This window comes from Amycolatopsis sp. NBRC 101858, assembly GCF_030269325.1.
GTDB lineage: Bacteria > Actinomycetota > Actinomycetes > Mycobacteriales > Pseudonocardiaceae > Amycolatopsis > Amycolatopsis ponsaeliensis.
The window spans coordinates 1081069-1137907 of sequence record NZ_BSTD01000001.1 but is presented as its reverse complement, the minus strand read 5'-3'; the positions used below and the strand labels follow the sequence as shown (position 1 = coordinate 1137907).

51 protein-coding genes (1 of these 51 cut by a window edge) are annotated in these 56839 nt (G+C 71.0%); 30 read left to right on the top strand and 21 right to left on the bottom strand.

Going from position 1 to position 56839, the window contains the following annotated elements:
* Positions 1 to 59: 59 nt before the first annotated feature.
* Entirely contained in the window at positions 60 to 1514 is a 1455-nt protein-coding gene (locus QSK39_RS05370) for a collagen binding domain-containing protein (RefSeq protein WP_285476534.1), read from the bottom strand.
* A 320-nt stretch (positions 1515 to 1834) separates the two neighbouring features.
* Here QSK39_RS05370 and QSK39_RS05365 point away from each other — a divergent pair, with 320 nt between their 5' ends.
* From QSK39_RS05365 to QSK39_RS05350, 4 genes are all read left to right on the top strand, one after another.
* Positions 1835 to 2668: a Bax inhibitor-1/YccA family protein gene (locus tag QSK39_RS05365; RefSeq protein ID WP_285476533.1), complete on the top strand. Its 834-nt coding sequence runs from the start codon at positions 1835 to 1837 to the stop codon at positions 2666 to 2668.
* 204 nt (positions 2669 to 2872) lie between these two features.
* On the top strand, positions 2873 to 3577 hold the full coding sequence (locus tag QSK39_RS05360) for an LppU/SCO3897 family protein (RefSeq protein WP_285477934.1): 705 nt from the start codon (positions 2873 to 2875) through the stop codon (positions 3575 to 3577).
* A 168-nt stretch (positions 3578 to 3745) separates the two neighbouring features.
* A complete protein-coding gene (locus QSK39_RS05355) occupies positions 3746 to 5014 on the top strand; it encodes a YeeE/YedE family protein (protein ID WP_285476532.1) in 1269 nt (422 codons plus the stop codon).
* Between the two features lie 64 nt (positions 5015 to 5078).
* Positions 5079 to 6614 carry a DHA2 family efflux MFS transporter permease subunit gene (locus QSK39_RS05350; protein ID WP_285476531.1) on the top strand — a complete coding sequence of 512 codons (1536 nt, stop codon included), beginning with the start codon at positions 5079 to 5081 and terminating at the stop codon, positions 6612 to 6614.
* Positions 6615 to 6864: 250 nt separating this feature from the next.
* On the opposite strand, the gene QSK39_RS05345 is transcribed toward QSK39_RS05350, so the two are convergent.
* A complete protein-coding gene (locus QSK39_RS05345; RefSeq protein WP_285476530.1) occupies positions 6865 to 8085 on the bottom strand; it encodes an acetyl-CoA C-acetyltransferase in 1221 nt (406 codons plus the stop codon).
* A gap of 126 nt (positions 8086 to 8211) precedes the next feature.
* Here QSK39_RS05345 and QSK39_RS05340 point away from each other — a divergent pair, with 126 nt between their 5' ends.
* The 6 genes from QSK39_RS05340 (at position 8212) to QSK39_RS05315 (ending at position 15000) form a co-directional block, all read left to right on the top strand.
* A complete protein-coding gene (locus QSK39_RS05340) occupies positions 8212 to 9159 on the top strand; it encodes a pentapeptide repeat-containing protein (protein WP_285476529.1) in 948 nt (315 codons plus the stop codon).
* Positions 9160 to 9499: 340 nt separating this feature from the next.
* Entirely contained in the window at positions 9500 to 10870 is a 1371-nt protein-coding gene (locus QSK39_RS05335; protein WP_284749071.1) for a cystathionine beta-synthase, read from the top strand.
* A gap of 128 nt (positions 10871 to 10998) precedes the next feature.
* A complete protein-coding gene (locus tag QSK39_RS05330) occupies positions 10999 to 12528 on the top strand; it encodes a hypothetical protein (protein ID WP_285476528.1) in 1530 nt (509 codons plus the stop codon).
* Positions 12529 to 12936: 408 nt separating this feature from the next.
* Entirely contained in the window at positions 12937 to 13329 is a 393-nt protein-coding gene (locus QSK39_RS05325; RefSeq protein ID WP_285476527.1) for a hypothetical protein, read from the top strand.
* 44 nt (positions 13330 to 13373) lie between these two features.
* Positions 13374 to 13808, top strand: coding sequence for a hypothetical protein (locus tag QSK39_RS05320; protein WP_285476526.1), 435 nt, complete (start codon positions 13374 to 13376; stop codon positions 13806 to 13808).
* 34 nt (positions 13809 to 13842) lie between these two features.
* The gene (locus QSK39_RS05315) at positions 13843 to 15000 is read left to right on the top strand and encodes a cystathionine gamma-synthase (RefSeq protein ID WP_284749075.1); all 1158 of its coding nucleotides are present in this window, start codon (positions 13843 to 13845) and stop codon (positions 14998 to 15000) included.
* A 61-nt stretch (positions 15001 to 15061) separates the two neighbouring features.
* Here the strand turns inward: QSK39_RS05315 and QSK39_RS05310 are convergent, their stop codons facing one another.
* The gene (locus tag QSK39_RS05310) at positions 15062 to 15325 is read right to left on the bottom strand and encodes a hypothetical protein (protein ID WP_285476525.1); all 264 of its coding nucleotides are present in this window, start codon (positions 15323 to 15325) and stop codon (positions 15062 to 15064) included.
* Between the two features lie 96 nt (positions 15326 to 15421).
* Here QSK39_RS05310 and ilvA point away from each other — a divergent pair, with 96 nt between their 5' ends.
* Positions 15422 to 16624 carry a threonine ammonia-lyase gene (gene ilvA, locus QSK39_RS05305; protein ID WP_285476524.1) on the top strand — a complete coding sequence of 401 codons (1203 nt, stop codon included), beginning with the start codon at positions 15422 to 15424 and terminating at the stop codon, positions 16622 to 16624.
* On the opposite strand, the gene QSK39_RS05300 is transcribed toward ilvA, so the two are convergent.
* The 6 genes from QSK39_RS05300 to hppD all read right to left on the bottom strand — a co-directional run bounded on the left by QSK39_RS05300 (position 16609) and on the right by hppD (position 25834).
* A complete protein-coding gene (locus tag QSK39_RS05300; protein ID WP_285476523.1) occupies positions 16609 to 17442 on the bottom strand; it encodes a ferredoxin in 834 nt (277 codons plus the stop codon). The two genes, ilvA and QSK39_RS05300, sit on opposite strands and share 16 nt — an antisense overlap.
* The gene (locus QSK39_RS05295; RefSeq protein WP_285476522.1) at positions 17439 to 19007 is read right to left on the bottom strand and encodes a TNT domain-containing protein; all 1569 of its coding nucleotides are present in this window, start codon (positions 19005 to 19007) and stop codon (positions 17439 to 17441) included. The genes QSK39_RS05300 and QSK39_RS05295 overlap by 4 nt, the downstream gene beginning before the upstream one ends.
* Positions 19008 to 19043: 36 nt before the next feature.
* The gene (locus tag QSK39_RS05290) at positions 19044 to 23591 is read right to left on the bottom strand and encodes a DUF8616 domain-containing protein (protein WP_285476521.1); all 4548 of its coding nucleotides are present in this window, start codon (positions 23589 to 23591) and stop codon (positions 19044 to 19046) included.
* The gene (locus tag QSK39_RS05285; protein WP_285476520.1) at positions 23591 to 23899 is read right to left on the bottom strand and encodes a type VII secretion target; all 309 of its coding nucleotides are present in this window, start codon (positions 23897 to 23899) and stop codon (positions 23591 to 23593) included. Before QSK39_RS05285 ends, QSK39_RS05290 begins: the two co-directional genes overlap by 1 nt.
* A gap of 11 nt (positions 23900 to 23910) precedes the next feature.
* Positions 23911 to 24468, bottom strand: a complete 558-nt coding sequence (locus tag QSK39_RS05280; RefSeq protein ID WP_285476519.1) for a YbaB/EbfC family nucleoid-associated protein — start codon at positions 24466 to 24468, stop codon at positions 23911 to 23913.
* A 166-nt stretch (positions 24469 to 24634) separates the two neighbouring features.
* Positions 24635 to 25834: a 4-hydroxyphenylpyruvate dioxygenase gene (gene hppD / locus QSK39_RS05275; RefSeq protein WP_285476518.1), complete on the bottom strand. Its 1200-nt coding sequence runs from the start codon at positions 25832 to 25834 to the stop codon at positions 24635 to 24637.
* Positions 25835 to 25955: 121 nt separating this feature from the next.
* On the opposite strand from hppD, the gene QSK39_RS05270 reads away from it, so the two are divergent.
* The gene (locus tag QSK39_RS05270) at positions 25956 to 26429 is read left to right on the top strand and encodes an Lrp/AsnC family transcriptional regulator (RefSeq protein ID WP_285476517.1); all 474 of its coding nucleotides are present in this window, start codon (positions 25956 to 25958) and stop codon (positions 26427 to 26429) included.
* Between the two features lie 3 nt (positions 26430 to 26432).
* Here QSK39_RS05270 and QSK39_RS05265 read toward each other — a convergent pair whose 3' ends face one another.
* From QSK39_RS05265 to QSK39_RS05255, 3 genes are all read right to left on the bottom strand, one after another.
* On the bottom strand, positions 26433 to 27245 hold the full coding sequence (locus QSK39_RS05265; RefSeq protein WP_285476516.1) for an MBL fold metallo-hydrolase: 813 nt from the start codon (positions 27243 to 27245) through the stop codon (positions 26433 to 26435).
* Between the two features lie 49 nt (positions 27246 to 27294).
* Positions 27295 to 27798, bottom strand: coding sequence for a transcription elongation factor GreA (greA, locus tag QSK39_RS05260; protein ID WP_020641255.1), 504 nt, complete (start codon positions 27796 to 27798; stop codon positions 27295 to 27297).
* A gap of 195 nt (positions 27799 to 27993) precedes the next feature.
* On the bottom strand, positions 27994 to 28437 hold the full coding sequence (locus QSK39_RS05255) for a DUF4307 domain-containing protein (protein ID WP_285476515.1): 444 nt from the start codon (positions 28435 to 28437) through the stop codon (positions 27994 to 27996).
* Positions 28438 to 28573: 136 nt separating this feature from the next.
* Here QSK39_RS05255 and mca point away from each other — a divergent pair, with 136 nt between their 5' ends.
* Positions 28574 to 29485 (top strand): mycothiol conjugate amidase Mca, encoded by a 912-nt coding sequence (gene mca / locus QSK39_RS05250; protein ID WP_285476514.1) that lies wholly within the window; start codon positions 28574 to 28576, stop codon positions 29483 to 29485.
* Positions 29482 to 29832: a hypothetical protein gene (locus QSK39_RS05245; protein WP_285476513.1), complete on the top strand. Its 351-nt coding sequence runs from the start codon at positions 29482 to 29484 to the stop codon at positions 29830 to 29832. Before mca ends, QSK39_RS05245 begins: the two co-directional genes overlap by 4 nt.
* Positions 29833 to 29923: 91 nt before the next feature.
* Here QSK39_RS05245 and QSK39_RS05240 read toward each other — a convergent pair whose 3' ends face one another.
* From QSK39_RS05240 to QSK39_RS05230, 3 genes are all read right to left on the bottom strand, one after another.
* A complete protein-coding gene (locus QSK39_RS05240) occupies positions 29924 to 30457 on the bottom strand; it encodes a hypothetical protein (protein WP_285476512.1) in 534 nt (177 codons plus the stop codon).
* A gap of 132 nt (positions 30458 to 30589) precedes the next feature.
* On the bottom strand, positions 30590 to 33079 hold the full coding sequence (locus tag QSK39_RS05235; RefSeq protein ID WP_285476511.1) for a polynucleotide kinase-phosphatase: 2490 nt from the start codon (positions 33077 to 33079) through the stop codon (positions 30590 to 30592).
* Positions 33076 to 34443 carry a 3' terminal RNA ribose 2'-O-methyltransferase Hen1 gene (locus QSK39_RS05230; RefSeq protein WP_285476510.1) on the bottom strand — a complete coding sequence of 456 codons (1368 nt, stop codon included), beginning with the start codon at positions 34441 to 34443 and terminating at the stop codon, positions 33076 to 33078. Before QSK39_RS05230 ends, QSK39_RS05235 begins: the two co-directional genes overlap by 4 nt.
* A gap of 124 nt (positions 34444 to 34567) precedes the next feature.
* Here QSK39_RS05230 and QSK39_RS05225 point away from each other — a divergent pair, with 124 nt between their 5' ends.
* From QSK39_RS05225 to abmR, 11 genes are all read left to right on the top strand, one after another.
* On the top strand, positions 34568 to 34990 hold the full coding sequence (locus QSK39_RS05225) for a minor capsid protein (RefSeq protein ID WP_284750605.1): 423 nt from the start codon (positions 34568 to 34570) through the stop codon (positions 34988 to 34990).
* 47 nt (positions 34991 to 35037) lie between these two features.
* Entirely contained in the window at positions 35038 to 35514 is a 477-nt protein-coding gene (locus tag QSK39_RS05220; RefSeq protein WP_285476509.1) for a phage tail tube protein, read from the top strand.
* Positions 35511 to 35927: a hypothetical protein gene (locus tag QSK39_RS05215; protein WP_285476508.1), complete on the top strand. Its 417-nt coding sequence runs from the start codon at positions 35511 to 35513 to the stop codon at positions 35925 to 35927. Before QSK39_RS05220 ends, QSK39_RS05215 begins: the two co-directional genes overlap by 4 nt.
* A 59-nt stretch (positions 35928 to 35986) precedes the next feature.
* Entirely contained in the window at positions 35987 to 36136 is a 150-nt protein-coding gene (locus tag QSK39_RS05210) for a hypothetical protein (protein ID WP_284750608.1), read from the top strand.
* A 14-nt stretch (positions 36137 to 36150) separates the two neighbouring features.
* Entirely contained in the window at positions 36151 to 37698 is a 1548-nt protein-coding gene (locus QSK39_RS05205; RefSeq protein ID WP_285476507.1) for a phage tail protein, read from the top strand.
* A complete protein-coding gene (locus QSK39_RS05200; RefSeq protein WP_285476506.1) occupies positions 37699 to 38571 on the top strand; it encodes a phage distal tail protein in 873 nt (290 codons plus the stop codon).
* Between the two features lie 17 nt (positions 38572 to 38588).
* On the top strand, positions 38589 to 39860 hold the full coding sequence (locus tag QSK39_RS05195) for a hypothetical protein (RefSeq protein ID WP_285476505.1): 1272 nt from the start codon (positions 38589 to 38591) through the stop codon (positions 39858 to 39860).
* A 1-nt stretch (position 39861) separates the two neighbouring features.
* A complete protein-coding gene (locus tag QSK39_RS05190) occupies positions 39862 to 41007 on the top strand; it encodes a hypothetical protein (RefSeq protein ID WP_285476504.1) in 1146 nt (381 codons plus the stop codon).
* Complete coding sequence (locus QSK39_RS05185) at positions 41007 to 41729, top strand: hypothetical protein (protein WP_285476503.1); 723 nt, start codon at positions 41007 to 41009, stop codon at positions 41727 to 41729. Before QSK39_RS05190 ends, QSK39_RS05185 begins: the two co-directional genes overlap by 1 nt.
* A 22-nt stretch (positions 41730 to 41751) precedes the next feature.
* Positions 41752 to 43719 carry a thioredoxin domain-containing protein gene (locus QSK39_RS05180; RefSeq protein WP_285476502.1) on the top strand — a complete coding sequence of 656 codons (1968 nt, stop codon included), beginning with the start codon at positions 41752 to 41754 and terminating at the stop codon, positions 43717 to 43719.
* Between the two features lie 77 nt (positions 43720 to 43796).
* The gene (abmR, locus tag QSK39_RS05175; RefSeq protein WP_285476501.1) at positions 43797 to 44354 is read left to right on the top strand and encodes an ATP-binding transcription factor AbmR; all 558 of its coding nucleotides are present in this window, start codon (positions 43797 to 43799) and stop codon (positions 44352 to 44354) included.
* 447 nt (positions 44355 to 44801) lie between these two features.
* Here abmR and QSK39_RS05170 read toward each other — a convergent pair whose 3' ends face one another.
* Together QSK39_RS05170 and QSK39_RS05165 are read right to left on the bottom strand one after the other, a co-directional pair.
* A complete protein-coding gene (locus QSK39_RS05170; RefSeq protein WP_285476500.1) occupies positions 44802 to 45245 on the bottom strand; it encodes a DUF8820 family protein in 444 nt (147 codons plus the stop codon).
* Positions 45246 to 45265: 20 nt separating this feature from the next.
* A complete protein-coding gene (locus tag QSK39_RS05165) occupies positions 45266 to 46402 on the bottom strand; it encodes a DUF6745 domain-containing protein (RefSeq protein WP_285476499.1) in 1137 nt (378 codons plus the stop codon).
* A 173-nt stretch (positions 46403 to 46575) separates the two neighbouring features.
* Between QSK39_RS05165 and QSK39_RS05160 the strand changes: the two genes are divergently transcribed.
* Both QSK39_RS05160 and QSK39_RS05155 read left to right on the top strand, forming a co-directional pair.
* Entirely contained in the window at positions 46576 to 47943 is a 1368-nt protein-coding gene (locus QSK39_RS05160; protein WP_285476498.1) for a glycoside hydrolase family 28 protein, read from the top strand.
* Positions 47944 to 48023: 80 nt separating this feature from the next.
* Positions 48024 to 49913, top strand: coding sequence for an acyl-CoA dehydrogenase family protein (locus tag QSK39_RS05155; RefSeq protein ID WP_285476497.1), 1890 nt, complete (start codon positions 48024 to 48026; stop codon positions 49911 to 49913).
* Between the two features lie 43 nt (positions 49914 to 49956).
* Here QSK39_RS05155 and QSK39_RS05150 read toward each other — a convergent pair whose 3' ends face one another.
* Positions 49957 to 50805 (bottom strand): DUF2382 domain-containing protein, encoded by an 849-nt coding sequence (locus QSK39_RS05150; protein ID WP_285476496.1) that lies wholly within the window; start codon positions 50803 to 50805, stop codon positions 49957 to 49959.
* Between the two features lie 293 nt (positions 50806 to 51098).
* Between QSK39_RS05150 and QSK39_RS05145 the strand changes: the two genes are divergently transcribed.
* Positions 51099 to 51572, top strand: coding sequence for a carboxymuconolactone decarboxylase family protein (locus tag QSK39_RS05145; RefSeq protein WP_285476495.1), 474 nt, complete (start codon positions 51099 to 51101; stop codon positions 51570 to 51572).
* Positions 51573 to 51611: 39 nt separating this feature from the next.
* On the opposite strand, the gene trhA is transcribed toward QSK39_RS05145, so the two are convergent.
* The gene (gene trhA / locus QSK39_RS05140) at positions 51612 to 52253 is read right to left on the bottom strand and encodes a PAQR family membrane homeostasis protein TrhA (protein WP_434056829.1); all 642 of its coding nucleotides are present in this window, start codon (positions 52251 to 52253) and stop codon (positions 51612 to 51614) included.
* A 113-nt stretch (positions 52254 to 52366) separates the two neighbouring features.
* Here trhA and QSK39_RS05135 point away from each other — a divergent pair, with 113 nt between their 5' ends.
* The gene (locus QSK39_RS05135; RefSeq protein WP_285476494.1) at positions 52367 to 53143 is read left to right on the top strand and encodes an isoprenyl transferase; all 777 of its coding nucleotides are present in this window, start codon (positions 52367 to 52369) and stop codon (positions 53141 to 53143) included.
* A gap of 51 nt (positions 53144 to 53194) precedes the next feature.
* Here the strand turns inward: QSK39_RS05135 and QSK39_RS05130 are convergent, their stop codons facing one another.
* A complete protein-coding gene (locus tag QSK39_RS05130; RefSeq protein WP_285458735.1) occupies positions 53195 to 53443 on the bottom strand; it encodes a hypothetical protein in 249 nt (82 codons plus the stop codon).
* Between the two features lie 724 nt (positions 53444 to 54167).
* Here QSK39_RS05130 and phoH2 point away from each other — a divergent pair.
* On the top strand, positions 54168 to 55460 hold the full coding sequence (gene phoH2, locus QSK39_RS05125) for an RNA 5'-3' helicase PhoH2 (protein ID WP_285476493.1): 1293 nt from the start codon (positions 54168 to 54170) through the stop codon (positions 55458 to 55460).
* Positions 55461 to 55509: 49 nt separating this feature from the next.
* On the opposite strand, the gene guaB1 is transcribed toward phoH2, so the two are convergent.
* Positions 55510 to 56839, bottom strand: partial view of a GMP reductase gene (gene guaB1, locus QSK39_RS05120; protein WP_285476492.1) — the 3' portion only. The gene runs 110 nt beyond the window's last position; the window shows 1330 of its 1440 coding nt (coding positions 111-1440); the start codon falls outside the window, past its right edge; its stop codon occupies positions 55510 to 55512.

Here is a 56839-nt window from a genome sequence, read left to right as displayed (position 1 = left end):
CCTCGCCACTCGTCGACGAACCAGCTGTCGTCCTGCCAGTCTTTGCCTGCCATCGCGGACTACCTGCGCGAAGCCCGCCGCGCGGCGAAGCCGACCAGGCCGGAGCCCAGCAGCACCAGCAGACCCAGTCCGGCCAGCCCCGGCGCCGAATAGCTCGTCTCGACCACACCCCGCGCCTGGACGACCGGTGCGTCGCCCGCCGGGATCGCGCGCGGGACCTCGTTCGGCTTGTTCGCCACCGTCAACGCGAGCGTCTCGCCCGGCTTCACCGTGCCGCACGCCGACGGCGGGTTCTCCGGGTCGTACGCGTTCGTGTACCCCGGCGGCGGGCCGGCCTCCACCACGCAGATCTCCTGCGGCGCGCGGAGGTTCTCGACCGTCACGCCGCCGGTCGTGCCGTCGGTCGTCACGACCGCGGGCTTGCCGTCGGCGCCGGTGAGCGGCTTGCCGTCCTGGCCCAGCGCCGCCGACTTCTTGTCCTTGCCCGTGATCCGCAGGACCGCGCCGCCGACGCCCTTGCCCGTGTTCGCGTCGGTCTTCGTCACCTTCACCAGCCCCGGCTTCGCGACGTTGACCACGCCCTGCGCCGTCAGCTCCTTCTCGCCGCCGGTGGAGACGACGCGCTGCTTCGCGGTGTCGACCGGCGCCCGCACGTACGGGCGGTCGGCCGGCGCGGCCAGCGACGCCAGCAGCTTCGGCCGCTCGCCGGCCGGGGTCAGCTTCACCCGCACCGCGCCGTCGGCGTCCGTCTTGAGCGTGACGTCCTTCGCGGCGGCCTGCGGGCTCGCGTTCCCCGCGGTGGTGGCAGCGGCGTCCTCGCCGACCGTCGCGGCGGTCGCCGTCAGCTTCACCGGGACGTCCGGGACGCCCTTGCCCTTCGCGTTCTTCACGGTGACCGTCCACTCGGCGGGCTCGCCGACGTGCTGGTCGCCTTCGGGGGTGGTCACCGACGCCGTCCACGGGCCGCGGTTGGCCTCGGCCTCCGTCTTCAGCTTTTCGACGGCGGCCTGGGCACCCGCGGGCAGGCCCTTGAGGTGGAACGGCGCGTCGTAGCCGAGCTTCGCGGCGGGCAGCGACGGGTCGAGGTCCGCGGGAGTGCGCGGCGCCGACGTCCAGGAGTGCAGCAGGTGCGCCAGCGCCGCGGCCTCGTCCGGCTTCTTCGTGTCGCCGTAGCGCAGCAGCAGGTACGAGATGTTCGCCGCCTGGTCGGCGGGGAGCTTCGTGCCCCACTTCGTCAGCAGCTCGTCGCCCGGTTTGTACACCTCGTCGGTGTCCGGCGCCTTGAGCTGGAAGCTCACGCAGAAGACCTGCTGCCCGCCGACGACGTAGGACCCCAGCCAGTTGCGGCTGCCGGTGCCCGCCTGGCCGGGCTCGACCGCGTGGCCGATGCCCTCCTGGCTCGCGGCGGACGCGGCGGGGGCGCCGACGGTCACGGACAGCGTGCCGAGCAAGGCCGCGGCGACCAGGCCGGTGAGCGCGCGGACGCTCGCGCGCGAAGGTGTTGACCACCTCATGGTGTGTAGGCTCCTTCGTCGGACGCGCGGCAACGACAACGGCGTCGCCGCAGGTCACACGATTGATCAACTCCCCGACGCGCGTACGGTGAACAACCGGGCACGCCAGGTGAGCGTCGCGCCGAAGGGGCCGGACTGTCTACCGCCCTTCGGGTGGCGGTGGTCGAACGGTCGTGATCTCGGTCGCATACCGTGTCTGCCGTGGCCACGGGCCTGCCGTCGAGTAAAGTCGTCTTTACTCGACGGGAACCGCACGTACCCGGCGGTCGTTGAACCCGATGCAGCGTCGATCCACGAAGCAGCAGATCCAGGAGGATCAGGTGCGTTCCAGTAGCAACCCGGCGTTCCGCAACCTGCCCCGCGGCGGAACCCAGACTCACGGGCAGTACGGGCCCCCGGTGGGCTTCAACCAGACCCAGGGCGGCGTGCCCGGGTACGGACCCGGGCAGGTCACCTCCGGCGACGACGACCGGCCGATGACCGTCGACGACGTCGTCGTCAAGACCGGCATGAGCCTCGGCGTCGCGCTGCTCGTCGGGATCGTGACCGCGATCTGGGCCCAGAACCAGCTGGCCGAGACCGGCCGGCTCTCCGGTGCCCTGATCGGCGCGATGATCGGCGGCCTGATCGTCGGGCTCGTCATCTCGCTGGTGATCATCTTCAAGCAGAAGCCGAGCGGCCCGCTGACGCTCGTCTACTCGGCCGCCGAAGGTCTCTTCCTCGGCGCGCTGAGCGGCGTGTTCGAGGTGATCTACCCGGGCATCGCGCTGCAGGCGATCATCGGCACCGTCGGTGTCTTCATCGGCATGCTGGTCGTCTACAAGACCGGCGCGGTCAAGGTGACGCCGAAGCTGACCAAGTGGATCGTCGGGGCCGTCGTCGGCGTCGCGATCCTGATGCTGTTCAACCTGATCAGCTCGTTCGCCTTCGGCTTCAACCCGCTGCGCGACGGCAGCCCGCTCGCCATCGCCTTCAGCATCCTGTGCATCGGCATCGCGGCGTTCAGCTTCCTGCTCGACTTCGACCAGGCCGACCGGATGATCCGCGAGGGCATGCCGTCGAAGTGGGCCTGGTACACCGCGTTCGGCCTGATGACCACGCTCGTCTGGCTGTACCTGGAGATCCTGCGGCTGCTGTCCTACCTCCGCGAGTAACCTGGCTCACAGTTCCGATAGGCGACACAGTGAAGGCGCTCCGTAATCAACGGGGCGCCTTTTCTGTGGGTAATTCGTGCATATGGGGACCCCGGTGCGGATCATGCTCACCCTGCGTGTTTGATGTCCCGGTCGGTTCTCAATTTCACATGTGTGAGGTTCACAGTGAGCGTTCCCCCTCCGGCCCCCGGGGGCCAGCAGCCGGTGGGTCAGCCCGATCCCTACGGGCCGCCTCCGGGCGGTCAGCCGCAGCAGTACGGCCAGCAGGGCCAGTACGGCGCGCCCGGCACCCCGCCGCAGGGCCAGCCCGGCCAGTACGGCCCGCCGCCGGGCCAGTACCCGCCGCCGCCCGGCCAGCCCGGCTTCCCGCCCGCGCCGCCGGCCCCGCCGAAGAAGTCGAAGGCCGGCCGGTTCATCGGCCTCGGCATCGGCGTCGTCGTGCTCATCGGCGTCGTGATCGCCGGGTACTTCGCCTTCAAGAGCTCGCCGGCCAGCTCCAACGTCGGTGACTGCCTCTCGATCACCGAGTTCACCCGGGGCGGCGACGACCCGGCGAAGGCCGACTGCGGCGACCCGAAGGCCAACGTCAAGATCGCCGCCAAGCTCGACAGCGCGAGCGACGACTGCCCCGGTGGTTCCGACGCCGGCTACGACACCTACTCGGTCAGCGGCCGCAGCTCGTACAAGCTGTGCCTGATGATCAACGCGAAGCAGGGCGACTGCCTGGCGAACTTCTCGTCGCAGACCAAGGGCTACCAGAAGGTTCCCTGCAGCGACCCGACGAAGGACGCCGAGCTCGTGAAGGTCGTCGAGGGCCAGGCGAGCGACAGCGTCTGCGAGGGCACGGACGCCACGCGCGTCGCGGTCTACCCGCAGCCGCCGACGACGATGTGCGTCAAGACGAACTAGCGGCCACCAGCCTCGTCGAAGGCCTTCTCGCGTGCTTCGCGAGGAGGCCTTCTTCGCGTTCAGGGGTACCCGGATTGCTCCGTTCGTCCCACACTGTGCGACGAGCTGCGGAAAAGCGATCACCGGACCTAACTTGGGTCGTCCTTCCCGCCCGAGCCTGGAGTACTGGTGGCGACGACCGAATCCCCTGCCGGTGAAAAGAAGTTCCTCGACTTCCCCACCTCCTGCGCCGCGCCCGTCCCGCAGCCGGAGGAACCCGTCCGCGTGGTGCCGCTGGCCGTCGCGGGCGTCCTCGCGGCCGGCCTGACCTGGTACGTCTGGGCGAGCTACGGCGCCAAGTTCGGCGTCCTGCTGCTGCTCGGCCTGGGCCTCGGGCTGGCGCTGTTCCACTCGCGGTTCGGCTTCACCTCGGCGTGGCGGCAGCTGATCGCCGTCGGCAACGGCCAGGGCCTGCGCGCCCACACCCTCCTGCTCGGCACGGCCGCGACGCTGATCGCGCTCATCGCCGGCACCGGCGCCGGGCTGTTCGGCAGCAAACCCGCGCCGACGGCCAGCCCGCTCGGGCTCGCCCTCTTCGTCGGCGCGACGCTCTTCGCGATCGGCATGCAGCTCGGCGGCGCGTGCGCGTCCGGCACGCTGTTCGCGGTCGGGTCGGGGCAGTCGACGATCGTGCTGACGCTGGGCGGGTTCATCACCGGGTCCGTGCTCTACACGTGGGCGTACCCGGTGCTGAGCGGCTGGCCCGAGCTCAAGGGCGTGCTGCTGGCCGACCACGTCGGCTGGTTCGGCTCGTGGGCGATCACGATCGCCGTGCTCGCCGGGATCGTGCTGGTCACCCGCGTGGTGCAGCGCCGCCGCACGCCACCGCCGGTGGACGCCGTGCCGACCGCGCACGGGCTCGCGCGGATCTTCCGCGGCTCGTGGCCGGTCCTCGCCGGCGCGGTCGTCTTGGGTGTGCTGGCCGGCGCGGTGTTCCTGGTCTCCGGCGGGATCTGGGGCGTCACGAGCGCGTTTTCCTTGTGGGGCGCCAAGATCCTGCAGGTGTTCGGGCTGCACCCGGAGTCCTGGGAGTTCTGGCAGCAGAAGCCCAACGCGACGTCGCTGGCCAACCCGATCTGGAAGGACAAGAACAGCCTCACCGACATCGGGATCATGATCGGCGCGGCGGTGGCCGCGGCGGCCGCGGGCGCGTGGAAGATCCACAGCTCGATCCCGTGGCGCACGGCGCTGGCCGCGGTCCTCGGCGGGATCATGATGGGCGTCGGCGCGCGGATGGCGGGCGGCTGCAACATCGGCGCGTACCTCGGCGGCATCTCGACCGGCAGCCTGCACGGCTGGCTGTGGGGCGTGTTCGCGCTCGGCGGCACGTGGATCGGGCTGAAGCTGCGGCCGCTGTTCGGGCTGGCGAACCCGGTGCCGACGGACAGCATCTGCTGATTTTTTGTCGGGGTCCCCCGGTACTCTCGCGGACGAATCCACGAACCTGGGGGACTTCTTCCTTATGACTACGCAAAGAACCGGCTCGGCGCCGAACGGTGACGCGCTCGACGCCGGTGTCCTGAAGGTGGCCTCCGTGGTCGTCCTGGGCGCCATCATGGCGATCCTGGACACCACGGTCGTCAACGTCGCGCTGCAGAAGCTGACGATCGAGTTCTCGACGTCGTTCGACGTCATCCAGTGGGTCGCCACGGGCTACCTGCTGGCGCTGGCGACCGTGATCCCGGTCACCGGCTGGGCGTCCGACCGCTTCGGCACCAAGCGGCTCTACATGCTCGCGATCGTGTTGTTCCTGGCGGGCTCGATGCTCGCGGGGGCGGCCTGGAACATCGAAACGCTGATCGTCTTCCGCGTCCTGCAGGGCTTCGGCGGCGGCATGCTGATGCCGTGCGGCATGACGATCCTGACCCGCGCGGCCGGCCCGCAGCGGATCGGGCGCGTGATGGCGGTGCTGGGCGTGCCGATGCTGCTCGGCCCGATCGGCGGCCCGATCCTGGGCGGCTGGCTGGTCGACGCGGTGAGCTGGCGCTGGATCTTCTTCATCAACGTGCCGATCGGCGTGATCACGCTGCTGCTGTCGTGGCGGCTGCTGCCGAAGGACGAACCGGAAGCCACCGGGCGTTTCGACTTCGTCGGCATGCTGATGGTGTCGCCGGGGCTGGCGGCGCTGATCTTCGGCGTCTCGAAGGTCCCGTCGGCGGGCGGGTTCGGCGCGGTCGAGGTGTGGCTGCCGGTGCTGGCCGGGGTGGTGCTGCTGGTCGCGTTCGTGGTGCGGGCGCTGCGCGTGCCGAACCCGCTGGTGGACCTGCGGCTGTTCAAGAACCGGTCGTTCACGATCGCGATGGTGACGATGTCGCTGTTCTTCGTCGCGTTCCTCGGCGGGATGATGCTGCTGCCGACGTACTTCCTGCTGGTGCGCGGCGAAACGACGCTGCACGCGGGGCTGCTGCTGGCCCCGCAGGGCTTCGGCGCGATGATCATGATGCCGATCACCGGCCGCCTGGCCGACAAGGTGGGCGCGCGCAGGATCGTGCTGCCGGGCATGGTGCTGCTGGTCGGTTCGATGGCCATGCTGACGCAGGTCACCGCGACCACGCCGTACTGGGTCCTGCTGTCGGCGCTGTTCGTGATGGGCCTGGGCATGGGCTGCACGATGATGCCGATCACGACGTCGGCGTTGCAGACGCTGCAGCCGAAGGACATGGCCCGAGCATCGACGGCGACGAACATCGTCCAGCAGACGGCGGGCGCGATCGGCTCGGCGGTGATGGCGACGATCCTGGCGGCCCTGCTGGCGGGCAAGTTCGGCGTCCCGACGGCCCAGGGTCAGCTGGCGGCAACGGCGGCGATCCTGAACCCGGCGACGCACAACGAGGCAACGGGCTTGGCGGCGGACGCGTTCTCGACGACGTTCGTGTGGTCCCTGGTCCTGGTGGTGCTGTGCGTGATCCCGGCGCTGTTCCTGCCGAAGTCCCGCCCGGCAACCCCGGCGCCCTCGCAAGACGGCGACGAGATCACACCCCCGGTGATGGTCCACTAGCCGACCGCCCAGGCACGCGAGCCGACCCTCCAGGCACGCGAGCCGACCCTCCGCGGTGTGATCCAAGGGTCGACACGCGTGACTGGAGGGTCGACACGCGTGATCAGAGGGTCGACACGGCCCCGCCGTCCGGGGTTCGCCGTGTCGACCCCTCAATCACGCGTGTCGACCTCCGAATCACACGTGTCGACCCTCTGAACACGGCGAAGGCCGCCACCGGATCCCGGTGGCGGCCTTCGTCGTCAAAGCGTCAGGAGAGGCGTTCGATGATCAGCGCCATGCCCTGGCCGCCGCCCACGCACATCGTCTCCAGGCCGAACTGCTTGTCGTGGTGCTGGAGCGAGTTGATCAGCGTCGACGTGATGCGCGCGCCCGTCATGCCGAACGGGTGGCCCACCGCGATCGCGCCGCCGTTGACGTTCAGCCGGTCGAGGTCGATGCCCAGGTCGCGGTACGACGGGATCACCTGCGCCGCGAACGCCTCGTTGATCTCGACCAGGTCGATGTCGCCGATCGACAGGCCCGCGCGGGACAGCGCCTGCTTGGACGCCTCCACCGGCCCGTAGCCCATGATCTCCGGCGACAGCCCCGTCACGCCGGTCGACACGATCCGGGCCAGCGGCGTCAGGCCCAGCTCGCGCGCCTTCACGTCGGACATGATGACCAGCGCCGCCGCGCCGTCGTTGAGCGCGCAGCAGTTGCCCGCCGTCACGCGGCCGTCCGGGCGGAACACCGGCTTCAGCCCCGAGACGCCCTCGATGGTCACGCCGGCTCGCGGGCCGTCGTCCTTCGAGACGACCGTGCCGTCCGGGAGGGTCACCGGGGTGATGTCCTTGGCCCAGAAGCCGTCGGCGATGGCCTTCTCGGCCAGGTTCTGCGAGCGGACGCCGAACTCGTCCATGTCCTCGCGCGTGACGCCCTTCAGCCGCGCCAGGTTCTCCGCGGTCTGGCCCATCGCGATGTAGACGTCCGGGACGTCCCCCGAGGTGCGCGGGTCGCTCCAGCTGTCGGTGCCGGACTCGGCGGTCGCCGCCGTCCGCTTCTCGGCGTCGGCGAACAGCGGGTTGTGCGTGTCCGGCCACGAGTCCGAGCTGCCCTTGGCGAACCGCGAGACGGTCTCGACGCCGGCCGAGATGAAGACGTCGCCCTCGCCGGCCTTGATCGCGTGGAACGCCATCCGGGTGGTCTGCAAGCTGGAAGAGCAGTAGCGGGTGATGGTGCAGCCGGGCAGGTGGTCGTAGCCGAGCTCGACGGCGACGGCGCGGCCCATGTTGAACCCGGACTCGCCGCCCGGCAGGCCGCAGCCCAGCATCAGGTCGTCGATGTCGGCGGGGTCGAGCTGCGGCACCTTGGCCAGTGCCGCCTGGACCATCTGCACGGTCAGGTCGTCGGGCCGCATGCTGACCAGCGAGCCCTTCCCGGCACGGCCGATCGGCGAGCGAGCGGTGGAGACGATGACGGCTTCAGGCATGACGTGACACATCCTCGTATCGCGAGCTAAGCGGCTAAGCGGTTGCTCACCATAGTGCCGTGTACCGCGCCGGGGAGAAAGCCGAAGACGGTGTGAGCTTCTCCGGGGACTGGCAGGATCACCCCGGTGGGGAACCGGCTGGAGCGAGTGCTGCGGACCAGGACCATCCTGCTGTGGGGCGCCGGCCTGCTGGTCGTCGCCGGGGTGGCCGCCGCGCTGCTGCTGACGCTCCTGGGTAGGGGCCGACCGGAGGACGTCGCCCGGCTCGACGCGCTGCGGACGGCCGCCAACATCGTCGTCGGGACCGGGGGTGCCGCCGCGCTGCTGCTCGCCGCCCGGCGGCAGCGGTCGGCCGAGCTGGACCTCGTGCAGAAGGAGCACGACGCCACCGAACGCCGGATCACCGAGATCTACGGCAAGGCCGCCGACCAGCTCGGCAGCGACAAGGCCCCCGTGCGCCTCGCCGGGCTGTACTCCCTCGAACGGCTGGCCGGCGGGTACCCCGAGCACCGGCAGACCATCGTCAACGTCCTCTGCGCCTACCTGCGGATGCCCTTCAAGCACAACGCGAAGAACGCCGAGGAGCTGCAGGTCCGCAAGACCGCGCAGCGCATCCTGATGCTGCACCTGCGCCCCGGCTCCGGGGACGAGCCGAGCGGGGACTTCTGGCCGGACGTCGACCTCGACTTCTCCGGGGCGACGCTCGTCGGGCTGAACCTCACCCACTGTTCGATCCGGTCGATCGTGTGCTTCGAAACCCGGTTTCTCGAACTCGCTTCCTTCCGCGGCACCGAATTCCGCACGAAAGCGGACTTCAACCAAGCGCACTTCGCCGGCCGCGTCGATTTCCGCGGAACCGTTTTCGGTGGCGATCGCGACAGCTTCCACGGCGCCGTTTTCGCAGGTCCGGCCGATTTCGGCACGAAGTCCGCCGCCCGGCTCGCCGGCGCCGAGGCGCAAGGCGGCTTCCGGCGGACCTGGCCACCGGACTGGGAAGAACGGCCGATCGCCGACCGGAGAGAGTGGTCACGATTGACACGAAAGGCCGATCCTGGGCAACCGGAACGCCGATAGGATCGTCGCAGCAATAGTAGGTCGCCATTCCTGACGCAGGAGGTGAACTGGCGATGGTTATCGGACCGCACGCTTGTGCGCCTCCCTCCCCTCTTCGGACGGGCTGCCCTGCCGCGATCGGTGCCGGGCGGAACCTCCGGGACGGGATGACGGCTCAGCGTGCGGCGGCCCTCGGGCCGGTACCGGGGTAGACGAGCAGCTTGGTGGCTGCCGGTGGTCTCCCCGGGCGGTCCGACCTCGCGCTCGCGACCCGTGATCACCGACGCGCACCCGGAGGCCCCCGGGGCCGGGTCCGCCACGAGTGGACAACGCCACCGGTCGGCCGTTTAGGCTGGCGGGCGTGGAGTACGCAGAGCACATCGCAGACCTCGTGGGCAACACCCCGCTGGTCAAGCTGAACTCGTTGACCAAGGGGCTCAAGCCGCTCGTGCTGGCCAAGGTCGAGTACCTGAACCCGGGTGGCTCGGTCAAGGACCGGATCGCGCTGCGCATGATCGAGGCGGCCGAACGCTCCGGCGAGCTGCGCCCCGGCGGCACGATCGTGGAACCGACGTCCGGCAACACCGGCGTCGGGCTGGCCATGGTCGCGCAGCGCAAGGGCTACCAGTGCGTCTTCGTCTGCCCGGACAAGGTCAGCGAAGACAAGCGCAACGTCCTCAAGGCCTACGGCGCCCGCGTCGTGGTGTGCCCGACCGCGGTGGCGCCCGAGCACCCGGACTCCTACTACAACGTCTCCGACCGCCTGGTCCGCGAGATCGACGGCGCCTGGAAGCCCAACCAGTACGCCAACGCGCAGAACCCGGAGAGCCACTACCTCTCCACCGGCCCCGAGCTGTGGAAGCAGACCGACGGGAAGATCACCCACTTCGTCGCGGGCGTCGGCACCGGCGGTACGATCTCCGGCACCGGCAAGTACCTCAAGGAGGTCAGCGACGGCCGCGTGCTCGTGGTCGGCGCCGACCCGGAGGGCTCGGTCTACTCCGGCGGCAGCGGCCGCCCGTACCTGGTCGAGGGCGTCGGCGAGGACTTCTGGCCGGAGACCTACGACCGGAACATCGCCGATGAGATCATCCCGGTCTCCGACGCCGACTCCTTCCAGGTCACCCGCCGGCTCGCGCTGGAGGAGGGCCTGCTGGTCGGCGGCTCCTGCGGGATGGCCGTCGCCGCCGCGCTGAAGCTCGCCGAGCGGCTCACCGAGGACGACGTCGTGGTCGTGCTGCTGCCCGACGGCGGCCGCGGCTACCTGACGAAGGTGTTCAACGACACCTGGATGTCCTCCTACGGCTTCCTGCCGCCCGACTCCTCCGGCGCGACGGTCGCCGACGTGCTCACGAAGAAGAGCGGCTCGCTGCCCAACCTCGTGCACTCGCACCCCAACGAGACGGTCGCCGAGGCCATCGCGATCCTGGCCGAGTTCGGCGTCAGCCAGATGCCCGTGGTCAGCGCGGAGCCGCCGGTGATGGCCGCCGAGGTCGTCGGCGCGGTCAACGAGCGTGACCTGCTCGAAGCGCTGTTCACCGGCAAGGCCCAGCTGGCCGACCGCCTCGACCGGCACATGTCCCCGCCGCTGCCGACCATCGGCGGTGGCGAGCAGGTGAGTGCCGCGATGACGGCGCTCGAGGGTGCCGACGGCGCGCTCGTGCTGGTCGACGGCAAGCCGGCCGGGGTCGTCACCCGGCACGACCTCCTGGGCTTCCTCGCCGGCCGCTGAGCGGGAGCTGTGAAAAGACGTAATCGGCGCACCCGGCCGGGGCGTTACGAGCGCCCTGCCGGGTGATCCGATAGCGTGAGCGCAAATAGAACACTTTCGCGTCCTCGTCAAGGGGGTTCAAGACCCACATGAGTGCACCGCAGCCACCGAACCAGCCGTGGGGTGGCGGCCAGCCACCTCAGGGCCCGCCGAGTGGCCCCCAGCCGCAGCAGGACAACCCGTTCGGCAGCCCGGAACCGACCCAGGTCGTGCAGCCCGCCCAGCCCCAGGGCGGTTCCCCGTTCGGGGAGACGCCCGAACCGACGCAGGTCGTCCAGCCGGGCCACCCGGGTGACGGCGGGGCGGGCGCGACCCAGGCGATGCCGCCGGTCGACGCGAACGCGACGCAGATGGTGAACCCGGCCGGCGGCGGCGACGCCCCGATCGCGGACTCCACGCAGCTGGTCCCGCCGGGTTCCCAGCCGCCGGCGATCCCGTACGCCCCGCCGCCGAGCGCGGCCGACAACCCGGCCGCGGCGTTCGGCCAGCAGGGTGGTTACGGCCAGCAGGGTGGCTTCGGCCAGCAGGGCCAGCCCGGTCAGCCGGGCGGGTTCGGCCAGCAGCCGGGCTTCGGCCAGCCGGGGCAGCCCGGTCAGCCGCCGCAGGGCTTCGGCGGTCCCGGCTTCGGCGGCCCCCAGCAGCCCGGCTTCGGCGGTCAGCCGCCGCAGTTCGGCGGACCGTCGGCCGGGGGCAACGGCCTGTTCGGCTACATCGCCGGCGGCGTGGTCGCCCTCCTGGGCCTGATCGCGCTGATCATCGCCTTCAGCTACATGGGCGACGCGAGCGACTACTCGAAGATCTTCGACCTCGCGCCCGACCAGGCGGCGATCGACAAGGTGCTCGACGAGGCCGGGATCATCGGCCCGGGCCTGGTCTGGTTCTACGTGATCATGATCCTGGTGGGCGCGCTGGTCTCCCTCGCCGGTGGCGTCGGGCTGGCGCTCGCGGGCAAGCTGGGCGGGCTCAAGAAGTTCGTCCCGATCGCGATCGTCGCGGGCGGCGCGCTGCTCACGGTCTTCGCGCTGCTGCTCAAGATCGGGATGACGCCGAACGCCGCGACGCTCGCGCAGGCCTCCGCTTCCGAGCGGAGCACCTTCGGCCTCGGGCTCCCGCCGCTGATCCTCGGCGTGCTGATCCTCATCGTGGGTGTGCTCGGGTTCATCCCGGCGACGCAGCAGTTCGTCGGCCTCGGTGCCGGCAGTGCCGCGCCGGGTGGGCCGCAGGGCTTCGGCGGACCGCCGCAGGGCGGTTTCGGTGGCCCGCAGCAGCCGGGCGGGTTCGGCCAGCCGGGTCAGCCCGGTCAGCCGGGCGGGTTCGGCCAGCAGCAGGGCGGCTTCGGCCAGCCGGGGCAGCCGGGCCAGGGTTACGGCCAGCCTCCGGGCTACGGCCAGCCGGGCGGGCCCAACCCGTCCAGCGGCGGGTTCCCGCAGCCGTCGAGCGGGGGCTTCCCGCAGCCGGGCCAGCCGCCGCAGCAGGGCGGGTACGGCCAGCCGCAGGGCTACCCGCAGCAGCAGCCGGGCCAGCCGCCGCAGGGCTGGGGCCAGCCCCCGGGCCAGCAGGGCCCGCCGAGCGGCGGGTTCGGCCAGCCCGGCCAGCCGCCGCAGCAACAGCAGTGGTGAACTAGTACACCAAAACGTGCCCTGGAGCCCATTCGGCTCCGGGGCACGTTGCATTAAAACCGCCGGTGAGAAATTGTCTCAAATGGACAAATGCGCGGTATCGAAGGTCATCCCGGTCTCGTGACAGCATTTCTGCCGCTACCGCAGGAAAATGATCTTGGGTTCCGCCGTCCGGCCGAATTCCGTTCTCTTTCGGAGTCACTTCCCCCTTTCCCGACTAGGGTGAACGCCGTAGTCCCGTGCTCTGCTGATGGGGGAGTTGTGACCGGTCCGCGCGGATATCCGGTGTCGCGTTCGCATTCGTATTCATCGACTCGGCCGTCCGGAGTAACGGCGATCCTCGCCGGCTTGCTCGGACTTGCCGCTGCCGTCGCCGCGGGATATGTCCCGGTCCGGATCTTTCTCGACATGCCCGCCGAATTCAGCCTCGGTGCCCTGCCGGGCTGGGTGCTCGTGGACCTCGCCGCCTACCTCGCCGCCGGGCTCGTGCTCCTGCTGGGCGCGCTGACGACGTTCTTCCGCGCGACGGCCGGTGCGATCCTGCTCGGCCTGGGTGCCCTGCTGGCCATCGGCGCGCTGCTGATGGAGCCGCTGTCGGTGGGCGTTCCGCTGGCGCGGTTCGCGGACGCGATGTTCACCCACGGCGGGTTCGCGATGGTGGACCGGGTGGGCCTGGCCGGCTTGGCGGTGCTGGTGCTGATCCTGGCGCTGCTGCCGCCGACCTTCCGCTACCTGCGCTACCGCACGCCGTCGGTGCCGATGTGGGCGGGCCAGGAGGCCTATTCGTCCCGGGGCTGGTGACCCGCGCCGGTCACCGTCGGTGATCGACCGTATCCTCGGCAGCCGTGACCCGAACCGAAGACCGGACGGCGCTCGCCGCCGCGGTGCTCGCCCTGCTCGGCGGGCTGCTCTACCTGGCCGGGCTCGTCCTGGACGTCGTCGCGCTGGCTCGGTTCCCCGGTGACGCCGGTCGCGTGGGCGTCCACACCGCGGTCGACGCCGTGCTCGCTTCGACGCTGCTGCCCGGCGGCGTCCTGCTGCTGCGCCGGCAGCCGATCGGCCGGATCGGCTGCATCGCCGGGAGCTCGGCGGCGCTGCTCGCGACGCTGACTTCGGCGGTTCTCGCAGCTTGCGGACTCACCTTCGAAGGCCCCGGCGACCTGGCGATGGGCGGCCTGACCGCGCTGGCCCTGGTGGTGCCGCCGGCCGTGGCGACGCTGCTGCTCGCCGTGTCCGCGCCCACCGCCCGGTGGTGCGGCATTGAGATCCGTCCCACCTGACGGGAATGTCAGGGCCTCGCCGTACGCTTACCCCATGGTGGACGACTACTCCGTACTGGGATTCGAGACCCGCGCGATCCACGCCGGTCAGAAGCCAGACCCCCGCACCGGCGCGGTGATCGTGCCGATCTACCAGACCTCGACCTACGCGCAGGACGGCGTCGGCGGGACCCGCGAGGGTGACTACGAGTACTCGCGCACCGCGAACCCGACCCGCTCGGCGCTGGAGGAGGCGCTGGCCTCGCTGGAAGGCGGCCGGCACGCGCTGGCCTACGCGTCCGGCATGGCGGCCTCCGACGTGGTGCTGCGCAGTACCCTGCGCCCCGGTGACCACCTCGTGCTCGGCAACGACGCGTACGGCGGCACGTTCCGCCTGATCGACAAGGTGCTCAGCCTGTGGGGCGTCGAGCACACCGTCGCCGACCTGGCGAACCTCGACGAGGTGCGCGCCGCGATCCGGCCCGAGACGAAGCTGATCTGGTGCGAGTCGCCGACCAACCCGATGCTCGGCATCGCCGACATCGCCGCGCTGGCCGGGGTCGCGCACGACGCCGGCGCTCGCCTGGTGGTCGACAACACCTTCGCGACGCCGTACCTGCAGAACCCGCTCTCGCTGGGCGCGGACATCGTCCTGCACTCGACGACGAAGTACCTCGGCGGCCACTCCGACGTCGTCGGCGGCGCGGTGATCACGAACGAGGACGAGCTGCGCGAGCAGCTGTTCTACCTGCGCAACGCCGCGGGCGCGGTGCCCGGGCCGTTCGACGCGTGGCTGACCCTGCGCGGCATCAAGACGCTGGCCCTGCGCATGGAGCGCCACAGCGACAACGCCGAGCTGGTCGTGCAGGCGCTGGTCAAGCACCCGAAGGTCGCGAAGGTCTACTACCCGGGCCTGCCGGAGCACCCCGGCCACGAGACGGCGGCGAAGCAGATGCGCCGCTTCGGCGGGATGGTCTCGTTCAGCCACGCGGACGGCGAGCAGGCGGCGCTGGAGGTGGCGTCCCGCACGAAGCTGTTCATCCTGGCCGAGTCGCTGGGCGGCATCGAGTCCCTGATCGAGCACCCGGGCAAGATGACCCACGCGAGCACCGCGGGCTCGACCCTGCAGGTCCCGGCCGACCTGCTGCGCCTGTCGGTCGGCATCGAGGACGGCCGCGACCTGGTCGCGGACCTGCTGACCGCCCTGGGCTGACCCCTCGGACACAGCAAAACGGCGCCGGAGCTGCTCCGGCGCCGTTTTCGCGTGCTGAAGATCAGGGGTTGTAGTTGCCGTGCACGACGCCACCCGACTTCGGGGTGCCCGTCGCCGGCAGGTTCGCGCCGTCCACGCAGCCGCCCACCAGCTCGACGTGGCTGTCGTGGCGGATGTACTGGGCCGGGGACCCGCACGAAGCGCTGTCCACCGTGAAGTACGCGGCTCCGGTCAGCGCCGCGGCCGAGGCCAGCCCGATCACGAGCGGAACCAGCCCGGCGGACCGGGTGGCGCGCGCCCGGTGCGAGTCGTTCCCCCGTGCCATGTGTTGCTCCCTGTTTACCGCGTGTTGACACGCCCAGGGTACCCGGCTCCAGGTCCGGTCAACCTGTGGAGTTCCTGAGTGGCATAACCTCCGGCCATGGAACTCGTGACCATCGAGCGGATCCAGGCCGCCCGGGACCTCCTACGCGGAGTGACCCGGGTGACGCCGATGGAGCACGCGCGCGACCTGCGCCGGCTCCACGGCGGTCCGGTGCACCTGAAGTGCGAAAACCTGCAGCGCACGGGGTCGTTCAAGATCCGCGGCGCCTACACCCGCATCCACGGCCTCAGCCAGGCCGAACGCGACCGCGGCGTCGTCGCGGCCAGTGCCGGCAACCACGCGCAGGGCGTCGCGCTCGCGTCGTCGCTGCTCGGGGCGAAGTCCACCGTCTTCATGCCGCTGCGGGCGCCGCTGCCGAAGCTCGCCGCCACCCGCGGGTACGGCGCCGAGGTCCACCTCCACGGCGCGCTGCTGGAGGAGACCCTCGCCGCGGCGATCGAGTTCGGCGAGCGGACCGGCGCGGTGTTCATCCACCCCTTCGACCACGCGGACGTCATCGCCGGCCAGGGCACCGTCGGCCTCGAGATCCTCGAGCAGGTGCCGGGCGTGAAGACGATCCTGGTCGCGACCGGCGGCGGCGGGCTGGCCGGCGGGGTCGCGTCGGCGGTGAAGGCGGTGCGCCCGGATGTGCGCGTCGTCGGCGTGCAGGCCGAAGAGGCGGCCGCGTACCCGCCGTCGCTGGCCCAGGGCGCGCCGGTGCGGCTGAGCTCGACGTCGACGATGGCCGACGGGATCGCGGTCGGCGAGCCGGGCCCGGTCAGCTTCGCGCACGTCGCGTCGCTGGTGGACGACGTCGTGACGGTCACCGAGGAGTCCCTTTCCCGCGCGGTGCTGCTCTGCCTGGAACGCCGCAAGCTGGTGGTCGAGCCGGCGGGCGCGGCGACGGTCGCGGCGCTGCTGCAGCACCCGGGGATCTTCGAACCGCCGGTGGTCGCGATCCTCTCGGGCGGCAACGTCGACCCGGTGCTGCTCCTGCAGATCATCCAGCACGGCATGACGGCGGGCGGCCGCTACCTGCGCCTGCACCTGCGGGTCCCGGACCGCCCGGGGTCGCTGGTGGGCGTGCTGTCCTGCGTGAGCGAACTGGGCGCGAACGTCCTCGACGTCGAGCACTCCCGGATCTCCGGCAGCCTCGACCTCGGCGAGGCCGACGTCGTCCTGGCGCTCGAGACCCGCGGTCCCGAGCACTGCAAGGACCTCGAGATCGCGCTGACCAACGCGGGTTACACGGTGGTCTGAGGCTGTTCTCCGGTGATCGCGGCGAGGGCCAGGTCCTTCGCCGGCTCGGGGACCTCCGGTGGGGCGGTGAAGCGGCGGGCCCGGATGTGGGCGACCAGGTCCGGGTCCGGCGGCACCCCGTGCTCGCGCAGGTAGTACGCCACCGCGCCGGGCCAGGCCCAAGCGCCGTCGGTGCGGAAGTTCATCGGCACGGCGTCCGTGCGGTCCGGCGCGAACGCGTCCGGGCCGTTGCTGCGCGAAGCCAGGATGACCGGCGCCGCGTCGAGGTAGGCGAGCACGCGCTCGGCTTCGGCCGGGGCGAGCTGCTGACGGCGGATGAGCGGGCGGCCCGCCTCGTCGAGGCCGTCGTGGATCCGCGGCGTCCGGACCTCGCCGGGAGCCGGCGGGGTCAGCCCGGCGCGCTCACGCAGCCACGGCGGGACGTGCTCGTCGGCGCGCGGGAAGAACCGCAGCTCGTCCTGGAAGCCGATCGGCGGCGGGGTGCGCCGCCACTGCGGCTCCCGGTCGGCGGTGAAGTCCGCGCTGACGCCCTGGACGGCGTCGACGAGCACCACCGCGCTCACCCAGGTCCCGAGGCCCGGCCGGTACATGCCCGCGCGGAGCGTGCCCAGCAGCTGGAGCAGGTCGGGCGGGGGCTGCACCGCGCGGGGCGTGCCGTCGTGCCCGGTGACGACGACGTCGGCCTCGATGTGCCTGCCGACCGCCCGGTACTCGGTCCGGACCTGCCGCCACGTGCCCGGCGGCGCCATCGACGCCAGTCCCTGGCCGATCTGCGCGACGAGCTGGTGCTGCTGGTCCGGCCCCAGCGGCGTGCTCATCGCCCCGGCCCCGGCTCGGGCGGCCGGGTGGTCGCCTGCGGGATCTCCTCGAGGGTGCCGTCGGCCAGCAGGTCGGCCACGGACCGTTCGAGCACGTAGGCCGTCCCGCCGCCGGGCTGGTCGTACCAGGCGATGACGGTGCCGGTCAGCGCCCGCACCGGCCGCCGCAGGCGGTAGACGTGGAAGGCCCAGTCACGGATCTCGGCGGGTTCGGACCGGTTCTCCCACTCGGTCCGCGCCGCGTACAGCGTGTTGCCCGCCGGTTCGCCGTAGCGGTCCAGCTCGGTGCCCGGCGGCAGCGTCACCAGCCGCTTCCCGCCGTACATCTGCAACCCGACATCGCCGCCGACGGGCTGGATGGGCCACTCCGCCGTGGCCCGCTTGGCGTCCGGGGGGAGCTCGTCGCGGAAGGCGGCGCGGTTCAGGTACAGGTGCCCGGTGAAGTAGCGGACGGCCGCCACCGCGCTCGGGAAGGTGGCGAGCTCCAGCCGGTCTTCGCCCTGGGCCCGGAACACCGCCCAGCCGTCGCCTTCGGGGACCAGGCACCAGGCGCCGTCGGCGATCTCGCCGATGCGGTAGCGGGCCGGGGCGATTTCGAGCTCGGCGGCGGCGTCTTCGGCCGCGCGCAACGCGTCCTTGGCCGCGGCCTCGGGGTCCGCCGCGCCGGCGGGCGTCGCCGTGCCGACCGCCTCGGCCAGCCAGTCCGGCAGCGCGTCGCCGGTCCGCGGGAACCGCGCGAGCTCACGGGGGAACTCGCCGGCCGGTCGCGGCCGGTCCCACGCCGGCTCGTCGTCCCACGTGTAGGTGTACTCGGCGCTCGAGTTGAGCGCGATGTGCGCGACGACCTGGAACCACGTCCCGCGGCCTTCGCGGTACATCCCGGCGCGCAGCGCGGCGAGCAGCTCGCCGACTTCGGCCGGTGGCTCCCAGAGGTACAGCCCGCCGTCGGTGACGCGCCGGACCATCACCGGCAGCTCGACGTGGTCGCCGATCGCGCGGTAGGTCAGCATCACCTGCGCCCAGTCCGGCGGCACGGACATCGAGACGATGTTCCCGATCTGCTGCCAGTACCAGTTCTGGCCCTCGGGATCCAGCGGCGGGTCCGGCAGCGCGACCGGGATGTCCTCGGGCACCGGCCGGCCGGCGTCGGCGAGCAGCGTGCGCAGCCACGGCTGGATGTTCTCGGGTTCCCGCGGGAAGGCGTCGAGGTCGCGCACCCAGCCCGCCGGGTCGATGGCGGGTGACCAGCGCGGGTCCCAGTCGAGGTTGAACAGCGTCTGGACGCGCCCCGGCGCGTCGAGCAGGTACCGCATCGAGAACCACGTGCCGTCTTCCGGCTGGTGGAACGCTTTCCGCATGCCGCGGACCGCGGGCGCGACCGCGTCCGGCACCGCGATCGCGGGCCGGCTGCCGTCTTCCATCAGGACCGTCAGGACGAAGTCCTCGACGTCGACGTTGAGGCGGCTCACCAGTTCGATCCGCCGCCATCCCGGGGGCACGGCGTCGACGAGGGCGTTGCCCACTTCGTGCGACTGCTCCCGCCACTGCGAGGCGTCACGAGGCATGAGCGCGGATCCTTTCTGGTGCAGCGGCCGGGCGCATCAGGACGCTCCCGGAGCGGCCGGCGTGTTGGGGAAACTGCGCATGTGGACGATCGGCCCGCCGTCCGGGCCCACTTCGACCCACCGTACTTGGATCGTGTGCGGCACATGATCACCGGCGTTGCGCAAGGGGAACACGTCGATGCTGTCGATCTTGCCGCCCGCCTTGAGGTGGTTGGCCAGGTCGGTCTCGAACGCGTACCAGTGGTCGGGCCCGGCCTGGCCCGGCCAGCCCTGGTTCTGCGGCCGCCACTGGGACATCATGTTCAGCAGCTCGCCCGGCCCGCGGAACTGGTTGCCCGCGATGTGCCCGCCGTCGTAGACGCCGCCCGGGCCCTGCTGCCCCGACACGCCCTGCGCGGTGCCGTCGCGGCGCTGGAGCTCGTACTCGTCGGCCGTCTGCGGGACGTCCGACTTGCCGTGCACCGTGTCGGGCCTGCCGTTGACGTCGGCGCCGGTCTGGTAGGTGAACCGGCCGTGGTCGACGTCGTAGACCATGTTGGGCCCGGGGTTGTTCATGTCCGGGCTGTGCGGCCGGAAGGTCTCGGCCACCGCGACCCGGCCGTGCTCGTCGGTCCAGTACACCGACCGCGGCTGGTCGACCTTCGCCTCGCCCACCTTGTACTCGCCGTGCACGACGTACTTGGAGTTCGGCTCCAGCTTCGGGGACCCGTCCGGGTTCTTCGGCTGCGAGTCCAGGAACGACCGGTTGTTCGGCAGGTCGTGGACGTCGTGCTGGTGCGCCCCGCGGAACCGCTCCGGGTTCGCGACGCCTTCGGGCACCTCGGCGTTCGGGTCGACCCGCTGCCGGAAGTGGACCTCGGCGTCCGGCGGGACGAGCCTCGGGTTGTTGATTCCCCGCAGGTCCGGGTTCGACCGCGCGATCCGGCCGGACTCGACCTCCGCCCAGCGGACGTGGCCGTCGGCGTCGGTGTAGAACGTGCCGCGCGGGACGCCCTTCTGGTCGACGACCTCGTACCGCGTGTGCGGCTCGTACGGCCCGCCCTGGGCGAACGACTGCCGCGCGCCGGGCGAATGCGGGTCGCCCGGGCCGATCCGGACCGGGTCACCTTCGAAGTCCGGGCGGTGGAACTGCACCGACGGGTGCGGCACGCCGTCGGCGTCGGTGTGGAACGTCTGGTGGTGCCCGCCGATGTCGACCCGGTAGGTGGTGTTCGGGTGCGGGTGGGTGACGTCGGGGTTCGGGTGGTACGCCGGGTTCGGGGTGCCGTCGGCCAGCCGCGGCGGCACGTTCGGGTGCGAGGTCTCGATGTGCGTGACCCGGCCCGAGCCGTCGGTGTGGTACGTGCCGCGGGGCGTCCCGTCGGCGTCGACGACCTGGTACGAGCGGTGGGGCTCGAGCCGCTGGTCGCTCGGGAACCGCTCGCCGGCGTGCGGCGCGCGGGGCGCGTCCGGGTGCGTGCTGCCCGGCCCGACCGGCACGTGCTCGCCGCCGGGCGGGTCGAAGTCCGCGCCGTGCTGCGGGTTCGCCCGGACCTCGGCCTGCCGCTGCGGATCGGTGAGGTCGTGTTCCTGTTGCCGCGAAAGGGGATTGCGGTCGGCGGGAACGTCCGGGTCGGTACCGGGTGGCGGCGCTTGGCGTTGCCGGGGGTTGTCCGGATCGGCGTCGGCCCCGGCGGCGTCGCGCTGCCGGGGGTTGTCGTCGTCACCGCGGTGGCGCGCGCTGTCCGCGTCGACGTCGTGCGGGTCGTGGTGCCGGGTGTCCGGCGCGAACCCGTCGTCGCCTGCCGCGTGCGTCGAGCCGTCGGGGTGGTGGGTGTTCCACTCGCCGTCCGGCGGGATGCGCGGGCGCATCCGGCCGTCCGGGCCGATTTCGTAGTCCGACGAGAAGACACGGCCGTGCGAGTCGGTCCACGCCGGCTTCGTCGGGGCCATGACCTCGGTGTCGAGCTCGCGCGAAAGCCGGTGCGCGAAGTCGTTCGAGCTCGCGTCGCAGCCGATCAGGCGGACCGGCCGGCCGTCGTAGTCGGCGTTGCGGCGCAGGACGTCCGCGAACTCTTCGGGGGTGTAGAGCCGGTCGCCGATGCGGGCGTGACCGTCCGGCGTGACGTGCACGTCGACGGTGTAGCGGCCGTCCGGGTCGGGCTGCACGCGGTGCGGCAGGTCGCCCATGTCGGCGTCGCCGGCGTGGTACGAGCTGCCCGCCGGCGTGCTTTCCGAGTGCCGCGCGTTGACCTCGTCCGGGGTCAGCGGCTCGGAGTCGCCGTGGTGCGGGGCGCCGCCGTCCGGGTCGTGCGGACCGTTTTCGTGCGGTGCGTGCTCGTGCGGGCCGTGGCCGTCGGGACCGTGCGGGCCGCCGGGGCCGGTGTGCCCGGGACCGCCCGGCCGGGTGCCGGGGGCGGTTCCGCCGGGCCGGGTGTCCGGGCCGTGCGTGCCGGGCCCGTAGCCGCGAGCCGCGGGTGCGGGCGCGTCCGGCGTGCGCGGGCGCGGGGTGTCGCCACCCGGGCGCGGCCGCCCTTCGGGGAGGTCGCCGCCGGTGCGCGGCCGCCCGGGTGCGTCGACGTGCGGGGTGTGCGCGCCCGGGCTGCCCGGGGTGCCGGTCCAGCCGGGGCCACCGCCGGTGCGCGGGGAGCCGCCGCCTCCGGGTGCGCCGCCGGGCGGCATCCCGCCACCGCCCATCATCGGCGCGCCACCCGGTGCCGGGGCACCGGACGCGGCACCGTCCCCGCCACGAGGCGTCGGGACCGCGCCCGGGTCGCCGGTGCGCGGAGCGGTCGGCGCGGTGCCGCTGGCGGAGGTGGTGCCGTCGGCCCGGGGAGGCGCGGCGCTGCTGGGGGTGTCGGTGCCGGCGTGCGAGCCGGGCGCATCGGACCGCGCGGCGGGCGAGACGCCGGAGTGCGCCGGGCTGCCCCCGTCGGCGTGGCCCGGCGAGCCGGAGTGCGTGGGCGCGGGGCTGCTGTCGCCTGCGCGGGTCGGCGAGGGGCTGTTGTCCCCAGCGTGCGACGGCGTGCTGTCACTGCCGCGAGTGGGTGAGCTGTTCCCGGCGTGCGAAGGCGCGTTGTCGCCTGCGCGGGCGGGTGACGGGCTGCTGTCGCCCGCGTGGGCCGGAGTGCTGTCGGCGCCACGCGTCGGTGAGGGGCTGTTGTCCCCGGCGCGCGAGGGCGTGCTGTCGCTGCCGCGCGTCGGCGAGGGGCTGTTGTCTCCGGCGTGCGAGGGCGCGTTGTCGCTGCCGCGCGTCGGCGAGGGGCTGTTGTCCCCCGCGTGCGAGGGCGAGCTGTCCCCGGCGCGGGTCGGCGAAGGGCTCGAATCGCTTGCGTGCGAAGGAGATCGCGTCGGCGAAGGACTGCCATCCCCCGCGTGCGACGGGCTCGGGTCCCCGGCGTGCGAGGGCGAGCCGTCCGACCGCGCCGAAGACGGGCTGCCCTCCGGCGAGCCATTCGCCGACGGGGCATCGTCACCCGCGTGCGACGGTGAGCCGTCCGGCGAGCGGGATTCGTCCCCGCTCGAACTCCGGCGAGACGCCGGATCCGCCGGCGAGTCGGTGTTCATCGGGTCGGAACTCGGCGAATCCCCGTCCGCGTGGCCGGGATCGCCCGAGTCGGTCGACGACGTCTCGCCGTCCGGGGAACCGTCGCCGTCGCCGGAGTGCGAGCTTTCGCCGTCGCCACCGGACGAACCCTCGCCGTCGCCACCGTGGCCGCGCGCGTGGACCCCGCCACCCTCCCCCTTGGGGACCTTGTGGACGAAGCCGCCTTCCTTGACCTTCAACCCGTCCAGGCCGCTGACCTTGCCCAGCACCTTGCCGAAGACCTTGGCGATCTTCTCGAAGATGTCGACCAGCTTCGACAGCAGCGGCGACACCTTGCGGATCGTGTCGGTGAGCTTCTTGAGCAGCTCGCCGATCTTCTTGCCCCACTTGGCGATCGCGGCCGACGCCTGCGCCACCACGACCGGCGTGCCGAAGCCGAGGGAGAAGACCTCTTCCATCACCCAGGCGATCAGCTTGCCGACCAGGTCCGCGATCAGCTGCCGCACGGTCTCGCGCACGAACGAGACGACCTGGCCCATGATCATCGTGACCGTGCTGATCGCGCCGGCCACCGTCGCCGCGCCGGACAGCGCGTCGCTGTGCTCGGCGGCGAACTTGCGGTACGCGTCCGCGCCCTGGCCGGTCCAGCCGGCCGTGCCGTTCTTGACCGCGTTGTCGAAGTCGGTCTTGCGCTCGCCCAGCGCCTTCGAGACGTTGCCCCAGGTGTCGGCGTAGGACTGGATCACCGGCGGGTTGCCCGCGACGGAGTCGAGCATGTCCTTCAGCGGCTGGACGTGCTCCATCAGGAACGACGCGACCGACGACATCAGGTAGCCGAACGGGTCGATCGCGGCGCCCGCGATCTCCCCGGCCAGGCTGAGCACGCCCAGCCCACCGGAAACCCAGTCGCCGTCCTTGATCCCGTTGAACGCGTCCATCGACGACTCGGCGAGGCCGATGCCGCCGGCCCAGCCGTAGTCGCCGTTGCCCGCGGTGAACGCGCCCGGCCCGTCCGGGTCCTGCTTGGCGTCGACGACGAGCGGGTTGCCCTCGGGCATCACGCACCGCCCGCGGACTTGTTCAGGTCGTCGGCCACCCCGGCCTCGTACTTGTGGTACGCCGCCGCGGCTTCGCGGACCTTGCCGGAGACGGCGGTCATCGCCTGCACGGCGTCCTTGAGCGCGTCGATCCCGTACTGCTCGACCGGGTCGAGCATCATCCGGAACGGCTGGCAGAGGATGCCGTACGCGTCGGTCGGCATGCTGACCTGGTTCGCCGCGTCGACGGCCTGCTGCAGCCCGTCACCGATGGCGTCGAGCCGCTTCGCGTGCGCCGTCAGGTCGGTGCTGAGTTCCACATCCGTCATCGGTTTCCCCCTCAGGAAAGAATCGGCCCGCCGAAGTCGTCGTCATCGTCGTTGTCGACCGGGCGGCGACGCCGCGGCGGTTGCGGCTGCTGCGGCGGCGCGGGTGGTGGCGGCGGCGTCCGCGGCGGCTGCTCCTCGTTGTCCTCCGGCAGGAACCGGCGGACGCGGTCGGGCTCCGGGAACGCGGGCTCGGGCTCCGGCGGCGGTTCCGGGAAGGTGCTCTGCGCCTCGCGGACGATTTCCACCGCGGCCTGGTCACCGGTGCCGGTGGTCTCGGTCATGGCCTGCTGCAGCAGCTCCGGGATCCGGGCCTGCGCGCGCTGCACCAGCTGCATCACCTGCGCCGACACCTCGGCCATCCGCTTGCCCGCTGCCGTTTCGGCGATGACGAGGTTCTTCAGCAGGCCGCGCGAATCGACGGTCACCTGGACCGTGCCGTCCTTCGACCGCTCGGTGACCGACTGGCCCTGCATGCGATCGGCCAGCGCCTGGTACCGGGCGGCGTTCTCCTCGAGCCGCTTGGTCCAGTTGTCGATCATCGCGTCGCTGGCGTCGATGCTGTCCGGCATCCCGGCCCCTTCTCTCTGCTCCACTCCACTGACGGATCCCGGGAGCCGTCGGTTCCCCGGAACACGCCAAAGGCCACCATAGGGGACCCGGAGGTGCCCGATGGTGGCCTTCGCCGTTTCGTGAAACTACAGGTTGCCGCGACGCTGTGCCGATGGCGCCTCGGCGTTAAAGATTGCCTCGGCGCTCCTGCTCACGCTCGATCGCTTCGAACAGGGCCTTGAAGTTGCCCTTGCCGAAGCCCAGCGAGCCGTGCCGCTCGATCAGCTCGTAGAAGACGGTCGGGCGGTCGCCGATCGGCTTCGTGAAGATCTGCAGCAGGTAGCCGTCCTCGTCGCGGTCGACCAGGATGCTGTGCTCCTTGAGCGTCTCGATCGACACGCGGACGTTGCCGATCCGGGCGCGCAGCTCGGGGTCGTCGTAGTAGGAGTCCGGGGTGTCGAGGAACTCGACGCCGGCGGCGCGCATCGCGGTGACCGTGGCGATGATGTCGTTGGTGGCCAGCGCGATGTGCTGGCAGCCGGCGCCGCCGTAGAACTCGAGGTACTCGTCGATCTGCGACTTCTTCTTCGCGACGGCGGGCTCGTTCAGCGGGAACTTCACCCGGTGGTTGCCGTTCGAGACGACCTTGCTCATCAGCGCCGAGTACTCGGTCGCGATGTCGTCGCCGACGAACTCCGCCATGTTCACGAAGCCCATGACGCGGTGGTACCAGTCGACCCAGTAGTCCATCTTGCCGAGCTCGACGTTGCCGACGCAGTGGTCGACGGCCTGGAACAGCCGCTTCGGGGCGCCTTCGGGTCGCTTGATCGTGCTCTCGCGCGGCTCGTAGCCGGGCAGGTAGACGCCGGTGTAGCGCGACCGGTCGACCAGCGAGTGGCGGGTTTCGCCGTAGGTCGCGATCGCGGCCATACGGACGGTGCCGTGCTCGTCGGAGACGTCGTGCGGCTCCTCGAGGATGGTCGCGCCCTGCGCGCGGGCGTGCTCGACGCACTTGTCGACGTCGGTGGTCTCGAGCGCCAGGTCGATGACGCCGTCGCCGTGCTTGCGGTGGTGGTCCAGCAGCGGCGAGTCCGGCCGCACGCCGCCGGTGATGACGAACCGGGCCGAGCCGGACTTGAGGACGTAGGACTTGCGCTCGAAGTCGCCGGTCTCGGGTCCCGAGTACGCGACGAGCTGCATCCCGAACGCGATCTGGTAGTACCAGGCGGTCTGGGTGGCGTTGCCGGCGATGAACACCACCGCGTCCATGGCCTTGACCGGGAACGGGTCGGTCGAGGCGTCGTGGTCGACGAGCCCGACGAGCTGACGCAGCTGGTCATAGCTGACGTCGTCGAGCGCGCCCTGAGGTTCGGCAGTCTGGGTCATACCCGAAGGATCCGCCCCGTGAGGCAAGATGCGCAATGGACTCAGTTTTTGCTGGACAATATGATCAGCGTTTGCCGGACATCGGCTGTCATCATGGACAACTTGTGCAGGGGAGAGAGCAATGTCGGAGAACCTCGACGCATTGGACGCACGGCTCCTGTTGTTGCTGACGGACTCCCCGCGGCTGGGGGTGCTGGAGAGCGCCCGCCGGCTGGGGGTCGCGCGCGGGACGGTCCAGGCGCGGCTGGACCGCCTGACCGAGCGCGGCATCCTCGGCGGCTTCCCGCCGGAGCTCGACCTGGCGGCGATGGGCTACGGCCTGACGGCGTTCGCGGTGCTGGAGATCGCCCAGGGCCGCCGGGCCGAGGTGGCGGAGGCGCTGGCCGCGATCGACGAGGTGTGCGAGGTCCACGCGACGACCGGCCAGGGCGACCTGTTCGTCCGCATGGTGGCCAGGGGCAACGACGACCTGCAGCGGGTGATCGACGAGGTGGTGGGGGTCCCGGATGTCCAGCGGACGTCGACGTCGATCGCTTTGTCGACCCCGGTACCGCCGCGGGTCCGCCCCCTGCTGGAGCGGACCGCGCGGGGCTGAGGCTCAGCCTTCGTCGACCACCTGGGCCAGGTACCGCTTCGCCGAGCGCTGCACGACTTCGAAGCCGTCCGTGCGCACGATCGCGTCCCACCAAGCGCCGTAGATCGCCTCGAAGCGGTACCCGGCCAGCAGCTCCGCCGCGCGGCGGACGATGTGCGGGCGCTCCGGGACCAGGTTCGGATAGCTGTACATGAAGCCCACGTGCGTGCGGTCGGGGATCACCTGCACGATGTCGCCGGACAGCAGCGCGCCGCGGCCCTCCTCGCCGTCCGGCCAGTGCAGGACCGTGCCGCCGGTGAAGTGCACGCCGAGGTTGATCAGGCGTAGGTCGTCCGCGACGTCGAGGGTCGTGCCGGACCACAGCTGCACCGCCGGGTCGGGCCGGCCGATCCACTGCTGGTCGCCTTCGTGCAGGTGGATCGGCACGTCGAACGCGTGCGCCCACTCCACCATCGTCGTGTAGTAGTGCGGGTGGCTGATCGCGATGCCGGTGATCCCGCCGAGAGCGTTCACCTGCTCGACCAGCGCGTCGTCGAGGTACGCCGCGCAGTCCCAGAGGAAGTTGCCGGACCGCGCCCGCACCAGCAGCGCGCGTTCGCCGATCGCGAAGCCGGGGTTCGAGCCGACGCCGATGATGCCCCGGCCCTGCTCCTCGATCCGTGGCGTGTACGTGCCGCTCTCGCGGAGCGAAGAAAGGTTCGTCCACCGCTGCCCGGACTGCGGGACGTATTGGCGTTCGTCCTCGCAGACCGGGCAGTCGTCACGGGCCACGGCGTACTGCATGCCGCAGGCCTGGCAGATGGGTTCGGTGCTCACGGCTGTGTCCTCCCAGAATGTGGATCCTGGGAGGACAACCTAGCCCGGGTTACTTGGTGTCGGCGTACGGAACCGCTTTCACGAGGGTGACCTTCTGGAGCTTGCCGTTGGGCAGCTCGTACTCGCGGGACTCGCCCTCCTTGGCGCCGAGCAGGGCCTTGCCCAGCGGCGACTCCGGGGAATACACGTCGAGCTCGCCTTCGGCACCCTCTTCACGGGTGGCGAGCAGGAACTTCTCGTCCTCGTCGTCGCCCTCGTAGCGGACGGTGAGGACCTTGCCGGGGCCGGCGGTGCCGTCGTTCGCGGGCGCTTCGCCGACCTTGGCCGAGCGCAGCAGCTCCTGCAGGTGCCGGATGCGCGCCTCGGCCTGGCCCTGTTCTTCACGGGCGGCGTGGTAGCCGCCGTTCTCCTTGAGGTCGCCCTCTTCGCGGCTGTCGTTGATGCGCGCGGCGATGACCGGACGATTCTCGATCATTTCGTCGAGCTCGTGCTTGAGCCGGTCGTAGGCATCCTGGGTCAGCCAGGTCACCTTGGTGTCGCTCACGGTCACCATCTCCTCGTCGGGCCTGCCAGGCTTGCGTGTTCAAGCCGGCCCACACGGGCGTAGGTGCCCGCGTGGCTGAGATAAAGGAAAAACACGGCCCGTCGCGGGCCGTGCTGAGGGGTCAGACTATCACGGCGCGACAGGTCAACGCCCGTTAATTCCGCGCGCCGTGGGCGTTGGGCGCGCGGTTCACCCCGTTGGCCGCTATGGGGTTGACAGGTAGTCTGGTATGTCGTACGAGCAGCCGTACACGTCGGCCGTCACCGGTTCCCCGATGCTCTTGATCGTCGTGGTCATCCTGCTGTACTTCGCGCCGGCGGGGATCAGGAGCTCTTTGCGGCCGCTCTCGGCGCCGGTCTTGTCGCGGACGCGCACGATGCAGACGCCCGCGCGGTCGTCGTCGTCCCGCGTCACGTTGATGGTGATTTCCATCGCGTTGCCCGGTTTGCCGCTGAAGGCGACGCGCTCGGCGTCGATCGGCGCGGCCCCGAGGTTGACGTACGCGACCCACGCGATCACGCCGCTGACCAGCAGGGCGATCGCCAGGAACAGCCACCGGCGCCAGCGCTGGGGCGCCTTCGCCCGCGCGGTGCCGTACCGGCCTTCGGGCAGCACGGGCGCTGCCGTTTCCGCCGGTCCGCCTGCCAACGCGGGGCCTCCTGCTCGTTCTTGTCGTACCCGTGGGGACAATGGTGGGGCGGGTACGGCTTCGAGTATCCGCCCGCTGGGTGGGCGGCCCGCAGGTGGGTCGCGGAATACGGGTAGAGAAGGAGTCGTTCGCAGCATGGTGGACCAGCTGACGAAGACCGCCAAGCCGCGCCTGCGGATGATGGCCGTGCACGCGCATCCGGACGACGAGTCGAGCAAGGGCGCCGCCACGATGGCGCGCTACGCCGCCGAAGGTCACGAGGTGCTCGTCGTCACGTGCACCGGTGGCGAGGCAGGCAGCATCCTCAACCCGGCCATGGACCGGCCCGAGGTGCTGGCGAACATGAGCGAGGTCCGCCGCGAGGAGATGGCCCGCGCGGCCAAGATCCTCGGGGTCAGCCAGCGCTGGCTGGGCTTCGTCGACTCCGGCCTGCCGGAGGGCGACCCGCTGCCGCCGGTGCCCGAGGGCTCGTTCGCCGTCGTGCCGCTCGAGGAGTCGACCGAGGCGCTGGTGCGCGTGATCCGGGAGTTCCGCCCGCACGTCATCACGACGTACGACGAGAACGGCGGCTACCCGCACCCCGACCACATCCGCACGCACGAGGTGTCGATGGCGGCGTGGGACGCGGCGCCGGACCCGAGCCGCTTCCCCGACGCGGGCGAGCCGTGGCAGCCGCTGAAGCTGTACTACATGCACGGCTTCTCGAAGGCCCGGATGGTGGCCTTCGACGCCGCGCTGAAGGAGGCCGGGCTCGAGTCGCCGTACACCGAGTGGCTCGAGAAGTGGGACCCCGACCGCGCCGATGTGATGGAGCGGGTGACGACCCGCGTCGAGTGCGGTGAATACTTCGAGGTGCGGGACGAGGCGCTGAAGGCGCACGCGACGCAGATCGACCCGAACAGCCGCTGGTTCTTCGTCCCGTTGGAGATCCAGCGCGAGACTTGGCCGACCGAGGAGTACGAGCTGGTCAAGTCGCAGGTCGACAGCACGTTGCCGGAGGACGACCTGTTCGCCGGCATCGGCATCGAGGAGAAGGTGAACACATGAGTCTGACGCTGCCGGCCGGCGTGGCGCTTCCGGTGACCGCGTCGGCCCTGGTCCTGACGCAGCAGCCGGGCAACGGCGACAACGGCGGGCAGGGGGAGGACTTCGGCAAGTCCTCCCCGGTCGGCTTCCTGGTGCTGATCCTGTTCCTCATCGCGGTGGCATTCCTGGTCCGCTCGATGACGAAGCACCTGAAGCGCGTCCCGGCCAGCTTCGACGACCCGCCTGCGGAGGAAGCCGCTGAGCCGGCTTCGCAGCAGGAGGAGCCGTCGGCCGAGGCCGAGGGCCCGGCCGAGCCGAAGAAGAGGTCGGCGAGCGACACGTCTTCGTCGTCATCGAAGGCCGACTGACCCGGCGACGTGAGGTCGGTTGAAGGAGCGGAGTGCAGGTGACCCGGCACCGGCTCCGCATGGATTCAGATCGGCTCGACTCGGCGGTGGCTCAGTACAGGACTTTCGCGCAAGCGGTGGCGAAGTCATTGACGGAACCCCAGCGTGGGCTGGAGCTCCATCGGTTCGCGATGCCCCAGTAGCCGCCTCCGTCTGTGGCGACGGTCACCTGGACGATGTGGGTGAAATCCCACCCGTCGTTGTCCGTCGCGGACAACTCCACGAACTTCACCTGTTTCCCATCGCGCGAGCGGTGGTTTCTTATCTTTTTCACTCTTGCATCCGGTGCACGTCGCGCGCGCCAAGTGGCCGGCCGTTGTTTCCACGGAAAGGAAAAGTGGTCGGTCGCGACGAACGTGGGCTGACCGTCCGGTTGCGTCAGGACCCATCCGTTCGAGAGGCGAGTCGGCTGGACTCGTGCGAACAGCTTCTCGAGGAGAACGACGTGGCCAGCGGGTGGCGCGGTCAACAACCACCTCGGCGGTATCTCCAAATCGTATGGCTCAGCCCATGCGCGCCACCTCTTGTCGTCGGCGGCTTTCCGGTGCATTTTCTCAAGGGCCTGGTCGATCGGGTCGTCAGTCATGGCGAGGCCTCCTCGGAGAAGGTCGTTGCCGTTCACGTGGCCATTACAGCCCGTTTCGACAGCGAAGGCCGCGGAGCCGGAGGCGGCCGAGAAGCCCGCCTCGGCGGACTCCCCGGCCGGCAAGACCGACAGCTAAAGCCGCGGGTCCACCGGGTCCGACTCCAGCGCCAGCACCGCGAACACGCACTCGTGCACCCGCCACAGCGGCTCGCCGCGGGCGGTGCGCTCCAGGGACTCCAGGCCCAGTGCGTACTCGCGCAGGGCCAGCGTGCGCTTGCGGTTCAGCCCGCGCTTCCGCAGCCGCTCGAGATTCGAAGGCAGCGTGTAGTCCGGCCCGTAGATGATCCGCAGGTACTCGCGCCCGCGGACCTTCACGCCCGGCTGGACCAGGCCGCGCGTGCCCCGGGTCAGGTTCGACGACGGCTTGACGACCATGCCTTCGCCGCCCGCCGCCGTCAGCTCCTCCCACCACTCGACCCCCCGGGCCACCGACGCGGCGTCCAGCAGGTCCACCGCGAGCGTCCGCGTCCGCTGGAAGCGCGGACCCACGAGCCCGTCCAGCACCGACAGGTGCCACGCGTGCGGCCGGTCGTGGTAGGTCGCCCCCTCCGACGCCAGCAGCTGGAACGGCGCCAGCCGCACCCCTTCCAGACCCGACGTCGGCCAGCAGTAGCGCCGGTACGCCGAGCGGTAGGAATCCACTGTGGACGAGCGAACTGCCGTGCGCCGCAACAGGTCCGAGACGTCGATGCCGCGTGCGGACGCCGTTGTCAGCGCCGAGACCGCCGCCGGCAGCACCGCCTGGGCCGCCGCGCCCACCGACGCGTACTGGTCCGCGATCAGCCCGCCCGCCTTCGCGCTCCACGGCAACAGCTCGGCGTCGAGCAGCAACCAGTCCGACTTAAGCTCCTCGAACAACCCCGCGGCCGCCGACCGCACGTCGTCCAGCAGCAAGGCGTTCTGCCCGGCCGAGAAGAACGGCCGCCCGGTCCGCGTGTACACCGCGCCGTCGCCCTCGATGCCGAACCGCCGGGACCCCGAGCCGGCCCGGCACACGAGCACCACGGCCCGCGAGCCCATGTGCTTCTCCTCGCACAGCACCGACTCCACCCCCGCCGCGCGGTACTCGGCGAACGCCTCCTCCGGGTGCTCCAGGTAGTCCTCCCGCGACGACGTCGAGCACGGCGCCATCGTCGGCGGCAGGTAGGCCAGCCACCGCGGGTCGACCGCGAACCGGCTCATCACCTCCAGCGCCGCCGCCGACTGCTCCGCCGAGACGCCGACGCGGCCGTGGTGCGCGGTCTGCACGATCCGCTTCCCGGTGACGTCGGCCAGCTCCAGCACCGCCGGCTCACGCCCGCCGAGCGGCCGCGAAGCGTCCAACGGCCGCGAAGGCTCGTACCAGACCTGGTGCGCCTTCACGGAGACGACTTCCCGCTCCGGGTAGCGCAGCGCCGTCAGCTTCCCGCCGAACACGCACCCCGTGTCGAGGCACATCGTGTTGTTGACCCACTCCGGCTCGAGCGTCGGCGTGTGCCCGTAGAGCACCATCGCCGACCCGCGGTAGTCGCGCGCCCACGGCAGCCGCACCGGCAGGCCGTACTCGTCGGTCTCGCCGGTCGTGTCGCCGTAGAGCGCCATGCTCCGCACCCGCCCGGACGCGCGCCCGTGGTAGCGCTCGGGCAGCCCGGCGTGCGCGACGACGAGGTTGCCGCCGTCGAGGACGTAGTGCGCGATCAGGCCGTCGCAGAACTCGTGCGCGCGCCGGCGGAACTCCTCGGTCTCCGCGCCGAGCTGCGCCAGCGACTCGGCGAGCCCGTGGGCGGCGTTGACCTTCCCCCCGTGCAGCGCGCGCACCAGCTTCTGCTCGTGGTTGCCGCACACGACCAGTGCGTCGCCGGCCGCGGCCATCCCCATCACGCGCCGCAGCACGCCCGGGGTGTCCGGGCCGCGGTCGACGAGGTCGCCGACGAACACCGCGGTCCGCCCGGCCGGGTGGACGCCGTCGACGTACCCCAGCTCGGCCAGCAGTTCCTCGAGCTCGGCCGCGCAGCCGTGGACGTCGCCGATCACGTCGAACGGCCCGGTCAGCTCGCGCTTGTCGTTGCGCAGCGGCTCGGAGACGATCTCCGCCTCGGCGACCTCTTCCTCGGACCGCAGGACGTGCACGCGCCGGAACCCCTCGCGCTCCAGCGACTTCAGCGACCGCTGCAGCTCGCCGCGCTGCCGCCGGACGACGTGGTCGCCGAAGTCGCGCTCGGGCCGCGAAGCGTTGCGCGCCACGCAGACGCCGAGCGGCAGGTCGAGCACGATCGCCGTCGGCAGCACGTCGTGCTCCTTCGCGAGCTTCACCAGGCTCGCCCGCGAAGCGCGCTGGACGTTCGTCGCGTCGATGACGGTCGTCCGCCCGGCCGCGAGCCGCTTCGCCGCGACGTAGTGCAGCGCGTCGAACGCCTCGGCCGACGCCGACTGGTCGTTCTCGTCGTCGGCGACGAGCCCGCGGAAGAAGTCGCTGGAGAGCACCTGCGTCGGTGCGAAGTGCGTGCGCGCGAACGTCGACTTGCCGGAGCCGGAAGCGCCGACGAGCACGACGAGCGACATGTCGGGAACGGTCAGCTTCACACGGCCACCTCCTTGCCACTCGTGAAGACCGCCAGCTGGGTCGGCGGTCCCGATACCTGGTCCACCGGTCCGATCGGCAGGTACCGGACGTCGTAGCCGCGCCGGGTCGCGACGCCGTCCGCCCAGGCGCGGAACTCGGCTCGCGTCCATTCGAACCGGTGGTCGGCGTGCCGGAAATGCCCCATCGGCAGGAACTCGAACAGCCGGTTGTACTCCGCGTTGGGCGTCGTGACGAGCACCGTGCGCGGCGCCGCGACCCCGAACACCGCGTGTTCCAGGGCCGGCAGCCGCTCCTCGTCGACGTGTTCGACGACCTCCATGAGCACGGCGGCGTCGTAGCCGGCCAGGGCCGGGTCGGCGTAGGTGAGCGCGGACTGCCGCAGCGTCACCCGGGTGAAGCCACTCAGCCGCTTTTCGGCGATGGCGAGCGCGCTCGCGGAGACGTCGACGCCGACGATGTCGACGAAGGAACGCTCCTTCTCGAGGACGCGCAGCAGCGCGCCGGTCCCGCAGCCGAGGTCGAGCACGCGCCGCGCGCCCGCGGCCCGCAGCGCGGCGAGCACGCTGCCGTGGCGCTGGGACGCGAGGCTCTCCGGCTTGTCCGGCAGGTCGGTGACCCGCGCCTCGGCCTCCGCCGGGACGTCGTCCGCTTCGGCCAGCCGCGAAAGCGCGTAGTTCACCACCGGGCGCCGGCGCTCGAGGTAGCGGTTCGCGATGAGGTCCCGCTCGGGGTGCCCGGCGAGCCAGCCGTCCCCGGCGCGCAGCAGCTTGTCGGCCTCGTCCTGCCCGACCCAGTAGTGCTTGCCGCCGTCGAGCGCGGGCAGCAGGACGTAGAGGTGGCGCAGCGCGTCGGCGACGCGGTGGGTGCCGGTGAGCGTCAAGTCGACATAGCGGCTCTCGCCCCACTGCGGGAACTGCGGGTCGAGCGGGATCGGCGCGGTCGTCACGCGCCAGCCGAGCGGCTCGAACACCTTGTGCACCACTTCGGCGCCACCTCGCGCGGACAGCGACGGCACGTGGATCTCCAGCTCGAAAAGCTCGTCGACGAGCTCCGGACGCGTGGCGCAGCGGCCCGCGAGCGCCGTCGTGAACGCGCCCCGCAGCGCGACCGCGAGGTACGAGCCGCCGGCGTACGGCCGGTCGTTGACGTACTGCGTCAGCGAAGTCCCGCCGCCGCGCACGAGCCCGATCGGGTCGATCTCGACGAACAACGCGACGGTGCAGCGATCTTCCGACGCCTCCGGGTAGAAAACGTGCGCCGTGCCGGCGGACAACGCGACCGACTGGGCTTTCTCCGGATGCTTGTGCAGGAGAAAACCCAAGTCGGTAGCGGGGTTCCGGGTCGTCGAGATCGTCAGCAGCACCTGCCCAGTGTGGCCGAGAACCGTGGCCCGCGCGTGTCGATTTTGGCAAAAACGGACAGTTGACGATCCTTCGGACCTCGGGCACGATGACGACAGCACTGGGGGAGAAGGCCGGGGGGCCGATGTGACGTTTCTCGAAGAAGTCGCTGCGCTGCTTGAGGAATTGGGGCTGGGGAACTACGAATCGAGCGGCGCCGGTGGCGACATCTTCCTGCTCGCCATGCCCGCCACCCCGGACGCCGCCCTCGTCCTGAGCCGCCTTCCCGGCGCGGAGTCCGACGCGCGGCTTCCCTACGACGAACCCGTGGTCCAGATCCGCGTGCGCGGCACCCCGAAGAACGCCGTCACGGCCGAGGCGAAGGCCCAGGCCGTCTACGACGCCGTGCACGGACTGGGAAACCGGCGGCTGCCCGGCAACACCTGGCTCGTCTCCAGCGTCGGCACGCAGGCCGGCCCGGTCTACGTCGGCCGCGATGCCGGCGACCGCGACGAATGGTCCGTCGCGCTGCGGATGGAGCTGCACCGCCCCGTCGGCAACCGCGCCTGAACCGCTTTTCCGCACCGCACAAGCAGTTTTCGAGGAGGGGAGCGTCGATGCCCACTGTCAAGATCAACGCCCGGGACATCATCATCCAGGTCGCCGAGACGAACGGCACCACCTGGACGCCGATCGGGGGCCTCAACTCCGCCGTGCCCAACGCCGGCGAGAACGAAGAAGTCGTCGACACCACGACGTTCGACTCGGCCGGGAACTACGAGCAGGAGGTCATCCAGCGCGGCGCGACGCTCGCCCTGGAAGGCTTCCTGCTGAAGGACCCGGCCAACGGCGCGCAGGACGCGGGCCAGGCGCGCGTGGAAGCGCTGGCCACGCAGGTCGGGTTCGCCAGCGTCGGCAAGATCCGCTTCCGGCACCCGGTGGACACGCAGTGGAAGGTCTGGAACGCGACCTTCAGCCTCGGCGAGCACGGCGGCGGCAACAACGACAAGTACGCCTGGGTCGCCACCGTCACCCGGTCCGGCCCGTCGACCACCGCGGCCGTCAGCGCGAGCCTCGCGGAGGACGGCGAATGACCGAGCCGACCGGCGTCCCCGACGACCAGCTCACCGTCGACTACGACTTCGACGAGGCCTGGCGCGAACGCAAGGCGGCCCGCGTGGCGCCGCGCATCCGCATCCTCGGCAAGGTCTACACGCTGCCGCATTCCTTGCCCGCCAAGCTGATCCTGTTCGCGGTGTCCGCGAAGAAGAACGGCCGGGCGGCCACGGAAGAGGTCAACGCCGAAGAGGCGTTCGACATGCTTTCCGCGTTGCTCGGCGAGCAGAACCTGGTCGACATCCTCAACCGCGGGCTGGAGATCGACGACCTGCCCGACGTGCTCGGCACCTGCCAGCAGCTCTACCAGAACCGGCAGCAGAACCCGGGAAACGGTCAGGCCCCCGCGCTGAGCGTGCCGGGGGCGACGGCGAACACGCCATCCGCCTGATCCTGCGCCACTGGCGGCTGCTCTACGCGGACTGGCGGCGCGAGTACGGCCGCGACCTGATGGCCGACCTCGACGACGGCCTGTCCTGGTGGGAGTTCGCCGCGCTCGTTTCCGGGCTGTCCCCGGAAAGCGTGTGGCGCCAGGTGACCAAGGACGAGCCGGTCGAGGTCGACGGGGAGACGGCCCGCTCGGTGATCGGCAACCTGTAGGGAGGGGGTGTGCGATGGCGTTGACGATCGGTGACTTCACCGCGAACCTGAGCATCAACGACGAGCAGTTCAAGGCCGTGCTCGGCGAGATGCAGAAGAAGTTCGACGAAGCCAAGGCCACGATGCTCAAGGCCGCCGACGAATGGGGTGCGGGCGTTTCGCAGCGGCTGGGCGCGGCGCACGGCCCGGTCGTCGGCACCGCCGCGAGCATCGGGCTGCAGGCCGCGACGGCGCTGGGCGGCGGGCTGCTGTCCATCCTCAGCGGACCCGTGATCGCGTTGCTGGGGCAAGGGATCCAAGCCGGCCTCAACGTGGCGCTGGGCTTCATCTCCCAGAACTTCCAGCCCGCGCTGGCCGCGGTGTCCGGCTTCATCTCCGGCACGGTGGTGCCGGTGTTCCAGGCGCTGGCGAGCTGGATCGAGGCCAACAAGACGCCCATCATGATCGTGGGCGGCGCGCTCCTGACCTTCTTCCTGCCCGCGCTGATACAAGTCGGGATCCAGGCCGCGATAGCCGCGGCCGGGATGATCGCGTCGTTCGCCACGATGGCGGCTTCGGCGGTGGTCTCGGCGGCGACCACCGTGGCGTCCTGGATCGCCATGTCGACGCAGGCGGCCATCTCCGGGGCGATCTCCCTCGGGACGATGATCCAGCAGGTCTTCCAGTGGGGCCTGATGGGCTGGGCCGCGCTGGCCACCGCCGCGCAGGTGGTCGGGGCCTGGATCATGATGGGCGTCGAATCGCTGATCGCCGGGGCCAAGATGGCCGCCGCGTGGCTGCTGGCGATGGGCCCGATCCCGATCATCATCGCCGCGGTCGTCGCGCTCGTGGCGTTGATCATCGCCAACTGGGACACGATCGTCGCGTGGACGAAGGCCGCGTTCCAGGCCATCTGGGACTTCCTCGTGATGGTGTGGAACGCGATCGTCGCGGCGATCCAGGTCGCGATCAACGGCGTCATCGCCGCCATCGGCTGGCTGGGCCGGCTGCCCGGGATGGTGATCGGCTGGTTCGGCTCGATCTTCAGCGGTGCCGTCGGGAAGCTCGGCGAGCTGCTGTCGTGGCTCGGCGGCCTGCCCGGGATGATCCTGGGTGCGCTCGGGAACCTGGGCAACCTCCTGCTCGACGTCGGCCGGTCGATCCTCGAGGGCCTGTGGAACGGCATCAAGAACGCGGCCACGTGGATCAAGGACAAGATCATCGGGCTGATCAAGGACATCATCCCCGGCCCGATCAAGTCGATCCTCGGCATCAACTCCCCTTCCAAGGTGGCCGCCGAGCTCGGCCGCTGGGTGCCGCTGGGGCTCGCGCAGGGCATCGAACAGACCAGCACCGCGGTGTCCAGGGCGTCGACCCAGCTGGCCGGCCTGGTGACGAACCGGCTCGCCGACCTCGCGACCGTCCAGCCTCGGGCACTGGCCTTCGCCGGCGCCGGGTTCGCCGCGGACCCGCCGCGGCAGGACCGGGCCGTGGTGCACATCGAGAACTTCTACGCCACACCCAGCCAGACCCCGGCCGACATCGCGGGCGACCTGGACTGGATGTCCCGAGGGGGTGGCTGAGTGAGCGCGGGTGACCTGATCACCGACGACGGCCAGCTGGAGTGGCGGGGCACGCTGCTCGGCTCGGGCAGCCCGTTCCGGATGACCAAGCTCGACGGCTGGCTCGACCTGCCGGAGATGCGCGCCGACAACCCCGACCGGCCCGGCCGCCACGGCGGGTTCCAGGGCAACCAGCTGGCCGGGCAGCGCACGGTCACGTTGTCCTACCTGGTCAAGGGCGTGCCGGCGGCGGACTTCGGCGCGGTCGTCACGACCCTGCGGAAGATCACCGCGCCGGCGGAACGGCCGCTGGAGGAGCCGCTCGTCGTGCGGCTCGACGGGGAGAGCTGGCTGGCGAACGCCCGGTGCGTCCGGCGGACGATCAACGTCGAGAAGTACTACGCGCTCGGGTACACCACCGGCGCGATCCAGTGGCAGGCCACGGATCCGCGGCTGTATTCGGTCGCGGAGCAGCGTGACGTCACCGCGCTGCCCTCGCCCCCGGCCGACGGCCTGGGGTTCCCGCTCACCTTCCCGCTGGTGTTCGGCACCGGCAAGCAGGGCGGGCGGCTGCGGGCGGTCAACGCGGGCGGCGCGGCCAGCTGGTCGGTGTGGGAGATCCGCGGCCCGGTCACCGGCCCGGTGATCGCCAACCGGGACACCGGCGAACGGCTGGTGTTCGACGGCACCTTCACCGTCCAAAACGGACAGACGCTGACCATCGACACCGACGCCAGGACGGTGCTGCTCAACGGCGTCAACCAGAGCGACAAGCTGCTCACCCGCGGCTGGTTCCCGATCCCGGCGAACGGCGCGGTCCAGGTCGACTTCACCGCCGCGTCCTACGACCCGAACGCGTCGCTCACCGGCCGCTGGCGACACGCCATCATCTGATCCGAGGGGGAAACACCATGGCCGAGCGCAACTCGTGGGCCGTGTCCGACTCGCCGAACGGCGTCATCACCACCGAAGACGCGCGGCTGGCGCTGAGCGCGGCCCTGCAGTCCGGCCCGGGCCCGGTGCTGTCCCGCAACGGCATCCGGCCCGCCACCGGCAACCCCGGCCTGGTGGCCGCGGCGTCGCCGACGCCGGACGGAACGGTGACCGTCCAGCCGTTCCAGATGTTCATGCGCGCGAGCCGCGGGGTCGGCAGCTACGTGCAGACCCTCGACGCGGTCAAGACGCTCGACCTGCTCAAGGACAACCCGGCGCACTCGTCCAACGGGCGGATCGACCTGATCGTCGCCCAGCAGACGGACAAGTTCTACGGCGACACGGCCAACGGCTTCGTGGTCAAGCAGATCGTCGGCGAACCGTCTTCGACGCCGGGGGAACCGACCCCCGCCGGCGACTACATGCAGCTGGCGCGGGTGCGCGTCCCGGCGGGGACCAGGACCATCACGACGGACCTGATCGACGACCGCCGGCCCGGCTGGGTGGTCGGGCTCGGCGGGATCATGCCGAGCCGCGGGGTCGGCGAGCGCGACGGCGTCCACAGCTACAACGGGATCACCACCTACCGGCAGGACAAGCGCTGGCTGGAGATCAACGACGGCGAGAAGTGGCGCGTGCCGAGCATGCCGGTGTGCACCTCGCTCGCCGACGTCCGCGCGATGATCACCGACCCGCTGCCCGGCCAGCTGGTCTTCAGCACGCAGGACAACCTGGTCTACCGCTGGAACGGCGCGGACTGGATCGGCTCAGTCGCCACGGGTGGCGGCGCGGTCGGCACCACCCCGACGGCCACCCGGCACGAGGCCCGCTACGAAACCCGCGGCAACGTGCAGACCTTCGCGTCGGGGGTGGACACGCGAAGCCGGTTCCCCACCGCCGTCTACGCGTCGCCGGACATCACCCCTTCGGCGAACAACGACACCTTCACGCTGAACCGGGCGGGCATCTGGAGCATCACCGCCAGCCTCCGGACCACCGCCCCGATGGGCAGCGGCGAGTACCACACCTACATGGCGATCACGGACGGCGCGAACACCGGGATCCGGTACGCCAACACGATGTCGCGCTGGCTGCTCACCTCGCCGGGCACGATGAGCACGGCCACGACGAACTTCTTCAACGCCGGGGCCACGGTGAGCGTGATCTTCTGGACCGACAACGCGGGCCGGGTCCACGACGCGGGCTGGGCGAACGTCAACCACGTCTCGCTGACCTGGCTGAGGGCCTGAGATGGCGCAGGATCCGGTCCACACCTACCTGATCTCGGACCTGATGACGAACCGGACGCTGGCCGAGGTCCCGCTCACCGGCGTCAAGTACTCGAAGAAGCTCGGCGCTTCCGGTTCGCTGTCCGCGACGCTGAGCCTGGGTGACCAGCGGATCCGCGCGATCGACCCGTACGACCTGAGCACGCCGGGCCGCCGGGTCGTCTACGTGCTGCGCGACAGCCGCCCGGTGTGGGGCGGGCTGGTGTGGACGCGGAAGTTCGACTCCGACTCCCAGCAGATCTCCCTGGGGTGCGGGGACTTCTGGTCGTACTTCGAGCACCGCAAGGTGCTGCCGGTGCTCCCCGCGGCCGCGTTCACCGACCCGCACTTCGTGGCGAAGCAGAAGGTCGAGTGGAAGAACACCGACCAGAACACGATCGCCCGCAACCTGGTCGAGCTGGCGCAGTCGCACCCCGGCGGGAACATCGGCGTCACGTTCCCCGACCGGGACCTCTCCGGCATCCGGCTCGACCGGACGTACTTCGGCTACCAGAACGTCAGCGTCGGCGACGCCCTGCGCAAGCTTTCCCAGCTCTACGACGGCCCGGACGTGCTGTTCGACGTCGGCCCGCCCGACCGCAACGGCCGCCCGACGCGGCTCATGCGGCTCGGCACGCCGAGGCTCGGGCAGCAGGGCTCCGCGCACGTCTGGGAGTACGGCGGGAACCTGCTCGGCTACGGCTGGCCGTCGGACGGCACCCGGATGGCCACCCGGACGTTCGCCTCCGGCGACGGGATCGAGAGCGGCATGCTCGTCGCCGTCGCCGAGGACCGCGGCCGGTACCCCGACGGCTGGCCGATGCTGGAGACCGAGTACGGCTACAGCTCGGTCACCGACCCGGGGCAGCTGGCCTCGCACGCGCTGTCGGACCAGGCGGTGAGCAGGCTCCCGGTCGTGCTGCCGACCCTGACCGTCCACGGTGGACTCCCGCCGACCGTCGCCGAGATCGGGATGGGCGACGACGCGCGGGTGATCATCAAGGACGACTTCCACACGAGCGGGATCGACACGCTGATGCGGATCGTCGCGCTCGACGTCACCGTCGGCGACGACGGGCGCGAGGGTGTGGCGCTGACCATGAACCCCCTGCTGGAGGACGCGGCCTGATGGCACAGATCAACCAGCCGTCGAACATCGTCGACCAGGTGGTCGCGCTGCGCCGGGAGGTCGACGAGCTGCGCAAGCGCGTCGGCATCGGGAACGCGACGATCTCCGGCGGCACGTTCACGGTGCAGGACAACGGCGTGATCCGGATGGTCGACCCGGACGGGCACCTCATCCTCTACTTCGGGCCGGGCAGCGACGGCAAGCAGATCATCCGGATCCGCCGCGACGGCGGCTCGGACGTGATGTACACGTACACGACCGACAGCGGGCGGCAGTTCTGGGCGCTGACCGACGGCAGCAGCGACATCGTCGCCTCCGACGACGCGGCGTCCGGCACCGGCCTGGCGCGGCCGTGGATCCCGGTGTCGTTCGAGAAGGTGCGGTTCGCCGATTGGCCGAAGATCACCAACGCCTCCTTCGAAACGGTGTGGGAGGCCAACTTCCAGAAGACGCACCCGTTCATCCAGCTGTTCACCGTCGAAGGGTGCGAAGGCGGGACCAACGGCGAGGGCCAGATCGTGATCACCGACGCCGCCGGGCAGGCCACCGTCGCCGAGTCGTGGTCGTTGGGGCCCGGCCTCGGCCGCAACCGGCGGGGCCCGTATGCCCTGCCCGGCCGGCCCTACGCCGGTGAGGTGCGGGTCGCGGTGAACTACCGCCGGACGTCCGGCACCGGCAACGTCGTGGGCGTCGCGATGGACGCCACCCAGCGCCAGACGTGAGCCCGGACCTACGCTGGGAGGCATGAACCGTCTCGCCAGTGCGACCAGCCCGTACCTGCTCCAGCACGCGGAAAACCCGGTCGAGTGGTGGCAGTGGGGGGCCGGCGCGCTCGCCGAGGCGCGGCGGCGGAACGTGCCCATCCTGTTGTCGGTGGGCTACGCCGCGTGCCACTGGTGTCACGTCATGGCGCACGAGTCGTTCGAAGACGCCGAGACCGCGGCGGTGATGAACGCGCACTTCGTGAACATCAAGGTCGACCGCGAGGAGCGGCCGGACATCGACGCCGTGTACATGGCCGCCACGCAGGCGATGACCGGGCAGGGCGGCTGGCCGATGACGTGCTTCCTGACCCCGGACGGCGAGCCGTTCCACTGCGGCACCTACTACCCGCCGTCGCCGCGGCCGGGGATGCCGTCGTTCCGGCAGCTGCTCGCCGCGGTCGCCGAGGCGTGGCAGGAGCGGCCGGACGAGCTGCTCGACGGCGCCAAGCAGATCGTCGCGCACATCGCCGAGCAGACCGGGCCGCTGCAGGAGTCCGTTGTGGATGAAGCCGTGCTCGCCGCCGCGGTCGACAAGCTGAGTCAGGAAGCGGATCCCGTCAACGGCGGGTTCGGCCGCGCGCCGAAGTTCCCGCCGTCGATGGTGCTGGAGTTCCTGCTGCGCCACCACGAGCGGACGGGCTCGGCCGACGCGCTGTCCCTGGTGGAGTCGACGGCCGAGGCGATGGCCCGGGGCGGTCTGTACGACCAGCTCGCCGGCGGCTTCGCGCGGTACTCCGTGGACGCTTCGTGGATCGTGCCCCATTTCGAGAAGATGTTGTACGACAACGCGTTGCTCCTGCGTTTCTACGCCCACCTATGGCGGCGCACCGGCTCGGCGACGGCGTTGCGGGTCGCCTCCGGGACCGCGGAGTTCCTTTTCGAGTACCTGCGGACCGCCGAGGGTGGCTTCGCGTCTTCGCTGGACGCGGACACCGACGGCGTCGAAGGCCTGACGTACGTCTGGACGCCGGCGCAGCTGCGTGAAGTCGTCGGTGACGATTCCGCGGCTGCGCTGTTCGGCGTCACCGAAGAGGGGACGTTCGAAGAGGGCGCGTCGACGTTGCGCCTGTTCGGCGACCTGCCGGAACCTCTCCGCGTCCAGCTGCTGGAGGCGCGCGCGAAGCGGCCGCAGCCGGGCCGGGACGACAAGGTGATCGCGTCCTGGAACGGCCTGGCGATCACGGCGCTGGCCGAGGCGGGTGTGGCCCTGGATCATCCACAGTGGATCGAGTGGGCGGTGGGCGCGGCCGAGCTGCTGCTCCGGGTGCACGTCGTCGACGGCCGGCTGCGGCGCAGCTCGCGCGACGGCGTCGTCGGGGAGTCGGCCGGGGTGCTGGAGGACTACGCCTGCGTCGCCGACGGGTTCCTGGCCCTGCACCAGGCGACCGGTTCGGCGAAGTGGCTCACCGAAGCGACCCGGCTGCTCGACCTGGCGCTGGCGCACTTCGCGTCCCCGGACGTCCCGGGCGCGTACTTCGACACCGCCGACGACGCCGAGACGCTGGTCCAGCGGCCCGCCGACCCGGGCGACAACGCGAGCCCGGCGGGGGCATCGGCGCTGGCCGGGGCGCTGCTGACGGCGTCGGCGCTGGCCGGGCACACCGATTCGGCGCGCTACCGCGAGGCCGCCGAGCAGGCGTTGCGGCGCGTCGGCGTGCTGGCCGGGCGGGTGCCGCGGTTCGCCGGGCACTGGCTGTCGGTGGCGGAGGCACTGCAGGCCGGCCCGGTGCAGGTCGCGGTGGTCGGCGACGGTGCTTCGCTGAGGCTGGCCGCGGCGCGGGGCGTGCACGGCGGCGGCATCGTGCTGGCCGGCGAGCCGGACGCGCCGGGCGTCCCGCTGCTGGCGGACCGTCCGCTGGTGGCGGGGTCGCCGGCGGCTTACGTCTGCCGGGGGTACGTCTGCGACCGGCCGGTGACGACGGCCGAGGAGCTGACGGCTCAGCTCTGAGTGAACGACCTGCCCCTTCCCGTGTATTCGGCGTAGCGTCAGCAGCGTTGTAATCATGTAATCGCGGAGGTGGAGTCATGGGACGAGGCTGGAAGGGCAGCAGCGGCTGGCAGCAGGGGGAGGTGCCGTCGGCGGCCGACGCGGCGGCGTGGTTCGGCGGGCGCCTGCCCGACGGCTGGTTCGCCGGAGCACCGGAGATCAAGGTCGACCGCGAAGAGATCATCGTGGTGGGCGAGCTCCCGGCGTTGACGGAGGAGTACGCGGACGACGCAGCCCGCGCGGCGGCCGAGGAGGGCCGCATCAGCCGCTACCGCGAGGAGACGCGCGACGAGCGCATCGAGATCGCGCGCCAGGCGGAGCACCGCTACCAGCGCAAGGTGGCATGGGGAGCGCGGCTGGGCAGCACGACGGCGCTGTTCACAACGCATTCGGCGCCGGTGATGACCCGGCTGCGCCAGCCGGAGAGGCTGGTACTGGACACACTGGTGGACGCCGGGGTGGCCCGGTCCCGCTCGGACGCGCTGGCATGGGCGGTCAGGCTGGTGGGCGAGCACGCGGACAGTTGGCTGGGAGAGCTGCGCGAAGCGATGACGAAGGTCGACGACCTGCGCTCGAAGGGCCCCGACCTGGCCTGACACTGGGCCGCGGCGCCCCTGCGACCTCGGCCGCGGGGCCGTCGTTCGCGGGGCCCACTCGAGCGGTGGGGCGTCGCGAGTCCGACTTGCCCCGCTCGAGCGGTCGGGCGTCGCGAGTCCGACTTGCCCCACCCGAGCGGCGGGGCGTCGCAAGTCCGACTTGCCCCGCTCGAGCGGTCGGGCGTCGCAAGTCCTGCCCCACGCGCGCCGGCGCGGCCCGGTGGGCGAGGCCGGCCGCGGTCTCGCGCATGGCTGCCCGCCGCCTGAACCGTGCGGTGCCGCCCCCTCGGCGGCACCCCAGGCGCGACGGCTTCGGCCTGGCGCGAGACCGCCGGTGGCTCGGCGGTCTCGCGCAGCAAGGGGTCCGGCGGCCGAAACCCCGCGCCAACCGCCCACCCCCGCCCCAACCGTGGGGTGCCGCCCCCTCGGCGGCACCCCACGGCCCCGTCAGTCGGCGACCAGCACCGGCCCGCCCTGGTAAAGGCGCATCCCGACCTGCCGGAAACCACCGGCCTCCCGCTGCCGCCGCACGATCCAGCGGCCCGGTGCGATGCCCGTCGCCCCGTGCTCCGGGTGCACCAAATACACCGGCGCCGCGTTGTCGATCGCCGCGACCGCGAGCCCCTCGGGGTCCATGACCCACGTCGTCAGCTCGCACGAGCCGACCAGCGTGTGCGGGTTGGTCCCGTCGCCGCCCCGGACGAGTTCGGCCCCCTCCGCAGGCAGGGCATGCCAGCCGCCGGGGGAACGCACCGCGTCCGCCATCGCCGCCGGTACCACGATCAGGTCGCCCTGGGCCTGGAGCCCGTCGATCACCGGGACGTCGACCTGCCGGTCGAGGTGGGCGAGGACGTCCAACCCCGTCCGGTCGAGCAGTTCCGCCAAATACATGGGAATCACCTCAAAAGAGTTCAAGTCCGGCGCCGCAGCCGCGCGTACTGGGCTCCGGTGAGCCCGTACGTCCAGCCGGCGGCGTCGAGGGGATGGTCGAGTTCAGCGGGCACGCGCAGCCCGTAATGCCGGCGCGTGCCGTCGCGTTCGACGGACCCGTTGACCACCAGCAGCAGCCGGGTCGCCGAGCCGTCGTAGAGCCGGAGTTCGCACCCCGGGTTGCCGGGATCGCCGGCGCGGCCGAGGAGCTCGAGCCCCGCCTCCGCCACGAACGCCGGCCAGCCGACGCGTTCGATCGCGCACCGGCGCACCTCCACGTTGCGCTCCGCCATGATCCGGTCGGCCGACGGCGCGTCGATCACCCAGGACGGCACCCGCGTCCCGTGCCACGCGTGCACGGTCCAGCTGTCGGGAAACGCGATCACGGGGCCGGTCTCGTGGTGCAGCCGGACCAGGCCATAGGCATCGTCGACCCGTTCCGTCCGCACGACGAGCGGCCGTTCGGCGATGACACAGACACCTTCGCGCGGCCACCACCAGCCACACGACCGCGCGAGCGTGGCCCACAGATCCAGTTCACGAGCGTCGTCCGGGGCGAACCGCACCCCGTCCACCCGCCGGTGGAGGTCGTACAGCGCGACCCAGTGGGCCTCGTGCTGGCCACCCCAGTACAGCCCGGATCCCGTCGTGAGCTCGCCGCGAAGCGCACCGGCGACGGAGTCCCGGACCGACCGCCGCAGCGCGGGCCCCAGGCCGTTGTTCAGCAACGCCCGCAAGGGAACCGCCAGCGGATCCGGCGGGGGCCGGTCCGGCAGCCGGTACCGGTCACGCCAGGCGCCGATCCGCAGGTCGAGCCGCTCGCGCAGGGACGCCACCCGGCTCGCCAGGCGCGCCTCCACCGGCGGATCACCGCCCAGGGAAAGCGCTTGCGCGGGCGGCATCACCGCGACCGCGGCGGCCGGAGAAGACGTCCACGAAAACGTCGGCGGCGACGCGCCGGCCAGCTCGTAAAGGCGGGTGATGGCCGCTTCCGCGGCGGGACGGTCAGCCGGCTCGGTGCTCAGCGCGTGGCTCAGCCAGGAATTCCGGATTTCGAGGGCCCGCGACCAGAGTCCGGGGCCGGGGAAGCGACGGCCGGGCCGTCGCGAGGCGCTCAACGCGCGAGGGCGCGCACGCCCTTTCGAATCGACATGGACCGATCATGACAGCCTTTTCGCCGCCCGCGCAAGCCTGGACCTCCGGGGGCGTTCGCGCCTAGAGTGCGTCGTGCCCACGGTCCGTGCCGTGGTTCCGCCGTCGCACCGGGTCTTTCCTCCGAAGGATGGCGTCCATGGACGGCAGGTTCACCCGTCGGCAGCTGATCAAGGGCACCCTTGCGGTTTCCCTGGCACCGCCGATCCCGCTCGCGCACCGGTACCGCGTCGACGTCCCGGCGCTCCCGTGGCCGGCGGCGAACGACATCGTCGCGAACACCACGATCCCGCAGTTCCCGGACCGGAGCTTCCCGATCACCGGGTACGGCGCCAAGAACGACGGTAAGACCGACAACACCGCGGCGATCAAGAAAGCGGTCGACGCGTGCAATGCGGCCGGCGGCGGTCACGTGATCGTGCCCGCCGGCGGCAGTTTCCTCACCGGCGCGATCTACCTCAAGAGCAACGTCGACCTGCACCTGGAAACGGGCGCGGTGCTCAAGTTCGGCGGGGACGCGTCGAAGTTCCCGAACGTCCTGACGCGCTACGAAGGAATCGAGTGCGTCAACCGTTCGCCGATGATCTACGCGTACCGCGAAAAGAACATCGGCCTCACCGGCAGCGGCACGCTCGACGCGGCGGCGACGTCGTCGTGGAACAAGGGCAGCGATCGCGCTTACCTGGAAACGCTGGTGGCCAAGGGAACCCCGCCGGAGAAGCGCGTTGTCCCTGGCTCCGGCCACACCATGCGCTCGACGTTCGTCGAACCGTACGACTGCGAAAACGTGCTGATCCAAGGCATCACGCTGGAGAACGCGATGTTCTGGCAGCTGCACCCGACGCTGTGCCGCAACGTCACGGTCGACGGCGTGAGCACCGACCCCAGCACCGCGCACTCCAACACCGACGGCTGCGATCCCGAGTCGTGCGACCACGTCGTCATCGCGAACTGCACCCTCGGCGCGCACGACGACAACATCGCGATCAAGTCCGGCCGCGACGCCGACGGGCGCCGCGTGAACGTCCCGTGCCAGAACCTCGTGGTCGTGAACTGCGTGATGAACGGCAACTGGGGTGCGATCACCTGCGGCAGCGAGCAGACCGGCGGGATCCGCAACGTCTACGCCTACCAGCTCACCGTGAAGGGTGAAACGAAGTTCGCGCTGTACGTGAAGTCGAACACGCTGCGTGGCGGGTTCACGGAGAACATCAACCTCGACAGTGTCTCCGGCACCTTCGCGCGGAACTTCGTGTACGTGACGTCGACGTACAACAGCCAGACCGGCGGCTACGTCCCGTCGTTCGGGCCGTTCACGATCAGCGACTGCGCGAGCACGAAGATCGCGGGCAAGACCTTCGACGTCAGCGGGCTTTCGAACGCCCACGTGCACGGGTTCACCGTGGCGAACTCCACGTTTAAGGGCGTGTCCGACACCTCGAACACGCTGAAGTACGTGGACAACGCCAAGTTCACGAACGTGACGGTGAACGGCAAGCCGATCTGAACCTGCGGGATCGGCGCGGCTGCGGCAGGCTTACTACCAACGAGTAGCAAGCCTGCTGTCAGTCCTTTCCGGAGGTAGCCGTGGACATCCCCGAAGTGCCGTCGAAGGTGGATCCGGACGCGCTGACCACCGTCCTGGACGGCCGCTGGGCCGAGCTGCGCCGCGGGGTGCGCGCGGAGATGAGCGACGCGGAGTTCCGGGACCCGGTGGACCTCGGTGTCGAGGACCACCGCGCCCAGGTGCTCGACCAGCTGCGGGCGCTCGCCGAGACCGACCGGCCCGCCTTGGGCTTCGACCCCGCGTACGGCGGCGGTGGCGACGTCGGCGGGTCGGTGACGTCGTTCGAACTGCTCGGCTACGGCGACCTGTCGCTGATGGTCAAGGCCGGTGTCCAATGGGGACTGTTCGGCGGCGCCGTCCAGCTGCTCGGCACCGAGCGGCACCACGCGGCGCACCTGCGCGCGATCATGGACCTCGGCTTGCTCGGCTGCTTCGCGATGACCGAGCACGGCCACGGCTCCGACGTCCAGCACCTGCGCACCACGGCGACCTTCGAGAATGGCGAGTTCGCCGTCCACACGCCGGATGCCATGGCGCAGAAGGAATACATCGGCAACGCGGCCCGCGACGGCCGGATGGCAGTCGTGTTCGCCCAGCTCGTCACCGGCGGCGAATCCCGCGGTGTGCACGCGTTCCTCGTGCCGATCCGGGACGCCGAAGGTGCACCGCTGCCGGGAGTGTCCATCGAGGACTGCGGGCCGAAGGCGGGCTTGAACGGCGTCGACAACGGACGGTTGAGCTTCGACAACGTCCGCGTCCCGCGCGAGGCCCTGCTGAACCGCTTCGGCGACGTCGCCGAGGACGGCACGTACTCGAGCCCGATCGAGAGCGACAGCCGCCGGTTCTTCACGATGCTGGGCACGCTGATCCGCGGCCGGGTGAGCGTCGGCGGCAGCGCCGGGAGCGCGACGAAACGCGCACTGGCCCTGGCGATCCGCTACGGCGAGCAGCGCCGCCAGTTCATGACGCCGGACGGCGACGAGGTCGTCATCCTCGACTACCTCGGGCACCAGCGGAAGCTGCTGCCGGCGCTGGCGAAGACGTACGCGCTGGCCTTCGCGCAGGAGGAGCTGGTGTCGAAGCTGCACGACATCGACTCGGCGGCGCCCGAGGAGGAGCAGCGCGAGCTGGAGTCGCGCGCGGCCGGGCTGAAGGCGCTCAACACGTGGCACGCGACGGCGACGATCCAGGCGGCGCGCGAGGCGTGCGGCGGCTCGGGGTACCTGGCGGAGAACATCCTGCCGGGCCTGAAGGCCGACACCGACGTCTTCACGACGTTCGAAGGCGACAACACGGTGCTGCTGCAGCTGGTCGCGAAGGGCCTGCTGACCAGCTACAAGCAGGACTTCGAGGACCTTTCGCCGCTGGCCACGGCGCGGTTCTTCACCGACCAGGTGGTGAGCGCGATCCTGGAGCGGACATCCGTGCGGAAGGCGCTCGAGTCGCTCACCGAGGGATCCGACGCGGACGTCTTCTTCCGCCGTGAGTGGCAGCTGAGGCTGTTCGAAGACCGCGAGGAGCACGTCGTCGAGGGGGTGGCGAAGCGCCTCCGTAAGGCGGCGTCGGACCCGTTCGGGGTGTTCAACGCGGCCCAGGACCACGTGCTGCGCGCGGGCCGCGTTCACGTGGAGCGACTGGTGCTGGAGGCGTTCGCGGCGGCCATCGAGCGGTGCGAGGACGCGGACGCCCGCACGCTCCTGGACCGCGTCTGCGACCTGTACGCGCTGTCGGCGATCGAAGAGGACCTGGCGTGGTTCCTGGGCCACGGCCGCCTGACGGCGTCACGCGGAAAGGCCGTCACCGCGGCGGTGAACGGCCTCTGCGCCCAGCTGCGGCCGCACGCGCGGGCGCTGGTCGACGCGTTCGCGATCCCGGAACAGTTCCTCGCGGCGCCGATGCTGCGGTCCTGACCGGTGGGTGGCCGGCGTCGGGGGCCGGCCACCCACCGGGGCCCTACCTGCGGTGCTTGCCTTCGTCGTCGGTGACCTCGAACTGCTCCTTGCGGACCTTGCCCGAGACGGTCTGCTCGTCGGTGACCGTCTCGGTCCGCATGCGGACCCGCTCGACCGGCACGGTTTCCTTGCGCACCACGGGCTTCTCGGCGTGGAGGACGAGGTCCTGCTCGGCCTCGCCGATCTCGCCGCCGGCCTGGCCGTCCTTGATCGGCTCCCGCTCGATGCGCACTTCCTCGTGCCGCACCGGGACGGTGACCTGCTGCTCTTCGGTGACGACGTACTTGCGCAGCCGGACGTGCCCGGTCTCGACCTGCTCGGTGCCGACGTTCAGCCGTTCCTCGGAGCGGGTCATCGTGCGATCGTCCTTTTCGGACTTGCCCCGCCCGGCGGCCGCCTTGTCACGGCCGCCCATGCCCTGGCCCGCGTCGGCCATGCCGGCCTTGCCCTGGCCGGCCATGCCTTTGCCGGTGCCGCCCATCGCCGGGTCGCGGCCCTGCGTCCGGTCGCCCATCCGCCCGTCCGGTGAGGTGCGCGGCATGGGGAGGCCGTAGTGCTGGTAGAGCTGCGCGCTTTCCTCGGGTGAGAGGTGCCCGTCGGCGTCGATGCGCGGCGCGTCCGAGACGGCGTCCTTGTCGACCCGGACGTGCACGCCGTCCTTGTCGGTGTGGGCGCCGGAGAGCGGGACGAAGCTCTCCTTGGTGCCGAAGAGGCCGGTCTTGACGGTGATCCATTCGGGCTGGTGCGTGGCGTCGGCGAGGTAGACGTTGCCGACCTTCCCGAGCTTGTTGCCGGCCGGGTCGACCACGGCACTGTCGATGAGCTCCTGGGGCTGCATGGTCTTGGCCATCGCGGTGCGGATCCTTTCGCGCGTCGGGTGTTCGGTTGAGCCCACCGTCGGCCGCGTTGTTGATCACGGCAACCGTCGTGGTGCTCCCGTGGGTGACCCCGGAAAGTGGTGGTTTGGCTCGTGTCCCACGGGCAAGCCGGGCAGGTTCCCGCAGGTCGCGCGGGGTGCGTCCGCGGTGATCGAGAGGGTGGGGGATGGCGCGAAGGTGTACATGTGACCGGCACCACTTCGGGGGCTGTCACAACGCTTCGGCGGAGGTCGTCAAGAGGGTGACACCGACGAAGGGAACGGTCATGGAACCGCGGTTCAACATGTTCGAGAACGAGGTCACGAGCAAGTTCTTCAAGCGCCTGATCGCGGCGTCCCGCCCGATCGAGGAGTCCTCCCTCCCGAAGGCGACGCAGGAGCTGGTGAAGATCCGCGCGAGCCAGGTCAACGGCTGCGGAATGTGCCTCGACATGCACACGAAGGACGCGGCGGCAGCGGGCGAGACGGCGGTCCGCCTGGCCATGGTGGCGGCGTGGCGCGAAGCGGTGGTGTTCACGGAGGCGGAGCGCGCGGCATTGGCACTGGCAGAGGAGGGAACGCGCCTGGCGGACAGCCACACGGGAGTAACGGACGAGACGTGGGCAGCGGTCCGCAAGCACTTCGACGACGACCAGATCGGCGCGCTGGTCTGCCTGGTGGCGGAGATCAACACGTGGAACCGCTTGAACGTGATAGCCCGCAACCCGGCGGGCGAGTACCAGCCGGGAATGTTCGGCTGAGGTGGTGCGAGCTGGGGACTTCCAGGGGGAGGTCCCCAGCTACGCGTACATGGCCAGCCAGATGGCAATGTAGTGCGAAATCGCCGCAAGCACGGTGCAAGCGTGGAAGTACTCGTGGTACCCGAAGGTATCCGGCCAATGATTCGGCCACTTGAACCCGTAAAAAGCCGCCCCCAGCGTGTAAAACAGCCCACCCACGCAAAGCAGCACCAAAGCCGCGACTCCGGCGTGCGTCAGAAGCTCGGGGAAGACGAAGACCGCCACCCAGCCCAAAGCGATGTAGATCGGCACCCCGAGCCACCGCGGCGCGTGCGGCCACAGCATCTTCAGCGCGACGCCGAGAACTGCCCCTCCCCACACGATCGACAAGATCACGTAGCCCGTCGGCTTGGACATCGCCAGCAGGGTGAACGGCGTGTACGTGCCCGCGATGAACAGGAAGATCATCGAGTGGTCCGCGCGCTTCATCCACTTGTACGCGCGGGGGCTCCACAGACGGCGGTGGTACAGCGCGCTCACGCCGAACAACCCCAGCACCGTCAAGCCGTAGACCGACGTTGCCAACGCCGCCGTCGAGGACACTGTGGACGCCGCCAGGCTGATCAGCGCCGCCGCTGCCGCGAGGGCGCCGAAGAACGTCCAAAAGTGGATGTGCCCGCGCAGCCGGGGGCGGAGGTCCACTACGGGCTCGGGTGGTTCCGTCGTCACGCTCACTCATCCAGGTTACGGGACCGTAGGTTCCCGGACAGCGGTCGAGTCACGCGCCTCACACCGGGTGCGTAGGCTTCATCGACGTGAGTGTGCGCTCCTTCTTGTCCGACGTCGTGTACAGCGCCTACGGCCGGCGCCTCATCCAGCAGGCCGCCGGCCGGCATCCCCGGCACATCGCCATCATGCTCGACGGCAACCGCCGCTGGGCTCGGGAAGCGGGCTTCTCGGACGTAGCGGACGGCCACCGCGCCGGCGCGAAGAAGATCGCGGACTTCCTCAGCTGGTGCCAGGAGGCCGAGGTCGAGGTCGTCACCATGTGGCTGCTCTCGACCGACAACCTCAACCGCGACCCGGACGAGCTCACGCCCCTGCTGAAGATCATCACCGACGTCACCGACGAGCTCGCCGCGCCCGGCAAGACCTGGCAGCTGCGCATCGTCGGCGCCCTCGACCTGCTACCCACCGAGGTCGCGAAGCGACTCAGCGAAGCCGCCGCGCGCACCGAAGGGCGGACCGGGATGGAGGTCAACGTCGCGGTCGGTTACGGCGGGCGCCAGGAGATCGCCGATGCAGTCCGCAAGTTGCTCCTGCACCACGCCGACGAGGGCACGACCATTCACGAGCTCGCGAAAATCCTCGACGTCGACCACATCTCCGAGCACCTTTACACCTCGGGGCAGCCGGATCCGGATCTCATCATCCGAACGTCCGGTGAACAACGGCTTTCCGGATTTCTGCTCTGGCAGTCCGCGCATTCGGAATTCTGGTTCACCGAAGCGTATTGGCCGGCATTCCGCCGCGTCGACTTCCTGCGCGCCATGCGCGACTACGCCTGGCGCCACCGCCGATTCGGTTCCTGACACGCCGAAGGGCCCCCGGAGCGGACTCCGGGGGCCCTTCGGAAGCCACACTCAGTGGTGGTGGTGCTCCAGCGAGTGCAGGATCAGCGCCGGGGTGGTGGCGATGCCGGTGTAGGCACCGGCGACCAGGGAGGCCGCGCCGTAGCCCAGGGCGCCGCCGCCCTCGATGAACGTGGCGTAGGCGTCGCCGAACGTCGGGTCCGGGGTGCCCGTCGTGTCGCCCGTCGCGGCGAACGCGGTGCTGCCGACCATCATGAGGCCCGCAGCGGTGGCGGCGACGAAACCAGCCTTCTTCAGCACTTGGCACACTCCTAGGTAGAACTGTTGGGGTCCGGGCGCCGGGTGAACCGGCGGTGTGTCCCGCAGTCAAAAAATTACTCGCTTATCGGGCTTCTCGTACGGCTTGTACGCCCATTGTGTGAGCCTGATGCAGGTGCTTTCACTCGGTACGGTTCTCTCTTGGTAGCGCAAAATGCGACACTGCTCCGAACGTGGTAAAAGCTCATCCACTGATTTCGTGAATACGCCGGGTCAGCAATTTTCCCAAGATCATTCCGACGTGGGTGCACCGAACGGGACCCCGGTCACTCACGGTGACTGTCACCAGCTGTCGATGTCGGACGACCGACAGTGAGGTGACGATCTGGCGAATCACCGTGTTGGCTCCCTGCGCGATCCCGCATTCGTAGGTACCTTCCGAGGAGAGGGCACGCGATCCGTGCGGGCCCTCGCGGGAGGCCCTGGTCGTGACGGTGATCGAGGGGGCGGCGCAGCCGCCCACGAGACGCACGAGGGGGCCGGCACCCGGCCCTCGTGGCCGCGCCACCTGACCCACCGGTCAGAGGGAGTGGTCCAGCCAGGGAGGTGCCCGGCCCAGCGAGTGCGGGCGTGAGGTGCACACGCCCTCGAGGGAGATGCCGTCGTGACTGCGCAGCGTTTGCCCCGTAAGGCCTCTGGCCGTTCTTCGACCGGTGCCGTTCCTGGCCCGGAGAAAGCCTCGACCTCGCCCGAATCCCAGCAGCACATGTACGTGCTCGACACGTCGGTCCTCTTGTCGGACCCGTGGGCGGTTACCCGCTTCGCCGAGCATGCGGTCGTGCTTCCGCTGGTCGTCATCAGTGAACTGGAGGCGAAGCGCCACCACCCGGAGCTCGGCTGGTTCGCCCGGGAGTCCCTGCGCATGCTCGACGACCTGCGCCGGCAGTACGGCAGGCTCGACGCGCCGCTCCCCATCGGGGACCACGGCGGCACGCTGCAGGTGGAGCTGAACCACTCGGACCCGACGGTGCTCCCGGTCGGGTTCCGCACCGACTCCAACGACCACCGGATCCTCGCCTGCGCGCTCAACCTGGCGGCGGAGTTCCCGGCGGTCACCCTGGTGACGAAGGACATCCCGCTGCGGGTCAAGGCGGGTGCGGTCGGTTTGGAGGCCGACGAGTACCGCGCGCAGGAGGTCACGCCGTCCGGCTGGACGGGCATGGCGGACGTGGACGTCGAGCAGGACGTGCTGGACACGCTGTTCGGCGGCAGCACCGTCGACCCGGTCGAGTACGGCATGGACGAGCTCGCCGAGCTGCCCTGCCACACCGGGCTGCGGCTGCTCGCGGGCAGCTCGAGCGCACTCGGGCGGATCACGGCGGACAAGCGCATCCGGCTGGTGCGCGGCGACCGCGAGGCGTTCGGCCTGCACGGCCGCAGCGCCGAGCAGCGCGTCGCGCTCGACCTGCTGCTGGACTCCGACGTCGGCATCGTCTCCCTCGGTGGCCGCGCCGGCACCGGCAAGTCGGCGCTCGCGCTGTGCGCCGGCCTCGAAGCGGTGATGGAACGCCGTCAGCACCGCAAGGTCGTGGTGTTCCGGCCGGTCTACGCGGTCGGCGGCCAGGAGCTCGGCTACCTGCCCGGGTCCGAGAGCGAGAAGATGCAGCCCTGGGCGCAGGCGGTGTTCGACACGCTCGGCGCGCTGGTCAGCCAGGACGTCCTCGACGAGGTCTTCGACCGCGGCATGCTCGAGGTGCTCCCGCTGACGCACATCCGCGGCCGGTCGCTGCACGACACGTTCGTCATCGTCGACGAGGCGCAGTCACTGGAACGGAACGTCCTGCTCACGGTGCTTTCGCGGCTCGGCACGGCGTCCCGGGTGGTGCTCACGCACGACGTCGCCCAGCGCGACAACCTGCGCGTCGGCCGGCACGACGGCGTCTCGGCGGTGATCGAGAAGCTGAAGGGCCACCCGCTGTTCGCGCACGTCACGCTGACGCGCTCGGAGCGCTCGCCGATCGCCGCCCTGGTCACCGAGATGCTGGAGGACCACGGCTGAGCTTGAAGTCCGTGAAGGCCACCTCGGCTCGAGGTGGCCTTCACGGCTTTTACCAGCCGGAGGGGAGGGGGCGGCCCTCCGCGAAGCCCGCCGCCGACTGGACGCCCAGCAGCGCGCGCTCGTGGAACTCCTCCAGGGTGCGCGCGCCCGCGTACGTGCACGACGAGCGGACGCCCGAGCCGATCGAGTCCAGCAGGTCCTCGACGCCCGGCCGGGCCGGGTCGAGCGACATCCGCGACGACGAGATGCCCTCCTCGAACAGCGCCTTGCGCGCGCGGTCGAAGACGTTGTCCGTGCGCGTCCGCGCCCCGATGGCCCGCTTCGACGCCATGCCGAACGACTCCTTGTACGGTCGGCCCTGCTCGTCGAACCGCAGGTCACCGGGGGATTCGTAGGTGCCGGCGAACCACGAGCCGACCATCGCCGCGGACGCGCCCGCGGCCAGCGCCAGCGCGACGTCGCGGGGGTGGCGCACCCCGCCGTCGGCCCAGACGTGCTTGCCCAGCTCGCGTGCGGCGGCCGCGCAGTCGGCGACCGCGGAGAACTGCGGGCGGCCGACGCCGGTCATCATCCGCGTCGTGCACATCGCGCCCGGCCCGACACCGACCTTGACGACGTCCGCGCCGGCCTGGATCAGGTCGCGCGTGCCCTCGGCGGTGACGACGTTCCCGGCGACCACCGGGACCCGCGGCGACACCGACCGGACGGCCTTGAGCGCGGCGATCATCTTCTCCTGGTGCCCGTGCGCGGTGTCGACGACCAGCACGTCGACGCCCGAGCCGAGCACGGCCTCGGCCTTCGCCGCGACGTCGCCGTTGACGCCGACCGCGGCGGCGACGCGCAGCTTGCCCGCGCCGTCGACGGCCGGGGTGTAGATGTCCGCGCGCAGCGCGCCGACGGCGGTCAGCACGCCCGCGAGGCGGCCGTCGGCGTCCAGGCCGAGCGCCAGCTGGGCGCCGGCGCTGTGGAGCCGTTCGAAGACCTCCCGCGCCGGTGTCGTCAGCGGCACCGCGACGGTCGGGGGCTGCGCGACGTCGGCGAGCCGCGCGAAGCGGTCGACACCCGCGCAGGCCGCTTCGTCGACGATGCCGACCGGGCGGCCTTCGCCGTCGACGACCACGACAGCGCCGTGAGCGCGCTTGTGGACCAGGTTGAGGGCGTCGGCCACGGCGTCGCCGCCGGTCAGCACCAGCGGCGTGTCCCAGACGGTGTGGCGGCTCTTCACCCAGCCGACGATCTCCGCGACGGCCTCGGTATCGACGTCCTGAGGGAGCACCACCAGCCCCCCGCGGCGGGCGACGGTCTCGGCCATCCGCCGGCCGGCGACCGCGGTCATGTTGGCGACGACGATCGGGATGGTCGCGCCGGTGCCGTCCGCG

Excerpts from the sequence above, each read along its gene's own strand:
- QSK39_RS05370 (WP_285476534.1), bottom strand. The coding sequence starts at position 1,514 with ATGAGGTGGTCAACACCTTCGCGCGCGAGCGTCCGCGCGCTCACCGGC.
- QSK39_RS05350 (WP_285476531.1), top strand. The coding sequence starts at position 5,079 with ATGACTACGCAAAGAACCGGCTCGGCGCCGAACGGTGACGCGCTCGAC.
- QSK39_RS05345 (WP_285476530.1), bottom strand. The coding sequence starts at position 8,085 with ATGCCTGAAGCCGTCATCGTCTCCACCGCTCGCTCGCCGATCGGCCGT.
- QSK39_RS05330 (WP_285476528.1), top strand. The coding sequence starts at position 10,999 with ATGAGTGCACCGCAGCCACCGAACCAGCCGTGGGGTGGCGGCCAGCCA.
- QSK39_RS05325 (WP_285476527.1), top strand. The coding sequence starts at position 12,937 with ATGCCCGCCGAATTCAGCCTCGGTGCCCTGCCGGGCTGGGTGCTCGTG.
- QSK39_RS05315 (WP_284749075.1), top strand. The coding sequence starts at position 13,843 with ATGGTGGACGACTACTCCGTACTGGGATTCGAGACCCGCGCGATCCAC.
- QSK39_RS05310 (WP_285476525.1), bottom strand. The coding sequence starts at position 15,325 with ATGGCACGGGGGAACGACTCGCACCGGGCGCGCGCCACCCGGTCCGCC.
- ilvA (WP_285476524.1), top strand. The coding sequence starts at position 15,422 with ATGGAACTCGTGACCATCGAGCGGATCCAGGCCGCCCGGGACCTCCTA.
- QSK39_RS05300 (WP_285476523.1), bottom strand. The coding sequence starts at position 17,442 with ATGAGCACGCCGCTGGGGCCGGACCAGCAGCACCAGCTCGTCGCGCAG.
- QSK39_RS05295 (WP_285476522.1), bottom strand. The coding sequence starts at position 19,007 with ATGCCTCGTGACGCCTCGCAGTGGCGGGAGCAGTCGCACGAAGTGGGC.
- QSK39_RS05290 (WP_285476521.1), bottom strand. The coding sequence starts at position 23,591 with ATGCCCGAGGGCAACCCGCTCGTCGTCGACGCCAAGCAGGACCCGGAC.
- QSK39_RS05285 (WP_285476520.1), bottom strand. The coding sequence starts at position 23,899 with ATGACGGATGTGGAACTCAGCACCGACCTGACGGCGCACGCGAAGCGG.
- QSK39_RS05280 (WP_285476519.1), bottom strand. The coding sequence starts at position 24,468 with ATGCCGGACAGCATCGACGCCAGCGACGCGATGATCGACAACTGGACC.
- hppD (WP_285476518.1), bottom strand. The coding sequence starts at position 25,834 with ATGACCCAGACTGCCGAACCTCAGGGCGCGCTCGACGACGTCAGCTAT.
- QSK39_RS05270 (WP_285476517.1), top strand. The coding sequence starts at position 25,956 with ATGTCGGAGAACCTCGACGCATTGGACGCACGGCTCCTGTTGTTGCTG.
- greA (WP_020641255.1), bottom strand. The coding sequence starts at position 27,798 with ATGGTGACCGTGAGCGACACCAAGGTGACCTGGCTGACCCAGGATGCC.
- mca (WP_285476514.1), top strand. The coding sequence starts at position 28,574 with ATGGTGGACCAGCTGACGAAGACCGCCAAGCCGCGCCTGCGGATGATG.
- QSK39_RS05245 (WP_285476513.1), top strand. The coding sequence starts at position 29,482 with ATGAGTCTGACGCTGCCGGCCGGCGTGGCGCTTCCGGTGACCGCGTCG.
- QSK39_RS05240 (WP_285476512.1), bottom strand. The coding sequence starts at position 30,457 with ATGACTGACGACCCGATCGACCAGGCCCTTGAGAAAATGCACCGGAAA.
- QSK39_RS05220 (WP_285476509.1), top strand. The coding sequence starts at position 35,038 with ATGCCCACTGTCAAGATCAACGCCCGGGACATCATCATCCAGGTCGCC.
- QSK39_RS05215 (WP_285476508.1), top strand. The coding sequence starts at position 35,511 with ATGACCGAGCCGACCGGCGTCCCCGACGACCAGCTCACCGTCGACTAC.
- QSK39_RS05210 (WP_284750608.1), top strand. The coding sequence starts at position 35,987 with ATGGCCGACCTCGACGACGGCCTGTCCTGGTGGGAGTTCGCCGCGCTC.
- QSK39_RS05205 (WP_285476507.1), top strand. The coding sequence starts at position 36,151 with ATGGCGTTGACGATCGGTGACTTCACCGCGAACCTGAGCATCAACGAC.
- QSK39_RS05195 (WP_285476505.1), top strand. The coding sequence starts at position 38,589 with ATGGCCGAGCGCAACTCGTGGGCCGTGTCCGACTCGCCGAACGGCGTC.
- QSK39_RS05190 (WP_285476504.1), top strand. The coding sequence starts at position 39,862 with ATGGCGCAGGATCCGGTCCACACCTACCTGATCTCGGACCTGATGACG.
- QSK39_RS05185 (WP_285476503.1), top strand. The coding sequence starts at position 41,007 with ATGGCACAGATCAACCAGCCGTCGAACATCGTCGACCAGGTGGTCGCG.
- QSK39_RS05180 (WP_285476502.1), top strand. The coding sequence starts at position 41,752 with ATGAACCGTCTCGCCAGTGCGACCAGCCCGTACCTGCTCCAGCACGCG.
- abmR (WP_285476501.1), top strand. The coding sequence starts at position 43,797 with ATGGGACGAGGCTGGAAGGGCAGCAGCGGCTGGCAGCAGGGGGAGGTG.
- QSK39_RS05170 (WP_285476500.1), bottom strand. The coding sequence starts at position 45,245 with ATGTATTTGGCGGAACTGCTCGACCGGACGGGGTTGGACGTCCTCGCC.
- QSK39_RS05160 (WP_285476498.1), top strand. The coding sequence starts at position 46,576 with ATGGACGGCAGGTTCACCCGTCGGCAGCTGATCAAGGGCACCCTTGCG.
- QSK39_RS05150 (WP_285476496.1), bottom strand. The coding sequence starts at position 50,805 with ATGGCCAAGACCATGCAGCCCCAGGAGCTCATCGACAGTGCCGTGGTC.
- QSK39_RS05145 (WP_285476495.1), top strand. The coding sequence starts at position 51,099 with ATGGAACCGCGGTTCAACATGTTCGAGAACGAGGTCACGAGCAAGTTC.
- phoH2 (WP_285476493.1), top strand. The coding sequence starts at position 54,168 with ATGTACGTGCTCGACACGTCGGTCCTCTTGTCGGACCCGTGGGCGGTT.